We start from the raw sequence: 57,671 nt of genomic DNA on the forward strand, positions 1-57,671 counted from the left end.
TTTATAAGATTTGGCTATGATTCATTTATCAAATAAACATTTACTCCTTTGGAGACGTTAGCAATGTTAGATCAAAATACTTCAGCACAACTCAAAACACTTCTTGAACGCCTTGAAAGCCCAATTGAAATCGTGGCAACCTTAAATGGCACAGATAAATCCAACCAAATTAAAGAACTGGTTGAAGAGGTCGCAGCATTGTCTGATCAAGTCACTGCACGTTTCGACGGTAAAAACAGCCGTGCACCAAGTTTTGGGATTGCAAAAGCAGGTGAAGAGCCACGTGTATTCTTTGCAGGTCTTCCAATGGGTCATGAATTCACCTCTTTGATCTTGGCATTGCTACAAGTGTCTGGTTATGCCCCAAAAGTTTCTGATGAAGTGTTGGCTCAAATTAAAGACTTAGGCATTAAATCAAACTTTGATGTGTTTGTATCACTCAGCTGCCATAACTGTCCTGACGTGGTTCAAGCCTTGAACTTAATCGCGATCAATAACCCAGGTACAACAGCAACCATGATTGATGGTGCTTTCTTCCAAGACGAAGTCGAAGAACGCAAAATCATGGCCGTTCCAATGTTGTTCCAAGATGGCGCACACATCGGTCAAGGGCGTATGACTTTGGAAGAAATCATTGCCAAGTTAGATACGAACTCTGCTACCAAAGATGCTGAGAAGTTAAATGCCAAAGACGCCTTCGATGTACTCGTCATTGGTGGTGGTCCTGCGGGCAATACCGCAGCCATCTATGCGGCGCGTAAAGGTATTCGTACTGGGATCGTGGCTGAGCGCATGGGCGGTCAGGTCATGGATACCATGGACATTGAGAACTTCACGTCAGTTCAAAAAACCCAAGGTCCGAAGTTTGCTGCTGAAATGGAAGCACACGTCCGTGAGTACGGTGTGGACATTATGAACTTACAACGAGTGAAATCGATTGTGGGTGCAGATCAAACCACGTACGGCAATGTTGAAGTGACTTTAGAAAATGGTGCAAAACTTGAATCGAAAACCGTGATCCTGTCTACAGGTGCGCGTTGGAGAGAGATGAATGTACCGGGTGAAGCTGAATACCGTACTCGTGGTGTAGCGTACTGCCCACACTGTGATGGTCCATTGTTCAAAGGTAAACGTGTTGCGGTGATTGGTGGGGGCAACTCTGGTGTAGAAGCGGCAATTGACCTTGCAGGTATTGTGGAGCATGTGACCTTGGTTGAGTTTGATACCAAGCTACGTGCGGATCAAGTGCTTCAAGACAAGTTAAACAGCTTACCAAACACTACTGTGATCAAAAATGCCTTATCAACAGAAGTGGTCGGTGATGGCAAACAAGTGACAGCATTGAAATACAAAGACCGTACCACAGATGTTGAACACACTGTAGAGCTTGCCGGGATCTTCGTTCAAATTGGTTTGTTGCCAAACACGGATTTCTTAAAAGACTCGAAGGTTGAGTTAAGCAATCGTGGTGAGATCATCATTAACGAGCGCAACGAAACCAATGTGAAGGGTGTGTTTGCTGCGGGTGACTGTACCACTGTTCCTTACAAGCAAATTATCATTGCAACGGGTGAAGGTGCAAAAGCGTCTCTGTCTGCTTTTGATTATATGATCCGTTCTGGGCAGTAATCTTAAGATTTTTGAGTAAATCATTAGACCGATACATCTTTGTAGATGTATCGGTTTTTTAATTTAACGTATTCATTCATTTACAATTTTTAATCATACTTCCTATAAAATTTGTATATATTAACTTCATCCAAAATTTTGGATCAAAATAATACTGATATAAAGGTACAAAAAATGAATAAATTACTTGTTGCTTTAGGTCTTGCTGCTACTGTTGCTTTGGTTGGTTGTAATAAAGAGAAAGCCCCAGAAACAGGCGCAACAACGGGTGAACATTTAGAAAATGCAGCAAATCAAGCTGGCGCTGATATTCAAGATGCAACAGCGAACGCTGCAAACGCAACTGCAACTGCTGTAGATAATGCAGCTGATGCAACTGCAAATGCTGCCGATCATGCGGCTACTGCTACTGCAAATGCTGCTGATACAACTGTAGATGCAACTAAAAATGCAACCGCTGAAGCTGCTGCTGCAGTTGAACAAGGTGCTGCCAATGTAAAAGAAAAAGCTCAAAACTAATATTTCATGGTATTTTGAGTTAAAAATAGCCTCTAAATTAGAGGCTATTTTTTTCATTAAAGTTTGCATTATAGATTGCTAAATGAGCTATAAATTGAATATGTTATGTTCAATTCCCTCCAATAATATTTACCTATGTCACATTCTCATCATGCCGAACAACATTATATGCATCGTGCTGGCTGGTTAAGAGCATCAGTATTGGGTGCGAACGATGGCATTATTTCGGTCACTAGCCTTGTTTTAGGGATGGCAGCCAGTGGAGCTTCATCCAACACCCTCTTAATTACTTGTGTTGCTGGATTAATCTCAGGCGCGATTTCAATGGCTGCAGGCGAATATATTTCTGTTCAATCACAATCAGATATCGAAGAAGCTGATTTGAAATTCGAAGCTCATGAACTGAAGCACAATGCAGAACTAGAACTTAAAGAACTGACTCATATTTATATCAACAGAGGACTTACTCCTGAGCTTGCACATCAGGTTGCCGTTCAACTTTCTAAGCATAATGCTTTGGATGCTCATGCAAGAGATGAGATTGGCATTAACGATATTACTTCGGCAAAACCACTCCAAGCCGCTTTTTCTTCAGCTTTATCATTCTCATTGGGTGCATTCTTCCCGCTTATTTCCATATGGCTGAGCTCGGAACAAAATATCCAAATGGTGATTATGATTGTCTGCATTTTATCGCTGATGCTGCTTGGTGCAATATCTAGTTATTTTGCAGGAACCTCCATACTCAAAGGCAGTTTAAGGGTCACGCTCTGGGGAATCATCGCTATGCTCTGCTCTACATGGATTGGTTCACTATTTGATATCAGTCCAATGTGAATTCAATGAATCTAAATTAAAAAAAAGAGCCTCAATGAAGGCTCTTTTTTTAGCAATTTGATTTGATCGATAAAAGACTAAACCAATTAAACTGATTCAGGTTTTTTCAAAGCAGCATCAAGCTGTTCTTTGTCTAATGCCCCATCCCAACGTGCAACAACAATCGCCGCACAAGCATTACCCACTAAGTTGGTCAGTGCACGGCATTCAGACATAAAACGGTCAATACCGAGAATCAATGCCATACCAGCAACAGGAAGAGCTGGAATAACGGATAGTGTTGCAGCCAAAGTAATAAAGCCTGCCCCTGTCACACCTGCAGCACCTTTCGAGCTAATCATGGCAACCAATAAAATGGTGATTTGTTGCCAAATCGTCAAATCAATATTACACGCTTGTGCGATGAATAAAGCAGCCATCGTCATATAGATGTTTGTACCATCTAAGTTGAACGAGTAACCTGTCGGAATCACTAAACCGACCACAGATTTTTCACAACCCGCTTTTTCCATCTTATCCATCAAAGATGGCAATGCAGCTTCTGAAGAACTTGTACCCAATACTAACCATAATTCATCTTTGATATAACGAATCAAATCTAAAATTGAGAATCCGTTATAACGTGCTACTGCACCTAAAATCACCAAGATAAAGAGCAAAGAGGTAATATAGAAAGTCGCAATTAAAAGTAATAAGTTACCAATACTTGAGATACCAAATGCACCGATTGTATATGCCATTGCACCGAACGCACCAATTGGTGCAAGTTTCATGAGCATACCGACAAGATGGAATACTGGAGCAGTTAAACTGTTCATAAAGTCGGTAATCGGTTTCCCTTTCTCGCCCACTGCAGCAACAGCCAAACCAAAAAGCACTGCAACAAACAAGACTTGAAGAATATCACCACTGACAAATGGACTAATTAAAGTCTTTGGAATGATATTCAACAGGAAATCGACAATTGACGCATCATGTGCTTTTTCAACATAAGTCGCGACTTTATCACCTTCAAGCAGTGCAGGATCAATGTTCAGACCTTTACCTGGTTGAATAATGTTAGCGACGATCATACCGACAACCAACGCAAGTGATGAGAAGAACAAGAAGTAAATCATCGCCCTTGCCGTCACACGACCTACAGCCCCCATGTTGGTCATGCCAGCAATACCAGTAGCCACTGTTAAGAAAATCACAGGTGCAATGATCATTTTCACGATCTTAATAAAAGCATCACCTAGAGGTTTTAGACTCTCGCCAAACTCTGGCATAAAGTGACCCAGCAATACACCCGCTATGATGGCAAAAATAACTTGCACATAAAGAATTTGGTAAAATTTTTGCTTCTTGGGTGGTTGAGATTGCTCATCAACTTGAATATCCATAGAAGAACCTTTTATGAAATCAAATAATAAGAATTAAACTTTCGACTTATAACAACAGTGTCATCATCAAATATGTTTAAAGTATAAGTAAAACTTAGGTTGGCAATTCTAAATAAAAAAAATTGGCAATAAAAATCAAATGACTAAACCTTTAGTCTAATAAGAATGTCCTATTTTGATATGTATTTTTCCCTAAATCACTAAAAATAATATATACATATTCCGAAAAATCTAGATCTAATTTTTATTATAAGTCTTTTTAGCTATGACAGAGTTTTAAGCCAAGCGTCTCACAGCTTACAATCTATGATTATTTTTTTAATTTTTAGCAATATGAATATAACGACAACTACTCATAACAATAAAAAAAATATTGTTTAATCGTTATAAAATATAAATAGATATAGTTCACATAGCCTGTATTATCCTTCTGAAATTCTATGCGATTCAAAGACCCTAAAATTCGAATTTGCGTTAAAATTACTTTTTTAATTTCACTTCTCCTTTTATGTCCATTATGACTTCTAGTTCAAATCGATCTCAATCATCGATTTGGGTTGCTACACTTTTGATTATCGCAGGGACCATTGGTGCTTATCAGTTCGTGGGCTTAAATCAAGCTTTACTTTTCTTGATCGGTGGCGCGCTGGGTATGACCTTGTACCATGCATCCTTTGGTTTTACATCAAGTTGGCGTGTCTTTATAAAAGAACGTCGTGGACGTGGCTTACGTGCTCAAATGATCATGTTAGGTTTAGCTGTACTTTTATTCTTTCCTGCATTGGGTGCAGGAGAATTATTTGGCAATCCCGTTAAAGGTAATGTAAACCCAGTTTCTATGTCTGTGGCCATTGGTGCTTTTATCTTTGGGATCGGTATGCAACTGGGCGGTGGTTGCGCATCGGGTACGCTTTATACAGTGGGTGGTGGTAGTTCACGTATGATCGTGACGCTCATCTTCTTCTGTCTCGGATCGGTGATCGCAACATCACATTTAGATTGGTGGTTTGATCTCCCGCATTTAGCACCGATATCTGTTGTTGAGCAACTCGGTGTAGTGCCTGCCTTGATTGTGAATTTTGTTTTATTTGCGGTCATCGCATTGATCACTGTTGTGATGGAAAAGAAACGTCACGGTAGTCTTGAAATAGAAACTCAAGCTTCAGAACAAGGTTGGAAACGTTTCATTCGTGGTCCTTGGCCTTTGATTTGGGGTGGAATTATTTTGACTCTACTTAACTTTGCGACTTTAGCTTTAGCAGGTCGACCATGGGGTGTGACTTCTGCACTGGCTGTTTGGGGGGCTAAAGCCGTAAGTTTGGTCGGTGTCGATGTTGCTGCTTGGGATTATTGGCAAAACCAAGTAATGCCAAAGCCCTAGCAGAATCTTTATGGTTCGATATTACTTCGATGATGAACTTTGGAATCATGTTAGGTGCACTTCTTGCAGCGAGCTTAGCTGGAAAGTTCGCACCCAACTTAAATATTCCTAAACGCTCTATTATTGCAGCCATTATCGGTGGGCTGATGCTTGGTTACGGCGCTCGTTTAGCATATGGTTGTAATATCGGTGCTTATTTTAGCGGTATCGCATCAGGGAGCTTACACGGTTGGCTATGGTTGATTTTTGCATTTATAGGTAATGCTGTTGGCGTTAAATTACGTCCTATTTTCTTTCCAAATGAAAAAACACAACCTGAGAAATTAACATCTTGTTAATCCAGTAAGAAGTTAAGATTTCGCACTATTTCAACATAAAAAGCCTGTTTCATACAGGCTTTTTATGTTGATTGAATATGACTTAGTGACAATGTCGCGTCCCTGTTGCTGATTCAAGATGGCAACCATTTTTATCCGTACCGCCACTATGAGCAAATGTTGTTGACACCGAGAATAAAGCCGTTAATACAAGAATAATTTTAATCATACAAGCCCCCTTAAAAGATTAAAATATAAACATGAATATATTAAAAATCAATAAATTAAACAGTTTTTTCATTCATATAACGCCAATATCGCTTCGGCACATATTGAATATGAAGTTTGGCATTCTTACGGGCTTCAATATTGACGCTTCTAAAATAATCTTTCCAAAGCTGATCATATAAAACCTCTTCATCATCCAGTTCGATACTAAAACTTTGGCTCATCCCAATCTTTAAATGAGTATCTATTGCATGTGCATTCATCTGAACTTGGTGTACTTTTTTAAGATCATAATAAATCCCAAACTGACGAGCTTCATCATAAATTAACCATTGCTGATCTTGATAGCGACTTTTAAAATGCCGTTCAATCAATGGGAGCACATTAAAATCTGGTCGAACCAAACTCAGGAATAATCCATCTTTACATTTTTTAAAACGAACAAAGGCTTCCATGCGATGCTTTTCTCGCCCCACTTGCTTCGCCCACTGCGCAATACCTAAAACATCTCGATGACCATAGTCTCGATCTACAGGTTTAGAGGATTGAAAAACATAGATACTAAAGTTAAATAAATGCTGAAATGCGACTTGTTGTTCTGATAAAAATGAGTAATAAAAATTGCGTATACCATTTTCAGAAACTTTTTGTTTTAAACCTTGCCACACCCGTTGTGCATACTCTTCATTCGATTCCACATGTACAAATTCATCAAATAAACCTGATTGAATTAAACTCGAATCTTGCTCTGAAGTATGCGCATTCGAAAAAACAGTAACTTCAAACTCTTTAAATTGAAAAGCCCGATATACACAACTCAGTAATCCGGTCATCGTTCCATCAAAAACATAACGTGCCATCACCAATCCAGCCCACTTAAATTCAAGTTAAAAGCCAAAGCCGAGTTGCGGCGAAAGTTGCGACGTGTATTTAGATTGCCCAGCCTGTAATATTTGATGACGAATTTGACTTGGCATTAAATCTTTAATGAACTGAGGTGTATCTGCACAACGAATAAAATGTTGTGCTCGATTGTATGCAACGCCCATTCGTTTTAATTGATCAATATGAATCTGACCAAAACGACGCGCACTCACAATTTTCTTCGCAGAACGTACACCAATACCCGGTACACGTAAGATCATTCGATAATCTGCTTTGTTGATGTCAACTGGAAATTGCTCAGGATTTCTCAAAGCCCAACTGAGTTTAGGGTCTACCTCTAAATCCAAATTTGGATGTTGATTATTGACAATTTCATTGGCTTCAAAACCATAAAAACGCATAAGCCAATCTGATTGATAAAGTCGATTTTCACGCAACAATGGGGGCGCTGTACCCACAGCAGGCAAAGCTTTTTCCTCTGTATTAATTGGAATATAACCTGAGTAATAGACACGCTTTAGCTTAAACTCTTTATAGTGAAGATCTGCCATCAGGATCACATCCTGATCGGTCTCGTTGTCTGCACCAACCACCATTTGCGTGGTTTGCCCCGCAGGCACAAACTTAGGCACAGATTTAATCAATTTTCGTTCATCTTTAAACTGAATCAAACGATCTCGCACAATGCCCAAATCTTTTTGAACTTCTGCATGCGATTTTTCTGGCGCAAATTTAACCAACCCCACTTCTGTCGGCATTTCCAGATTAATACTCATACGGTCTACATACAAACCGGCTTCATGAATAATTTCCTGAGAAGCACCTGGAATAGTTTTTAAATGGATATAGCCATTAAAATTCTCTTCAAGACGTAGCTTTTTCACCACTTGAAGCATGCGCTCCATCGTAAAATCGGCTGATTTAAAAATCCCTGAGCTTAGGAATAGCCCTTCTATATAATTACGTCGATAAAAGTTAATCGTTAAATCGACCACTTCTTGAACCGTAAAAGCAGCACGCTGAATATCATTGGAACGACGAGAAACACAATAAGAGCAATCAAAAATACACACATTTGAAAAAAGAATTTTAAGCAACGAAACACAACGACCATCTTCAGTGTAACTGTGACAGATGCCTGATCCTGTATTGCCTAGACCTTTATCTTTATTCTTACGATTACTACCACTCGATGAGCACGAAACATCATACTTTGCAGCATCAGCTAAAATTTGAAGTTTTTCACGGATACGATCTGACATGAAGCACATCTCTGTAAGGAGTAACCAAACTATTATAAAAGGTTTAAGCTTTTCTTAGATGTCGGTCATCAATAACACGACATATGCTGTCGTATTATTTTTTGAATTTAGATTTCATGAAGGTCAATAAAAAGTTTTTAGTTGAAAGATCTGAATCACTCAAAATAAAAATAGATGATCCATTTATGAATAAAATAATGAAAATAATTTGCTTAGTCATCCAAGCTTAGGCAAATTGACTAAAACAAGGAGCGCCCTTATGTCTGTTTTAGAAATACTTGGTATCAAACATCCTATTTTTTTAGCCCCTATGGCAGGTGTCTCCACACCGACTTTAGCAGCGGAAGTCTCTAATCAAGGAGGACTTGGGTCACTTGGTCTAGGTGCTGCCAGTGTTGAGTCTGCTCGTCAGCAAATTTTAGAAACACAGACATTAACGGATCAACCCTTTCAACTCAATTTCTTTTGTCATGAATCAGTGACTCCAAACGAAACACAAAATCAGATTTGGATCGATCACCTGAAACCGTTATTCAAAAAATATGATGCTAATCCGCCTCAAAAATTAGACTGTATCTATCCAAGTTTTACTGATCATGATGATTTTTTAAATTTAGTTTTGGAAACACAACCTAAAGCTGTCAGCTTTCATTTTGGTATTCCCAAAGCACATCAAATTCAATCCTTAAAAAATGCTGGAATTATCACGATGATTTCAGCAACTAACTTAGCTGAAGCTTTAGCGATTGAAGCTGCGGGTATTGATTTTATTATTGCTCAAGGCATTGAGGCAGGTGGACATCGTGGGATATTCAATCAGAATATTGACAGTAGCATTAAAACTGCCGATTTAGTTCGCTTGCTCACATCACATTGTCAATGCCCTATTATCGCAGCTGGTGGCATTATGAATGGTTTTCAAGCTCAATATTTCTTAAGTTTGGGTGCTGCTGCAGTTCAAATGGGAACCGCTTTTGTACAATGTAAATCATCAAGTGCCAATGCAGCGTATCGTAAAGCCCTATTCGACCACCCAATTACACAAATAACATCAAGCATTAGTGGACGACCCGCGCGTGGAATTTTAAATGACTGGATGAGACTGGTTGATCTACCTGAACGGGTCAATGTAGCACCCTATCCATATGCTTATGATTTAGGGAAACAGCTGAATACAGCGGCAATAAAGGCAAAAAACACTGAATTTGGCGCATTTTGGGCAGGTTCAAATGTGTGTCAGATTCGTGAAATAGAAGCACAAGACTTGATGAATCAATTGGTCTTAGAAATGAATCAGTACGATTAATTTCAAATTAAATGCAATTACCCATTTTGATTAAAGATACACATCATTTATTCAAAATGGGAATTTAATTTCGTTCAAACAAATCAATTCTCATAAAGATTTTATAGAAAATTAAACCTCTAATAAATTTAACTTTTCAACTTGAACATCATTCATGTTACTGCCTTGATCCAGTAGCAAGTTGAAATAATTTTCTACAACTTTGGCTTGATCAACAGTACTTTCAACTTTGTACATCGATTGACGAAACTCATTACTTGAATGGAGTCCTCGCGTATACCAAGCAATATGTTTACGCGCGATTCGACAACCTGAGTATTCACCATAAAATTCATAAAGTTCTGAAAGGTGTCCTAAAAGAACATCTTTCACCTCTTGAATTGAAGGTGCGTCTAAATGCTCACCTGTTTTCAAATAATGGGCAATTTCTCTAAAAATCCAAGGTCGACCTTGAGCTGCACGACCAATCATGACTGCATCTGCACCTGTGTAGTCCAATACATATTTGGCTTTTTCAGGGCTATCAATATCACCATTGGCAATCACAGGAATATCAATGAGAGACTTCACTTCTTTAATCAGGCTATAACGTGCTGTATTTAAATACATATCTTCACGAGTACGACCATGCAGTGCCAATGCAGCAATTCCCGCTTCTTCAGCACGCTTAGCCACACGGATGATATTTTCTTGACCATTCAAATAACCCAATCGGGTCTTTAAAGTGACAGGCACATCTACGGCAGCGACCACAGCATCTAAAATTCGTGCAACTAAATCTTCATCTTTTAATAATGCAGAGCCTGCCAATTTACTGCATACTTTTTTTGCTGGACAGCCCATATTGATATCAACAATTTGAGCACCATTTGATACTTGATACCGTGCAGCTTGAGCAAGCTCTTCAGGTTCAGATCCTGCAATTTGTGCTGAAATGGGTGCCAACTCACCCTCAAAGTTGGCCCGATACAAACTCTTTTTACTCATTCGTAAAGTCTGATCAGACGTCATCATTTCACTGACCGCATGCCCCGCACCAAAGTATTTGCACAAGGTTCTAAACGGACGATCAGTAACTCCTGCCATAGGAGCAACAATTAAATTATTTGACAGTTGATACGGACCAATATACATATATATTCATACATTTTTTGACTGCCATAGTATACTCCATCCGCCTTTTCGGCTCACCCATTTATGAACGTGTTTTACGCTATGAAAAAAAGTTTTCACCCTTCACCTATTGTTCACGCGATTGCGCTTTTATCGACAAGTCTCTTGTTGACTGGATGTGGCAATGGTTCTTGGTGGGATGATGAAGAAAAGCACTTAAATATTGAACAAATCACAAAAGTGATCCCCACTCGCGTCAGTGAGCGTGATTTATGGGCGAAGGATATTTTCGATATCACCGAACAATTGGGTATTCCACAAAATAAAGAAAATGTCTGCACCATTGTCGCTGTCGTCGATCAGGAATCGAATTTCGTAGCCAACCCTACCGTACCCGGTCTGGGTCAAAAGGCGGTAAAAGAAGTTCAAGATCGCTTTGATGAGAAATTTAAAGATAAACTTGGAGAGAATATTGGTGGCACTGTTGCCAACTATTTCCAAGATGTTTTAAAAAACCAACCTACGCCAGAAAATAACTATTTGAAACAAATGGCAAAGGTAAAGACTGAAAAAGAGCTAGATGAGCTTTATCGTGAAATTTTTGCCTATATGGCAAAACATTATCACGTGAGTGCGCTGACAGGTGCTGCCAAGCTTGTCGGTCAAGATATCGGTGAAAAACTCAATCCGATTACAACTTTAGGTTCAATGCAAGTTCATATCAGCTATGCCAAAGAACATAAACGTCAAAGTGGGAGTATTGCTGAGCTTCGGACAGATATGTATACCCGCTATGGCGGATTATATTATGGTATCCATCGCTTAATGATGTACCCAGCTGATTATGATAAGCCATTATATCGTTTTGCGGACTATAACTCAGGACGTTATTCAAGTCGTAATGCAGCCTTCCAAAGCAAGATTAATTCACTCACTAAAACCGAACTGACATTAGATGGCGATTTATTACTGTATGGGAAGAATGGCAATCCAAGACCAGAAAAAAGTTCATCTGAGCGTGAACTGATCAATCTTTTCGCAGCGCATAATGTTTTAATTACACCAAAGCAAATTCGCTCAGATTTAAAACATGAAAAAGACGATGAATTTGAAGAAACAGCGACCTATAAAGCAGTTAAAGAGTTATATCTAAAGGACACTAAGAAAAAGGATTTTTATGCGATCATGCCTGAAGTTGTGATTTCAGGACCAAAGCTAAGTCGTGATTATAATACCAATTGGTTTGCAACTCGTGTAAATGGAAGATATCAAACATGTATGCAGAAAGCGCAAAGAATAAAAACTTAGCCTTGTTTGATTTTGATGGGACTTTGTGTTGCAAAGATAGCTTCACGGGTTTCATTTTTTACGCTTTAAAGAAAAGACATATTGTGAAACAAGGCATCAAAATTTTGCCTTGGATTCAAGCGTATTTCTTGAATATATATCCTGCTGATTCGATGCGCCCTCGTTTGTTTAAAGCCATGTTCGCAGATATGCCAACGCAACAATTACTTGATTTAGCACTAGAATATTCGCATCAACTTCGTAATAGCTTAGATCAACAAATCTATCGGCAACTGTTAAAACATAAACATAATAACGATGATGTCGTGATTGTCTCCGCATCTGTTGATTTATATTTAAAGGACATCGCAGAGCTACTTGGTGTAAATTTAATCTGTACCGAAGCTGAAGTTAAAGATGGCGTATTTACAGGCTTATTTTCAACACCTGACTGTAGTCGCGAACAGAAGAAAATTCGTGTCTTAGAACATTATCATCTTGATCAATATGAGGCTATTTATGCTTATGGCAACTCACACGAAGATTTAGAGATGTTTAGTCTGGCTGACTATACTTATATGGTCGGTAAAGATCAGATTCTCCCTATCATTCAACCATTAAAAAAGCTCGCCTAAGCGAGCTTTTTTAATCAAAACAAATCAATCTTCTTAATCAATAAAATTAGTAAATCGCCATATGATTGCGGTGGATCATTTCTAATGAACGCGCTTCACCCAATACCTGATGAACTTTATCAGAAGGCAGACCTTTCACAATATCCGCCGAACGAGAACTAAAGTTGACACGACCAACGGCAACACGTCCACCTTGTTGATCGACACATTCAACCACATCACCACGTTCGAAATGTCCTTCAACTGCTTTCACACCAACAGGCAATAAGCTCCGATGATTTTCTTTAATGGCTTTCACTGCACCATCGTCAAGAATTAATCGTCCAGCTGTTTGTAAATGCGCGGCTAACCACTGCTGATGCGCTGTGATACGGTCATTGTCAGTAATGAACAATGTACCAAGCATTTCACCCGCCATTAACCGTGAAAGTACGTGATCACTATCACCACTTGCAATCAGTGTTGGACAACCTGATTTTGCAGCTAAACGAGCAGCACGAACCTTAGTGAGCATACCACCTCGACCGAATTTACCACCACCACCCGCCATATCAAATAGACTTTCATCAAGCGCACGAACGGTTGAGAATAATTTGGCATTCGGGTTTGAACGTGGATCAGAGTCAAACATACCTTCTTGATCCGTGAGGATAATCAATAAGTCTGCATGAACCTGACCAGCAACCATCGCAGCAAGCGTGTCATTGTCACCAAAACGAATTTCATCTGTCGAAACAGTGTCATTTTCATTGATAACCGGTATCACTTTCCAATCAATAAGATTTTGAAGTGCATCGCAAGAGTTTAAATAACGTCGACGATCAGCCAAATCATCATGGGTCAATAATACTTGAGCCGTTTGTATGGAATGCTTTTCCAAAACACTCGACCAAGTGTGAATCAATCCCATTTGACCAATAGCTGCACACGCCTGAAGACTGGGTAGATCGGTGGGTCGATGCTCAAGTTTCATGCGAACCATCCCTTCAGCCACAGCACCTGAAGACACGAGAATAATCTCATGTCCTGCATTGTGAAGATCTGCAATTTGCTTCGCCCAATGCGAAATCGCTGCAATATCTAAACCTTTTCCATTTGCTGTGAGTAAAGAAGATCCGATTTTAACAACGATACGTTTGCAAGCCTTGAGCTGCCGCTGTCCATCTACCACTTCGATCATTTTGTCCTCAGACTCTTTTAGAGATTATCGTACGTAATACGATTCTGCTTCATCTTCGCCGTCTTCATCTTCATCAACATCATCTTCTTCTAGCATTCCTGCAAGACGTTGTTGACGACGCATTTCACGATAAGCTTCTTTTGCAGCAATCGTTTGTTCACGCGTCTCAGCTTCGAGCTGATCACGGAACGCTTTCATTTCTGCTGCATATTCAGGATCTTCAACTTCACGTTCACGTTGTTGTTCGATTTGATCCATCAAGTAATACACAACTTCTTTCGTGCCTTCAGACATTAAACCTGAAGTACGGAATACTGGACCTTCCCATTGCATTTCAGTCAAAAGATGTTGACACCATTCTTCACGCGTCGCTTCTTCTAACTGATCAACTTTGTTCAACACCAATACAATCGGAAGTTTGGATAATGTCGGAGAGAATTTATTCAGTTCAGCTAAAATTGCTTTTGCATTATACGCTGGGTCTGAACCATCAATCGGTTGAACATCAACGATATGAAGCAAGATACGCGTACGCGCCAAATGCTTGAGGAAGCGAATACCTAAACCTGCTCCATCCGAAGCACCTTCGATCAGTCCTGGAATATCCGCCATGACAAATGAACGATGGCTATCTGCATCAACCACACCTAAGTTAGGCACCATGGTTGTAAATGGATAGTCTGCCACTTTTGGTTTTGCAGCTGAAACAGCACGAATAAATGTTGATTTACCTGCATTCGGCATACCCAACAAACCAACGTCCGCAAGAACTTTGAGTTCTAAGCGAATTTCACGGAATTCACCTTTTGTACCATGGGTACATTTACGCGGTGAACGGTTGGTCGATGATTTAAAGTGAGTATTCCCTAAACCACCTTCACCACCAGCGGCAACCATGACACGCTGACCAGCTGTCACTAGATCACCAATGATATCGCCAGACTCTGTGTCTACAATGGTTGTTCCCACTGGAACCAATAACACGGTGTCATCACCGCCACGACCTGAACAGTTCGCTCCACGACCATTTTTAGCGCGTTCCGCACGAAAACGACGGGTATAACGATAATCTACAAGAGTGCTTGTGTTTTCGTCGGCTTGAACAAATACGTTACCGCCACGTCCACCATCACCACCATCTGGACCACCAAATGGTACGAATTTTTCACGGCGAAAACTGGCTACGCCATTGCCACCGTCGCCAGCCTCTACGGTAATGACTGCTTCATCAACAAAGCGCATGCTGCCAATCCTCTAAATACTTTAAAACCGCATATTCTGCCATATTTTAAAGAATTTCTCGACTATATTTACTGACTATTCCATAAAGCACATCCACTTTTTGAATATTTCTTTCAAAGATGAAGGAATCGTGTAAAAATCCATCACTCATATTTATTCTATTCTCCAAACCTATAGATTTTAGCGTTTATCTCAGTGTTTTTAGTTATTTCTTAATTCACATTGGACTACCTATAGTAAGCAACCCAATATTTAGTCAAGATGATCAAAATGGAACGGAACTCCTCGACTACACAGCCCTCTGCATTGTCCTCACAATTTGTCTTACTCATGTCAGTGGCTTGTGGGCTTTGTGCTGGATCAGCCTATTTTAATCAGCCGTTGATTTACTCGATTGCAAAAAGTTTAAATATTACGTCTAGCCAAGCGGGTTTTGCTGTTGTGATTGCTCAAATTGGGTACGGCTTAGGGCTATTGCTCTTAGTGCCCTTAGGAGATTTACTCAATAAACGTAAACTTATTGTGAGCTTAATGGTGTTTGCTGGAATATCTCAAATTCTCCTGTCATTCAGTTCAACTCTATCAAGCCTGTATATTTTTACCCTTTGTGCAACGTTTGGGGCAATTTCTGCACAAGTCCTGATTCCATTCGCATCGTCATCGTCCATTAGCCCACCTGAATCAAGCGCTGCAATCGTTGGAAAGCTGATGAGCGGCTTGGTGCTGGGAATTATTTTATCCCGCACATTTGCTGGCTTTGTCTCAACCTATTGGTCATGGCAAGGTGTGTATTTGAGTAGCGGGGTCATTACCTTATTATTCGCAATACTGATGTGGCGAAAACTGCCTAATACTCAAGCACAGCCAAACTTAAATATTTCCAGCATTTACCAATCACTCTTTACTCTTGCACGCCATAATCCACATTTAATTCGTCGAGCCTGTGCGGGCGCACTCGGTTTTGGTGTTTTATCCATGGTTTTTACCTCAATGACCTTTGTATTGGGTTCAGCACCATATTTTTTTAATGATTTTGAAATTGGCCTGTTTGGTTTACTCGGCATTATTGGCATTTATTCTTCAAGTTGGTCAGGTAAAACCGTTGGACGAGGCAAAGAGAATTTCGTTGCTAAGCTTTGTATTTCACTGATGCTGTTATCTTGCATTCCTTTATTTTTCGCTCAGCAAAATATTTGGATTTATGCCATTGGTGTTTTGATGAGTTATTTTGGATTAACGGCTTTTCATGTGCTGAATCAAAACCTAGTTTATCGCCTTGATGCTAAAGCCAGATCTCGTATCAATGCAGTTTATATGACCATCTATTTCTCAGGTGCTGCCTTAGGCTCGCTGGGTGCTGTTTATGCATGGGAACATTGGCAATGGATTGGCTGTGTAACACTTGGTTTGATTTTCGCGATTGGAATTTTACTGATTGATCGTTTAGATTTTAAATGGATGCCGAAAAAGTAGCCTTACAATGATTTCAAGTGAAAGAGAAATAACTCCATCAGCATATTTCTCTTTAACAATTAGGTTCATAACAATTACATTAGTTTTGATTTATTCGGGTTAAGTGAGGCATTTTTTAATCACAAATATCAAGACATAGAATAACAATTTACCTCCGACCTTGTAGTGCGTCTTTATTTTCTAAAATCTCAGGCAAATTTCGTTCAATCCAACCCACCAATTCCGTCATTTTATTCGATGCTTGAGAGCCCATGATCGTGAGTTGATATTCAACTTTTGGTGGTACAACAGGATAAACCGTTCGAATCACAAATCCATCACTTTCCAAGGTTTTAAGCGTCTGCGCCAACATTTTTTCACTGATACCTTCTATGCGCTGTTTCAACTCGCTAAAACGATGCACGCCTTCACTCAAACATCTCAAGACAAGTACCGACCACTTTGTGGTGAGGTGCTCCAATATTTCACGAGATGGACATGCATTTGATAGCACCTGCCCAACTAATTCGCTTTGACCATACTGACTAACCATGACACACCTTAACAAAATTATTGAATACTTACTTTTTGGTACGTACTTACATTTAGTAAGTTAACAGATTATGCTTATTCCATCAAGTCGATTAATTAATCAAGAACAGTGGAGAATAGAATGAAAATTGCAATTACTGGCGCTACAGGTCAATTAGGTCAACACGTGATTCAAACACTTTTGGCTAAAACCAATCCGCAAAATATCGTTGCTTTAGTACGCGATCCAATCAAGGCACAGAACTTAAAAGATCAAGGGATTGAAGTCCGTCATTTTGATTATGATGATGCTAAAACACTTGCACCTGCTTTAGAAGGTATTGATAAATTATTACTCATTTCTGCAAATGAAGTTGGGCGACGTACACCTCAACATCAAGCAGTGATTAAAGCGGCGCAACAAAGCCAAGTCCCTTATATTGCTTATACCAGTTTATTAAATGCAGATACTTCACCTCTTGGACTTTCTCAAGAGCATCGTGAAACCGAAGCACTCATTAAAGCAAGCGGTTCAGATTATACCTTTTTAAGAAATAACTGGTACACAGAAAACTATCTTGCAGGTTTGAGCCATGCCATCGAATCTGGTGTGCTCTATGGTGCAGCAAACGATGGAAAAATCAGTTCAGCATCGCGTAAAGACTATGCCGAAGCAGCTGCAACAGCACTCACCAGTGAAGGCCACGAAAATAAGACTTACGAATTAGCGGGTTCTACCTCATTTACATTGAGTGAGTTAGCTCAGGTGATTTCCGACACCTCTGGTAAAAAAGTTCAATATCAAAATTTAGCGTCTGAACAATATCATCAAGCATTGATTGAAGCAGGCTTACCAACAGGACTCGTTGATGTCATTGTTGATGCCGATGTACAAACACAGACTGGTGCAATGTTTAGCGATCGACATGACTTAGAGCAATTGATTGGACGTAAAAGCACCACCATTCAAGAACAGGTGAAGCATACTTTGAATACTTCAATTTAAGTGATTGAGCTAGAACTTCACCTTGCTCTCTAGCAACACATAGTTGTCGCTAAGCGTTGAAGTTTAAACTTCAACGCTTCTTTATGGATGGATATTTTTAAGCGGCAAATCCATTTTCAATTCTAAATTGGCTTTTGTGTTTTGCACTGTATTGGTCATTGTGGCATTAAAACTAGAAATACGTTCCATCGTCATTGGATCATTGACATTCAATACAGGATTAAATTGATGTTTAACCGCTAATTGCAGTTTTTCATTCAAATCAAGATAAACCAGTCCATCAAAAGAGATCTGAATAGGAACCGTATACTGCCTTTTCAAGTGAAATGGCACCTCTAACTTCACAGGAATATCCAAATTTAAAGGCAATTTCGGCATAAATCTTTGTGGAAAAACCAAATCAGAAGTCGTACTTAAAGGCATTGTCTGATCAATCACAATATTGGTTTTATAATCCACATCCACTGCGACAGGAACCTCAACCACAAATTTTAAATTGGCGAGATATTTGCCTTTTAAGTCGATATTCACTTTACGATCTAAATCAATTTGAGTATTAAGTCGCCCGATACTTTGCGTTTCCAAGAAATTTCCAACATCAATTTTTACAGGCAAAGACGCTGGTAATCTAATCTTAGAATCCTTTGCTGTAACATGCATCGAAGCTTGGATATTTAAATATAACCAAAATAAAACTGCGACTAGACCAGTAATGATCAAAAAAATGATTACCCAAACTTTAATTGACCGATAAAAAACCATTATTGGGCAACCTTTTCAGGCAAATTTTTTGAACTTATAGTCTTTGACTCATTTGTTTGATTTGTCTGATTTTGAATTTGCTTTATTTCATTTTTATTTTTTGTATCGTTGATCACAGGTGGTTTTGATGCTATTACTTCTTTTGGCTGGGATTTAAAAAGTTTAACTGAGTTTAGAGGAATTTTTAAATCTCCTTTTTCAATCACCACAGGCAAAGTATTTTTAACATCTACCGATGCATTAAGTGCAGTTTTTATGGGTACATTTAAATGACCTTTAATGGGAATATTGGTTTTCAGCGTTGCATCCAATGGCACAATTAAATTTTCTTTTAAAACCGTCTCAACGGGTGCATTAAATTTAAGATGAATCATTTGCTCCAAAGGCACATCCATTTTAATTGGTACATTTAGGTTAATCGGGATATTACCTTTTAAAGGCAAGCTAATATCTTTACCCAACACCCTCACCTTCACTTTAGTATCGACAAACATATCTTGCTGAATGGTGAGATTTTCACGTACAGGGATCATGGTTTTAATCGGCACTTGATTATCAAAGTACACCGTTGGATTCAGTGTTTGCTTTAAAGGGATATTTAGAGTTTCTTTAATCGGAATTGACGCATTTACTCGCCCAGTCACATCGACATCCAGTGCATCGTGAATTTTTACTTTGGCTTCTAAAGGCTCTTGTAAATCAATACTGACATTTTGATTTTCCAAGGGAATATAGATGTTAAAGTGCTTAAACACCCATATTGCCATGAGCACTCCACATATTGTCGCGATCACAATGAATGCCAATCCACTGAGCACATGTTTTAATTGCAATGCATAATCCTTATGTGACTATTATTTTTATTTCATACAATTCTCATATTATGAGAAATTGTATACGCTATTGTGTAATTTAATGATTTTATTCTTTCAAGTTTATGTCTATTTATATTATTTTCTTGTCATTATAAGTCAAAAAAAGAGCTTCCATCGAAGCTCTTTTTTTATAGGTCACATATTAAGCAGTTTTTTCTGCTGGAACTTTTGGATAGCTTACGCCGCCCATTTGTTCTGCAATACGCAATACTTGGCAGCTATAACCGACTTCGTTATCGTACCAAACATAGGCTGTTAAACGGTTACCCGATGCAATTGTCGCTTGCGCATCAAATACACCCGCAGTACGCGAACCGATAAAATCAGACGATACCACTTCAGTCGAGTTGGTATAACCAATTTGACCTTGAAGGCTAGAACCGATTGAAATTTGACGAATATATTCGTTTACTTCTTCACGATCTACTTCTTTATCTAAGGTTAAGTTAAGAATCGCAAGTGATACGTTTGGTGTCGGTACACGAACAGAGTTACCAGTCAATTTACCTTGAAGTGCTGGAAGTGCTTTAGCCACTGCTTTAGCAGCACCAGTCTCAGTAATCACCATATTCAAAGTAGCAGCACGACCACGACGGTCCGCTTTATGGTAGTTGTCAATCAAGTTTTGGTCATTTGTAAACGAGTGAACTGTTTCGACATGACCATTTAACACTGTGTATTTATCATGCAACACTTTAAGTGTTGGTGTGATTGCATTGGTTGTGCAACTTGCAGCAGAGATGATTTGATCTTCATCAAGAATGTCAGCTTGGTTCACACCAAAGACAACGTTCTTCATGTCACCTTTACCAGGCGCAGTCAAAATCACACGTGCAGCACCTGGACATTTAAGGTGTTGAGCAAGACCTTCTGAATCACGCCATTTACCCGTATTATCAATCACAAGTGCATTATTAATACCATATGCAGTGTAATCCACTTCTGAAGGATTAGACGCATAGATCACTTTAATGAAGTTACCATTTGCAATAATTGCTTCATTCTCTTCATCTACAGAAATCGTGCCTGCAAATGGACCGTGAATAGAATCACGACGTAAAAGAGAAGCACGTTTTTCCAAATCACCATCAGATGATTTACGCACAACAATTGCCTTCAAGTTTAAACCACGACCCAAACCAGATTGGCTAATGATTAAACGTGCAAGGATACGCCCAATACGACCAAAACCGTAAAGAACAACATCTCTGTGTGCTACAGTTTTAGCATTACCTTCTAAAGACTGAACAGCATCAGCAACGAATGCATCGATGTCGCCGCCTTTTTCTTTATATTCAACAGCAAGTTTACCTAGATCAACTTCAGCAGAACCAATGTTCTCAACTTTAGCCAACGCTTCTAGAATTGGGTAAGTATGAACAACAGAAAGTTCAACATCCATAACACGTGTACGGCGGTGAGCCTTAAGGATTTGAATCACTGAACGATTGATTAACGAGCGACCATAAACAGACGCTACGATATTTTTTTCACGGTATAACTGACCCAATAGGGAAATCATACGTTCCGCAAGTTCTTCACGGTTTTTCCAGCGACCTTGGTGCTCTGCATGTAGGGCAACGATTGTGTCTTTGCTCACAGATACTTCCTCTAGTTTATATGTCTAGGCATTAAATTCTTAAACCCAACAATTGTAATGGAATTATCTAAGAGTTGAAATCAAAACTACGTTTTAATTTGCAAGAGTTTCTTTTTTAATTTGATTCGCTTAAATATCACCTTGAATTTATTATCAATTTAAAAAGCAAATAAGATCATTTTGCAAAAAAATGATCTTAGAATTCCCTTAAATATCAAACAAATTCAACTCAAAATATGGTAACTAAAGCACCTAAAGTATTTGAAGTAAATCCGTTATTTAGCCCGCAGGGGAGAATCTCAAATCATAGCTAATCGAGTTATTCAGCTCTTCCAGATTAAAATGTTCTAGGTTTTCAGGAATTTTGACCAAAAGAGGTAGGCGTGTGACGCCATTATCACCCGAAGGAAATGCATAATGACGCTCTAACTCACTGGTCGCTGTGAAACTTTCAAATTCGATAAACACAGAATATTTACGAAAGTTTTTAGGAATACTCAAAATATCTAAATAAGCCTGTTTTTTTATTCGAATCGCGGCATGTGAAACTTGCTGAAGTTCTTTATCTAATTTATCGCCTCGCATCATACGCTTCATAAAAGAACCTTGCACTTCAGCTTGCTCTTTCTTTAAACGGCCAATGTAGAGTGTTGTCTCTCGATAATCTTGAATGTGACGAGTTAAGTCTTTTTGTAGGGTCAGAATAGGTTGCTCGGAACGATCATTCATCACCTTCCATTCATAGATATTCATCGGAACAAAGATTTCTTCTTTGCGCTTTTCGAGTAACTTCACATAAGCTAACAACTGATATTCAAACAATTGAATGGTATGGTTAAAGAACAAAGCAGGTTGTTCTTTGAAGTCTTTATAATGCGCCAAAATATCGGAAAATATACGATGAATACTGACAAATAGGTATTGGTATTCTTCTAAATGGGAAATGTGATTACGTAGTGCATCATGTAAAGGAATCAAAAGATCATTGGTCAATATAGATTCAAACTTACGAATATGTTGTTTTGCAACAACATCTGAGTTTTTACCTCCACCCGTTCCAATCGTTTGCGTCAGCATTGGAATCAATTTTCTCTCAGCTAATTCTTCAAACTCTTGAACGATTAAGATCACGTCTTTATGTACTTGATGCTGTACCGTGATCATCATTTGAACTTGCTTGGTAAATTCGTCGATGTAACCTTTTTCGGTATAACGACTCATGTCTAAGACAATACCATTGAGAAAAATTTGTTCGTTATAATCAAGAAAATCTTCAAACAAGAATCGACGAATCGAATAAGGATTATTTTCAAAATTACTGACTGGAGCAATAATAAATAGATATTCGGAAGTCTTAACAATATCAAAACGGCGTACAGACTGCTCTTTTAACAACCAAAATTTAAAAAATGGGTGATCCATCATTGCTGAAGATCGAGCAAGTAAGGGTTTAAACCAATACCCCAACAATTGTTGCTTAATGTAGACCTCAACAATAAAGCTTTTAATTTGGTTCGGCGTTAAACCACGAACACCGCCTGGAGGATCAATGTCTATTGTTCGAATTAATTTTGCAACATCTTGAAGATAGACGCGACGCATCATCATTTTTTCACGCTGCAACTTAAGATCATCCTCTACTGGAATTTGATCAATTTGGTGCAAGGCATTTTCTAAATAATCTGCAATTTGAATAGGATCAGTAATATTTTTAAGCCAATTGATGGAATGACTTAATTTTGTGGCAATCGAACGCATACGTTCGCTAGCAAAGCTATGCTTTAGGATAGCAAGAGAATTGGTTACCCGATAATCAAAGCTATTCGTGACGCGATTCCATTGAATTTCTTTAGGTTTTAAAATTTGACGATCAATTTCTTCACGAACGTCGATGTCAGCCCCTTCGAAAATATTCGCTAAGAGCTCCTCCCAGTTCGCATCTAAACTCGGTTCCATCTGCAACAACGTTGCTCGAATTTGATATGGTATCATCATAGTGTGGTTATATTATATTCTTTTGATTAAAGTAACACAAAAAATAAATAATGTTAACTAGTTATCTATTATTTAATATCTGGTTGATAATCCACCACTGTTAAGTTTTAATTAACATACAAACTAAACATATTAAATAATCATCTGATTTTAAATATTAGACCTCTTGCGTAAGTGCAGTTTTTAATGATTTTTGACGTAAAAAAGTTCTTAAAAATCATTATCTTTATTTGTATATTTTTTGACTTTTGCAAGAGGTCTATTTAAAATTCTAATTAATCAGCTCCAAATAGTTTATTTAATATACACCTTTAATATAAAATAAAAATAAATGATTAAAAAACAAAAACTTTCAATTCCCAATTCTTTCTTTAGTTTTTTCTACATTAAACTGCAAGTTTTCAGTATTATTTTTACGCTTAAACATATATACCACACCTTCTAGCACCAAAAGTCCGACTGCAAACCAAATTGGGATATAAGTCAACCATTCCCCACCCTCAACTCGCTCGCCAAGCATAATGGAAGCAAATGCTAAAAGTACGGGTTCTAAATAACTCAGTAATCCAAATATAACAAAAGGCAAATAACGACTTGCGAGCATATAACTGCCCAGCCCAAACGCACTTAAAAAACCTAAACCCATTACTGCCCATATTAAATGAGGGAATGAAACAAACATGCCTAGCGGATCGCTATAACTCAATACTAAATACAATGCCATAGGCAGCACCAGGAATAAATCCCACCAAAAGCCGCCTAGATGATCAGTTTGAAACTTACGTCTTAAGAAAAAATAAACAGGATAAGCAATGGCCACATAAGCAGTCTCCCAAGCAATTGTTCCTATACGCCATATTTCATGACTTACGCCAATCACAGCACAAATGACTGCGGCGATCTGCCAATTCGACAGCTTTTCTTTATATAGAAGACAACCAAAAAGGACCATCACCAGTGGTAGTAAAAAATATCCGAGCGATACCTCTAGTCCACGACCATTAATAGGCCCCCAAAGGAATAGCCATAATTGAGTGGTACATAAAAACGAACTAAACAGTAACCATATAATCAATATCGGTTGTTTGAGAATACGGCGAAATATGCTTGCAACCCGTTTTAAATCACCAGTCCACCATAAAAAAAGCGTCAAGAAAGGGATTGTTGCTAGCATCCGCCATGCAAAGGTTTGTTCACTGTCTAAAGGCTTTAAAAATTGAGTGTAGAAATACAAGACACCAAAAGTGACTGATGCTAACACTGATAACGCGATGCCTTTAAACATTGAGTGTTCCAACCAAAGTATGCAGGCATTATAGTGTTAAATTGCTAAGAATTGAGCTAATAGTGGATATCGAGTATTAAATATCTATTTTTAAGCATCATAGAATGGTTTAGGATTTGATTTTATTCTAAAAGTGATCAAAAAAAGCCAAGCAAATCATCGCTTGGCTTTTTAAAATTATTTTTCTGTGTGTTTGGTTTTGATTACATCACTGAGGTCATAACCTACTGATTTTGCGTAGTCTAGGTACTCACCTACAACTTGCTCATTCGGATGTGCATTTCTTGAAAGTACCCACATATATTTACGATCAGGCTCACCTACTAAAACTGTTTGATAATCATCATCAATTTTAAGCACCCAATAATCACCACGACCTAGCGGCAACCAACGGATTGCAGTTGGTAGGAAGCTCACTTTCAATTTTGAATTGGCAGGTGCGTTTTGAACAAAAGCTTCACCAACAGACTGGTTTAATTTGCCGTCTTTTGAATAGCACTTATTGTCTACATTCACATTGCCATTTTCATTTAAAGTGTAAGTTGCAGAAACATCACGATCGCACTTATTTTGAAAATAGAGTGGCTTTCTTGCAACTTCATACCACACACCTAAATAACGATCCAGCTCAACACTGTCTACTGGCTTAAGCGGTGGATTTTTAGCATGTGTCATAGTTGCAAGACTTAATCCTACAAGCAAAGCACTACCTATAACAATTTTACCCACTTTGTAACTGGTTTTCGGAAGAGTTTTAATAGCCATATTTTGACCTGCGGATGATGAAAGTTTAAGGAATATTATTTTTCATTTTTAAAGTAACACTATTTCTTAACATATAAATGTAGTGTTATGTAATGATTTTGAACAATTAATTATCCAAAATCATATTCTTTATATGGGATCATTTTATTGGATGAGCTGCGCTTTTAAACGTACAATTTCGTCTCGAAATCGAGCTGCCTGTTCAAACTGTAATTCTTTAGAAGCCTTAAGCATCTCTTTTTCAAGTTTTGCTAATTGTTTCGCCAACAGCTTAGGATCAGATAAAATATGTCGTTCATCTGCACTTAATGCACGGGCTTGATCTGATATGCTTTGTTCAATTTGATCATCATCTAGTACCTCTCCCGTATCCAATTCTTTCACCACTTGCCGAACAGCCGAGCGAGGAGTAATCCCGTGCTTAAGGTTAAATTCAATTTGCTTTGTTCGGCGTCGATCTGTTTCATCAATCGCTTTACGCATCGAGTCCGTAATTCGATCTGCATACAAAATTGCTTTACCTTTCAGATTACGCGCAGCACGACCAATGGTTTGAATCAACGATCGTTCAGAGCGTAAAAAACCCTCTTTATCAGCATCTAAAATTGCCACTAAAGAAACTTCGGGCATGTCTAAACCTTCACGAAGTAAGTTGATTCCTACGATGGCGTCGTAGATACCACTACGTAATTCATGAATAATTTTGACGCGCTCAACCGTATCAATATCAGAGTGTAAATAGGCAACTTTAATACCATATTCTTTCAAGTAAGACGTTAAATCTTCTGCCATTCGCTTGGTTAATGTAGTGACTAAGACGCGTTCATTTAACTCTCGTCGTGCATTGATTTCGGACAACACATCATCGACCTGCGTCAGCACAGGACGGATTTCAATTTCAGGATCAATCAAACCTGTTGGACGAACCACTTGTTCAGCAATTTGTTGAGACTTCTCGAGCTCATATTTTGCTGGCGTAGCACTGACATAAATCGTTGTTGGAATGATTCGCTCCCACTCTTCAAATTTCATTGGACGATTATCCAAAGCACTTGGCAAACGGAAGCCGTAATTCACCAAATTCTCTTTACGTGAACGGTCACCTTTATACATTGCACCAATTTGAGGAACAGAAACGTGCGATTCATCAATAATCAATAAGGCATCTTCAGGAATATAATCAAATAACGTTGGGGGTGCTTCACCCGAAGGTCGACCAGATAAATGACGGGAATAGTTTTCAATGCCGTTGGTATAGCCCAACTGTTGCATCATTTCTAAATCATAACGCGTGCGTTGTTCAATACGCTGTGCTTCAAGCAACTTATCATGTGCTCTAAAGAACTCTAAGCGTTCTTTGAGTTCTTCACGAATCGTTCCAATTGCACGTTGAAGATTATCTTTTGGCGTAACGTAATGACTTTTTGGGTAAATGGTAATGCGAGGTACTTTGCGTACCATTTTCCCCGTTAAAGGATCAAACCATCGGATTGAATCCACTTCATCATCAAACAATTCAATACGGATGGCATTTTGATCTGATTCAGCAGGGAAAATATCTAAGATTTCGCCGCGAATGCGATACGTACCACGTAAGAATTCAAGCTCGTTGCGAGTATATTGCATTTCTACTAAACGGCGAATCAGATCATCTCGAGTCACCCGGTCACCCTGAACAATATGCAATAACATGCTCATGTAAGCATTCGGGTCACCCAAACCATAAATCGCGGACACTGATGCAACGATGATCGCATCTTTACGTTCTAATAATGATCGTGTTGCCGACAGACGCATTTGATCAATATGATCATTAATGGCTGAATCTTTTTCGATAAAGGTATCTGACGAAGGCACATAAGCTTCTGGCTGATAATAATCATAATAACTAACGAAGTATTCAACAGCGTTATTGGGGAAGAATGCTTTAAATTCGCCGTACAATTGCGCTGCGAGTGTTTTGTTATGTGCCATTACAATGGTTGGACGTTGTAATTGGGAAATCACATTAGCCATCGTGTAGGTCTTACCTGAACCCGTTACCCCAAGGAGTAACTGATCCTTGTATCCCTGCCTCACACCATTTACCAACTTCTCAATAGCTTGAGGCTGATCCCCTGCAGGTTTGTAGTTGGTTACCAGTTCAAAAGGACGGCTGTCACTCACAATTTATCTCGCAACATTTAAAAAGATTCGTAATGAAATAAAGTGTATCAGAACTCTACACAGTTAAATGTTGAAGAGTGTTTATTTCCATGATTATGGCCAAATAAATACGATTAAAAATAGATAGCACTAAGTTTAACTTGACCATTAATCGAATCAACTGCAACATGAGATTAAGCCTATTCAGCAGTGTGAACCCTATGACTTACCAGTATCATGATGAGAGCATTATCAAATCTTTAGCTGAAAACACCATTTTTGTTTTTGGTAGCAATATGGCAGGTACCCATCAAGGTGGAGCTGCAAAGATTGCTCTTCAGCATTTCGGTGCAATAAAAGGTGCTGGACGTGGCTGGTCTGGACAAAGTTACGCTATTCCAACGATGAATGAGCATTTACAGCAAATGCCACTATCACAAATTGAACACTATATTGAAGATTTTAAAATTTATACGAAAAATCACCCCAATAATACTTACTTTATTACAGCTATAGGCTGTGGGGTTGCGGGCTATAAAGTTGAAGAAATAGCCCCCATGTTTAAAGGTATTTCAAAAAACGTGATTTTCCCTGAATCTTTCCGCCCTTTCGTAGAGAGAACCTTACCTAAACTCACGCAACGTCTTTTACATACCTTTATTTGTGAAGACATTATCGCCAATGACAATGCTGCAGAACAAATTCAACAACTTGATTTGACTGATGCGGAAAAAAGCTTAGCCACGATTGTTGTAAATACTCCGATGTATCCACATGATAGTAATGGTCGCGATCGAATCTTTGAAATCCAAGACATTTTGCATAATGTCGCTACACATTTGCCTGAGCTAAAAGAAGATGTAGAAGGTAATCTCATTTTCGGTGGCGTAATTTTGGCATTGTTAGAGCTATATCATATCAATGAGAAAGACTTTATTGACGTTTGGACAGGCCTAAGAGAAATTTCACCACCTAGAGCAGCGCACAGAGCCAAAAAATGATTTTCTTATGATATTTATAAATTTATCTAAATCACTGTATCAGTGATTGATTATTTATAAAACAATGCCTTATATTAATCATAAAGCACGTTAAGCGAAAGTTATAGGTAATTCAGGATGGAGCAGTTTGATTTAACAATCTTTAATCTGTCCCCAATTTCAATGTGGTTACAAGACTTTAGTGGCGTTAAAAAAATATTCCAACGTTGGAAAGATGATGGTGTGGAGAATTTTGAAGAATTTCTGCATGAAGATTTGGGTCGCCTCAATGAGTGTTTAGCCACTATTCATACCTTGCATGTGAATCAGAGTACACTTGATCTTTATGAAGCCAAGGATTTGAATGAGATTTTGGAAAATTTCATTAAATTTTTAACGCCTGAAGTCACCAGTTACCAAATTAAGTTTTTTTGTGCGCTTTGGAATCATCAATTGCGCTATGCCATCCCAGTTGTGAACTATACCTGTAAAGGTAAGCAAATCGACATCCAATTAAGTGCCAATATAGTCACTGGATATGAAGATACTTGGGGATTACTTTTACTGACCACTGAACATATTTCTGATTACCAAAATGCTCGCCGATTTGCCGAATCTATTTTTATGCATTCCCCTACAGCATTGTGGGTAAAAGATTACAGTGAAATCAAAAAAAGCTTTGATCTATTAAATAGTAATCAAATCTTTGATTTGCCAAAATATATAGAAACACATCCGGAATTTGTCTTATCATGCTTTAACTCTATTCAGTCGACTTATGTAAATAAAGCATTTTTATCTTTATTTAAACTGGATAGCGATTTATTTAACCAGCAGATTCCAAGTATTTACTCTAAAGAGATATTGAAACATTTTAAAACTCAGTTACTGAGTTTGGCGCGTACCTATGCCAATCCAACTGATTTCGAATACCAAACAGAGGTTCAATACTTCACTTCCACTGGCGAAGAAATTTACGTTTTAGAGAAATTGAATATTTTTCCAGACCTGTCAGACTCTTGGAAAACCATTCAAATTGCTTACACAGATTTTACAGAACGTAAAAAATTAGAAAATCACCTTAATTTTATGAGTAAGTACGATCAACTCACAGAATTACACAATCGTACTTTTTTTATGGAGGAAGTTGCAAGATTGCAAAACGCACAAGTTTCATCTTTGTCTTGCATTTATATGGATTTAAATGGATTAAAAGATGTGAATGATCTTAAAGGCCATCATTTTGGTGATGAATTACTGAAACAATTTTCTTCGATTCTCTCTGATGTCGTTCAAGATTCTAAATATACTGTTTCACGAGTTGGTGGAGATGAATTTGTTATTCTTATGCCAAATGCTGATGAGCAAGATGCTATGGAACTGTATTCAAAAATTGACAGAAAAATTATGGACGCGAATGCTCATGGTCGGGTTTTGAGTGTTTCAATGGGCATATCGAGTACAACTCAAGTCGGTGATATTGCCCACTTGATTAAAACTGCAGACCAAAATATGTATCGTCACAAAAGAAATCATTACGCGTTAATGAGTTCACGATAAATTTAATATCCAAAGACACTGTTCAAGCTGAAAATTTAATCTATATTTTTGAACTCTATCTGTAGAATTATAATTATAATTATAAAGCTGCAAACACAGTATTAATTCTCAAAATATTTAAATAAGTGACTATACAGCACAGATTTTAAAGCAAGTGTATTTGCTATCACGTTGTTTTTGATGATATATTTTAGTGAATAAATAAGAAATAGCAGGCATTATAATCATGGAGCTTTTAGACTCTTCGATTTTTGATTTATCCCCCATTCCAATGTGGCTTGAAGATTTCAGTGAAGTCAAAAAACAGCTGGATCTCTGGAAAGCCGAGGGTATCCAAGATTTAAAAACGTTTTTAGAAGAAGATCAATCTCGTATTGCTTATTGCGCTCACCTGATTAAAATTCTACGTGTCAATCAGAAGACTTTAGATCTTTTTGAAGCTAGAAATCTGAAACACCTCACGCAAAATTTGAGTGTGATTTTTCAGCAAGATATGTTTCAATCTCACTTATTTGAATTAATACAAATATGGGAAGGTAACCAAGAATTTAACAGCACCGCCACCAATTATTCAATTTCAGGTCGTCGTCTAGATATTAAATTACGCGCTGTTGTGCTTCCCGGTTCTGAAGAAACTTTAGATCGCGTTCTGATTACAACAGAAGATATTACTGATTATTTAAATGCTAGTCGCTTAGAAGAAAAAAATAGACGACTCGCAGAAGCCCGTTTTAACTATTCACCAACATCGCTGTGGGTCGAAGATTTTAGCCGCGTTAAATTGCGTATGGATCATCTCCGTCGTATCGGTATTGAAGATTTCCGTACCTTTCTTGATGTTCATCAAGATTTTGTACAGCAGTGCATTGAAGACATTATTCTTTTAGATGTCAACCAAGCCACTTTAGATTTGTTTAAAGCCAACGATAAAAATTCGATGTTCAAAAGCTTAAATAAAGTATTTAGCAAAGAAATGCATCATACTTTTAAAGAACAGCTCATTGAACTGTGGAATGGTAAAATTCATCATAGTCGTGAGGCAATAAATTACGCACTTGATGGTACTGTTCGCAACGTCTTGCTCCAGTTTACTGTGTTCCCTGGTTATGAACACGATTGGAGTTTGGTTCAACTGGCATTGACCGATATTACAGCGCGTAAAAAAGCAGAAAATTACCTTGAATATTTAGGTAAGCACGATGTATTGACCAAATTGTGTAATCGTTCATTTTTCACTGAAGAACTCCATCGCTTAGAAAGAGCACTTGTACGACCAGTATCTGCGATCTTTATTGATATGAATGGTTTAAAAGAAACCAATGATACCTATGGTCACGATGCAGGTGATGAAATTTTACGTCGAATGGGAAACATTTTAGAGCGTACCATCAATAATACGAGCTTCACTGCATCTCGCATTGGCGGTGATGAATTTGTCGTGCTTATGCAAGGTGCGAATGAGACTACCGTACAATCTACTTTAATGACTATTCAAGAATTATTGAATATTGATAACCAATATTACTCGGCGCATCCTATTAGTCTATCCATGGGTTATGCATCTACTATAGATGATGAGCCAATTGACTGCATGCTGAAACGAGCGGATCAAGCGATGTATAAACAAAAAAATGATTATTATGCATATCTTAGAGCTGAAAATAATTGCAGTGAATAGTTATTTTTTTAATTTGATTTCAAAAAAACTTCACAAGACAAGCTTTATGCTTGTCTTTTTTATAAGCGCTACATCTTTCACCTTATTGCATAGTAAGACTATGAAAGTGGTTCATCATTTTAATGATCCACTTATATTATTTAAAAATTGAAATTTATTTCATTTAGCAATATTTCCTGAAAGCTTTTCATAAAAAATTCATCGAATTGTTTAACAATTCACAATTCTAATTCGCTTAAAAAGTGTGATCATAATCACACTTTTATTACTATAACTCAATAATAAAAGTTTAAAAAATCTTCCTTGTTAAGAGATAATTAAAAATGGCCTTATTTAAATCGTTGGATTATTTACCCAACTTCAAGTTCAGCTCAGTACTTTCTATTCCAGCTCAGTTAGTGGGTAATGGTTTAGTGACTGTAGCCAATACTGTAAATACAGTACTTGATGTGGTTTCTCCCCTTGGTCTTGCAGGTAATGCTTTATTGGGTAAACCCTTTGAAGCAGTTCACGAATTGGGTGATAAAATTGTAGATGCGGTAACATCAACCGTTAGTGGTGTCGGTTCAGCTTTAGGTTCAACAGTCGAAGCTAAAGATACACATCATAAAAATGAATGGGTCGATCAAGAGCTAACTCTCGATAATATCCTGAAAGTTCCAGGTGATTTAGTTGGCAATGTCGTCATTGGTGCGACAAATATTGTGAATGATGTTCTGGACGCTGCTGCACCTGTCGCGATTCTAGGCAATAACATTATTCCTGGATTTGAACCTGTTCATAAAGCTGGCGATACTCTTATTGATGCTGTTTCAGATGGTTTAAATAAATTAGGTCAAGCTATAGGTGGAACGGTTCAACCTAATGATACACATTATGATAATGAATGGACTGATGCTCAGCCTGGCTTAGTTACCGGTCTTATTGATAATGTTCTAGATAAAGTGTCTGGTGGTGTTCAAGATTCTCCTATTTTCAACTATCTACCAGATTTCAAAGCAAGTTCAGTGCTTTCTATCCCAGCTCAGTTAGTGGGTAATGGTTTAGTGACTGTTGCTAATACTGTAAATACAGTACTTGATGTGGTTTCTCCGCTTGGTCTTGCAGGTAATGCTTTATTGGGTAAACCTTTTGAAGCAGTTCACGAATTGGGTGATAAAATTGTAGATGCGGTAACATCAACCGTTAGTGGTGTCGGTTCAGCTCTAGGTTCAACAGTCGAAGCTAAAGATACACATCATAAAAATGAATGGGTTGATCAAGAATTAACTTTAGATAGCTTATTGAATGTTCCAAGTGAATTAATTGGTAATGCGATTATTGGTACTAGTAACGTTGTAAATGATGTTTTCGATGCGGCTTCACCGCTTGGGCTTGCTGGTAATCAGCTAATTCCTGGTTTTGAAATTGCGCATAAAACTGGTGATACAATCATCGATAAAATTTCAGATATTTTAACAACTGTGGGCCAAGGGATCGGTGGAACAGTTCCTGTTAATCCAACGCATTACGATAATGAATGGCCTATTGGCTCTGTTCAGCCTATCTTTCCTACATGGCCTTTAGTTCCAAATAATCCAAATCAATCAAGCTCAACTGGAAAACCAAGCTCAGTTGATATATTGGGTCAAAAAAGTTATTTGGTGAGTGAAGCAACGTTCCGCCAAGTTCAAGAACTTTATAAAAAGTTCTCAGAAGCACCTTCGCTTAAGGTAAGTAACTTATGGCGTCCAATCTATACAGCAATCAAAGATGATTTAGCTTCAAATGATGCAGTCGATCAAGGAACTAAAAACTGGCTTAAAGTGGCTGAAGCTGTTGCAACTGCTGATCCTAAGAGTTTGTTATATCAGTATGTACGCTTAGGCACTGAGAAATCATTAGCAGAGAAAGGTATTAAATTTACTAATGAAGATTTCTATCAAGCATCGAATGTTTTGATTAAAACATTAGCTGATAATTTCTTGAATGGTGTTAAAGATGCAGAGGGCAACCAAGTTGTTCCAGTGGGTTACTTACCAAGCTCTGACGGTAAATATGGTCTAGTCCACATGGATGCGACTCAAGCACTTAACAACCTTGGTGGTACTTTAAGTGATTGGACAGGCATTACTCCTGCAAGTATTTTAGACCACTATCTCGGTGTAGACACATCTGAACTCAATGGTGGAGCAAGTCGCCCATTCTCATGGTACGTCGAGTTACTTGGGGATGTAGTGAAAGCAAATCTTAAAGGTGGGGCAAGTCTATTGGATGTCGTGGGGCAAATTACTACCGAAGGCTTGAACTTTGTAGGTCAGTACATTAATGGTGAACTGTTGCAAAATGGCTTCTCTTCCAAAGACCAATTGGTTAACACATTGACTCAAATTGCTTATGCATATGCAGGTGATCTAGCTGGAAGCGTTGCAGTTGCGACCAACATCCTGAATCCTAATACCAATATCGTCAGCACTATCAATCCATTTGGTACAACATTGAATGGCAAAGCTGGCAATGATGTGATCAAAGGCGGTGTAGGTAACGATAAGCTTTATGGTGGTAAAGGCGATGACTTGCTATTTGGTGGTTGGGGCAACGACATCTTAGATGGTGGTGAAGGCATCAATGTACTTGTGGGTGGTCGTGGTAACGATACGTATCACGTAAAATCAAACAATGACTTCGTTCTTGAACATGCCAATGAAGGTACTGATACTGTTTTCAGTTCTGCATCTAACTTTAGCTTAACCAAAAATGTTGAAAACTTAACACTTCAAGGCAATAGCAATATTAACGGTACTGGTAATGCAGACGATAATATTATTAAAGGTAACCTTGGAAATAATAGTCTATTTGGTGGTGCAGGTAACGATACACTTGAGGCGAATGGCGGTCTAATCAACATCTTGAATGGTGGTACTGGTAATGACCAACTCAAAGGTGGTTTAGGCAATGAAACTTATGAATTTGAACTCGGTTTCGGTGTTGACACGATCTATGAAAAAGGCGGTAACGACACCATTCTGTTTGGCAAAGGTATCAATGTAAATGATTTACTTGTGAACAGCTCTGGTAAAGATTTAGTCCTTCAACTGCAAAATGGTCAAGACAAAATCACCATCAAAGACTGGGCTGCAAGTGACAAACATAAAGTTGAAACTATTGAGTTCTACACAGGTGAGCGTTACGATCTAACGGACCTAGATCAAAAGCTAAACTTCATCTAATCAAATCAAATTTTTAAATAAAAAAATAGGTGCTTGATGCACCTATTTTTTTATTCTTCAACTTTATAAAAATTAACGCTTACCAAAAGAACGACGTGTACCACGGGGTGGCATCCAAGTACGATCCGCATAAGGTTGTGGCTTTGGACGTAAATCTTCAACTTCTTCATCCGCAGCTTTAGCATCATTTACTTGCTTTACTGGGAAAGGTAATTTCACGACTGGCTTTTTTGGGGAAGGGTTTTGCGTGCTCATTGCTATAACTCAATTCAATCTAAGCTTATTGTACGGAAAAAACAGTTTTTTTGCGAGTCACCTTGTATTTGGCTAATCATTCAACGATAAAACATTTATTTAATATTTTTATTTTATTTTTTAGCAATAAGATGTGAATTGATAAGACCTACTAGCAAAATTTAAGCTAAGATAGTGTGCTTTTTTATTTTTTAATCCCTATAAGAAGGAATAATGCCGTGGACGTACGTCTCTCTGATCGTGTTAATGCCATCAAACCGTCCCCTACACTTGCTGTAACCAATAAAGCTGCTGAACTCAAAGCAGCTGGCAAAAATGTCATTGGTCTTGGCGCAGGTGAACCGGATTTCGATACTCCGCAACACATCAAAGATGCAGCAATTGCAGCAATTAACAATGGTTTTACCAAATATACAGCTGTAGACGGTACGCCAAGCCTTAAAAAAGCAATCATTGCTAAGTTCAAGCGTGACAATAATCTTGACTATGCAGCTAACCAAATTTTGGTTTCTTGTGGCGGTAAACAATCATTCTTCAACCTTGCTTTAGCATTGTTGAACAAAGGCGATGAAGTCATTATCCCTGCTCCTTTCTGGGTAAGCTACCCAGATATGGTGATCATCGCTGAAGGCGTGCCTGTCATTGTAAAATGTGGTGAAGAACAACGTTTCAAAATCACACCTGCTCAATTAGAAGCAGCAATTACTGACAAAACGCGTTTAGTTGTTTTAAACAGCCCTTCAAACCCGACAGGTATGATCTACACCAAAGCTGAGCTTGAAGCTTTGGCTGATGTACTGCGTAAATATCCAGAAGTGTATATCGCTTCTGATGATATGTACGAACCAATCCGTTGGGATGATGAGTTCTATAACATTGCAACGGTAGCTCCAGACCTTTATGACCGCACAATCGTTCTGAACGGTGTGTCTAAAGCATATGCAATGACTGGCTGGCGTATTGGCTATGCAGCAGGTCCTGCTAAGCTTATTGGCGCAATGAAAAAAATCCAATCTCAATCGACTTCAAACCCAACGTCTATTTCTCAAGTTGCCGCTGAAGCTGCATTGAATGGTCCTCAAGATGTTCTTGAGCCTATGATTGAAGCATTCAAACGTCGTCATGACCTCGTTGTGAATGGTTTGAATGAAATCAACGGTATCTCTTGCTTACCTGCTGATGGTGCATTCTATGCATACGCAAACATCCGCCCGCTTATTCGTGCTAAAGGCTTAAAGTCTTGCACTGAATTCTCTGAATGGTTATTGGAAGAAACGGGTGTTGCAGTTGTTCCGGGTGATGCATTCGGTTTAGGTGGTTTCATGCGTATTTCTTATGCAACTGCTGACGAAGTTCTTGTTGATGCCCTTGCTCGTATTAAGAAAGCTGCTGATTCAATTGAAGGCGTTGATGCTGCAATTGCATCTATTGCTGCTGAAAAATAATCTGAAATTTTCCGGATAAAATAAAACCCGCACAAGTTGCGGGTTTTTTAATTCAAAATTTATAAATCATATATCCCCCAATATACTTGGGTTTTGTTTGAACAAAAAAATCCTTCTAATTGGCTTAGCGCAACAAATTGATCTAATAAGCTTTTTGATCCACAAACAAAGCTACAGTGACTATCCCAATGTGTTGTTACAAGTAAAGTATTATTATCAAAATAATAACTCCCTCGCTCAATGCTCAGATTATTCACGATTGTTTCAATGTCTCTCACTTTAGGAATTTCGAGACAAAACTCGTCGATCAACAACATCTGATTAATAGCAAGTCTATGAATACTGCTAAAAATCTTTTTAAAAACAAATGGTGAAATTAGACCTGTTGATTCTGGTGAAATAATTTTTTGATCAAAAAAGAGTTTTCTGATTTTTTCTGCAAGCACAGGAGCTTCCAGGTCTTTTTTTAATCCCCCTATGGAGGTTCTCAAGCCAATATCTATTTCACTTAAGTTATTAAATTTCGCAATTTCTAAAATATCCTTCCACAATATCGTATTGCAATGTTTAAGTAACTCCGTATCGCTAGGCCAACTCTCGTCGTCTATCTCATTGAAATCAATGATAGTACTATAGTAAAAGGGATGAAGAACTACATATACAGCCTCATAAACCCCTTTATAGAAATCTAAAATGCAACCATCATTTGGACATTCTCTAAATTTATTATCCATTTAAATTATTCATTTAATTAATAAAATTTTAATTTTTAATCTTCATTAAATAATGCAACGACATCTGCCTCTGTCAGCTTCAGTGTTTCATTTTTAAACGCATAAAAATCAGGCTTATGATCAATATAAACTTCAGTATTAAAGTTCAAATTTGAAGGAGCATGTTCAATGGCAAATACATTGATATTAACGTAGTTTTGATCCTTCATCCGCCAAAACAATACCGTTCCACAATGATTACAAAAACCACGTTCCGCCCAATCTGATGATGCATAGATGGATAGGTTATGATCTTTTAAAAATTTTAAACTGTCCATTTCAATATCAATCGTCATGTTTGCACCACTGGTCTGCTTACGACAAATAGAACAATGACACGCATGTACATCATGGTTGATTAATTCAAAACTAAAAACCGTTTCCCCGCATAAACACTTTCCCTGCATGGTATTCACCGTTATTGCTGTTTAAATTTCTGATGAGGTCGATCGCTTTGGAATGTTATACATGCAAATATAGATGCGTTCATTAGGCTTTTTATTATATTTTAGCTTCTCCTATTTCAGCTTAGAGATCATTTGAGTTGAAATCTCAGCCTCAGTCCAACTTACACCCCACTCGACCATTGCCATCAATATAGGTTTAAGGTTTTGACCTTTTAGAGTCAATACATACTCAAAACGTTGCTGACGATCTATATAGGCTTTCTTTTCGAAAATTCCATGCTCAACCAAGCGAGCAAGACGTTCAGCCAAAACATGACGCGTGACACCTAAATTTTTTTGGAAATGTTCAAAACGCGTCATTCCTAAAAATGCATTTCGGATAATCAATAGCGTCCAACGATCGCCAAAAATCGCTAGACTTTGAGCGATAGGACAATTTTGCTCCGTGGCTTCCGTCCATTTCATGACTCAATCTTCCATTACTATCAATTCTGTTGACATTGACCTTACTTTATACAATTGTGTAAGGTATTCACAAGTTCTATTTTAGAACTTGTGAATACCAAATTAAAATTGCGCAAAGTGAAATAAAGGGAAAAAAGAATGAATCCAAAAGAAATGACAGGCTTACAACTCCTTCAAGCCATGGCTGCTGGACATATTCCACCTGCAAGTATCAGTGAAACCATTCCCATGAAACCCACTCAAATTGAAAGTGGTCAAGTGACATTCGAAGTTCAAGCAGACAAACGCCATCTCAATCCTTTAGGCGGCGTTCATGGTGGATTTGCAGCAACCGTACTCGATACCGTTACAGGTTGTGCAATTCACACCGTTTTAGAAGCAGGTGTTGGCTATGGCACCATTGATCTCAATATTAAAATGTGTCGCCCCATTCCAAAAGATCAAACACTGACTGCTATTGGCGAGATAATCAATGTCTCTAAGAATTTAGCCATGTCTGAAGGAAAAATCATCGATGAAAATGGTAAATTGTATGCACATGCAACTGCAACATGTATGATCATTAGACCCTAATGCCTAGAATGAATACTTAGAATCTGGATGACTCTTTACACTTCATCCAGTATCTGAGTAAATGCTAAATAGATACATAGCGCATAGGCTCATTAGACTCACCTCGAATATGATCAACAATGCATGATATCAACTGACTATTTACGTTGTTATTTATGCAAATATCTTCTAGAACCTAATAACCCAGATCTTTAATATTCGAATCTTGTTTTTAAAAATCCTAAAGATTTAGTTTTATCAAAAATTAAGCACAAGATTGATGCATTGAATATGAGCGATCAGGTCGTGGACAATTTACCAACTCCACATAATATTTGAGCGGTGAACGTACTTCAACTTGTTGAACCAGTTGACTATTCTGATCCCAGACTTGCGATGTATTCACACCTGTCACAGCATTGCCCTTAATCGAGTAGATATACACATGTTTAGATGCATAATCTTTAATATCTTGAGCAGCAAGATATTCTTCGATGCGATGCGATGGCGTTACATCATCAGACCATTTTTCAGAAAACCAAAGCTGAAGTAAATCACCTAAAAAAAGATGTTGTTTCTTGAATGGAAATAAATCAACAAACGCGCCGTCCACTTCTGTGAAATAAGTGTCGGGTGTATTTAAGATATTGAGATAGTTTTCTTTATAAAATGCGAGATTTGAAAAAATCTGAGGGATAGTGAGCGTCTTCATCCGCTTTCTCCATGTTTAGCCATTTAGTGCTGGCAAGTTGGTTAAATCCACACTGTTTAAGTTGTCTTAAACATTCTGTTCTGTAAATTAATTTATCAACACAATTCACACGACGCAAGTTTTTTTGAGAATTTAAACCTATTCGTCTAAATAAAAAGCATCTAACAGCAAAATGAAGAAAACATGACAGTTTTGACTTGACCCAACTTTAAATCCCCTTATAATCGCATTCAGATTCTCCAATAGCTCAGTCGGTAGAGCGACGGACTGTTAATCCGCAGGTCCCTGGTTCGAGCCCAGGTTGGAGAGCCAAATACTAAAAAGCCCACTCATCATGAAGTGGGCTTTTTTTATTGGATAATAAAAATGAGAAAACTCACACTTTTAGAAAAAAGATTAATTAAAAGAATTTTATTGCTCATTCCTGCGGATCTAAAACCAGAACCGATCGAATTAGACCGAATCATGGTTCAAGAATTAACTGATGGCGGAATGGGATCTATTATGTTTCTAACGAATAACCAAAATAGACGATGCATGAAACAATATATCGTTAATGTATATTGCTTAGATACTGACAATACCCCTATCTATATTGGGATTAATGTAGATGCAGAAAATCAACTCTATGAACTAGATTCATGGAAAGTGAATGATGAACCACTACTTTCATCCTTAGGCACTATGCCAAAGCTATATGATAAAAATTGGAATGAAATATTTTCAGAACTCTGACAGATAAAATAAAACCCCTCGTAAGGGGCTTTATATTTTCAATTCATCAAGCAGCCTTAGCAGGTACACCACTATGGAATCTGAATAATTCGTCAGGCGTTAAAATCAAATCCTTCTCAACTTCACGAATATGATCAATACGAGTTTGAATCGTTTCTTCAGGATTCTTAAGTTGATGATTTTTAGCCACATCAATCGCAAGCGCTAAATAGTCTTCATAGTGGCGAGATTCAGACTTGAGAAGATAACGGTAATAACGCCCTAATTCTTCGTCAACCAGCGGTGCAAGTGCGTAGAAACGCTCACACGAGCGCGCTTCAACAAAAGCACCAATCACCAAAATATCAATTAGCGCTTCAGGCTCATACGTACGCACCTCTTTACGTAATCCACCTGCATAACGTCCAGCACTGATTGATGACCATGCTTGACCACGCTTTGCCATAAATTCTAAGACTTGCTCATAATGCAGCATTTCTTCCCGAACCAGCTGAGCAAGCTTAATCTGCAAATCTGAAAAGAAGCTATAACGAAACATTAAGTTCATCGCTGTACTTGCTGCCTTCTTTTCACAGTTGGCGTGATCTTGCATCAAAATATCAAGATTATTTACAGCTTCATCCAACCAAGCTTTTGGTGTTTCACAGCCCAAGAAGCCAATCACAGGCTTCATGAGTTCATCGTAATTCAAATTAGACATCTTCGTACTTTAGTTCGTTTCAATTAGCGAGCGGATTTAATCGCCGTTTTCATATCTTTAACTGCTTGCGTCATGCCCACAAATACACTTTCAGCCACAATCGAATGACCAATATTTAATTCGTGAATTTGTGAAATCGCAGCAATTGGAGCTACATTAGACAGATTAAGCCCATGTCCAGCATTTACAACCAATCCTTTAGATGCCGCATACTCTGCGCCTTTCACAATACGCTCTAATTCTTTCGATTGAGCTTCTGGCGTTTCAGCATCTGCGTACGCACCTGTATGGATTTCAATGGTAGGTACACCACATGCAACAGCAGCGTCAATTTGAGCAAAATCAGCATCGATAAACAAGGATACATCACAACCGACTGCAGTCAGTTCAGCAGTAGCAGCTTTCACATCTTCAAAATGTCCAACCACATCCAAACCACCTTCCGTGGTCACTTCTTCACGCTTTTCAGGCACAAAACACACATGCTGCGGTTTGATTTCTTTGGCAAATGCAATCATTTCAGCTGTGACGGCAAGCTCTAAATTCATGTGTGTTTTAAGCACTGGACGCATGCGTCTCACGTCATCATCTTGAATATGGCGACGGTCTTCACGCAAATGCAATGTAATCCCTTCAGCACCCGCCTCCTCACAAATCAGCGCAGCTTGAACTGGGTCTGGATAATTCGTTCCGCGTGCTTGTCGAAGCGTAGCAACATGATCAATATTTACACCAAGCAAAGCAGCCATAACATCTTCCTAATTTGATTGAGTTTGATATTCTCATTGAGGTTTTGATTGAGACATAGAGTGCGATTTGGTCTGAGCATTCTGAATCCAAAGCTGTCGACTTTTTAAAGGTCGATCACCGAGCAAAGATGCAATCATTTGACGGTAAAGCTTAGCCAGTAATTGTAACTGTTCAGCGTTAAATTCTGTACCCTTTTCATAGTGAATCATCGACAAAATAGATTCACCCGTCAGCGTCGCATTGGAATGATGAGCGACTGGCATAAAGCCATCATTCAGCTGAAACTGGTATCTTACTTGTGGAAGAATTTCATTTTGCTTTGAATCAATCGCAAAGTTAAGTGAATAACCCAACTCGTCCAATAAAACATGCTCGAATTGTCTTAAAATTTGTTTCAAGAATTCATTGGGATGCACTTGATCTGCCAAATGTTGTAATTGTGCCAAGGTAATTTGGTATTGCCGAAAAGTTTCTGGCATAGCCTCTTCTAATGGGCATAAGCGCAGTAAAACTTCATTCAGATAAAAACCTGCAAAAAAGGCATCTCCATGGAAGAACACTGGATGTGTCAAAATTTCCAATTTCGCAAAATTCTTGAGTTCAGACTTACCTGTGGCTTGTAGAATAATCGGTTGATATTGCGGTGGAGGCATCTGCCTTAAAATACCATCGATGCGACCATATTCTTCAGTAAATAAATGAACAATATGGCTACGCTCTCGATATTTTCGATGATGGATTAAAAAACCATGCAAAGTTTCATTACGCATAGAATGAGCACTAAACCGATTTAATCATCCTTATCTTTTTTCTTGTTATCATCAGATTCTTCGTCATCACCATCTGGGATGACTGCTCCAACAACAGCTGCTGTACCTTTAACAACACCTTTGGTGGTCTTGTATGCCACTTTAACGGGAACCGTAACGATTTTGTGAATACAACCTTGCAACATGAACATACACGTCAATACAGCCAATACTTTGATCATTCGATTTCTTCCATTAAAGGGCAATAAACAAGATGTAGTGATTAGATATCACTATACCCTAAACTTTTCAATGCACGCTCATCATCAGACCACCCACCTTTGACTTTCACCCAAAGTGTCAGCATGATCTTTTGCTCAAACATTTTTTCCATATCGGCACGGGCGTCCATACCGATTTTTTTCAATTTTGCGCCTTTTTCACCAATCACAATCGCTTTTTGACCTTGGCGATCAACAAAGATGGTTGCATCAATATACGTACATGCGGGCTTCATACGACCAGTTTTTTCATTCAAAACTGGCTCTTCAATTTTAAAAGATTCAATTTGAACTGTTAAATCGTATGGAAGTTCTTCACCCAACTGACGCATAATCTTTTCACGAATGATTTCACTCGCAAGGAAACGCTCTGAACGATCGGTCAATTGATCTAAAGAATATAGCGGTGGTTGGAATGGTAGATATTTCTCAATCGTTTGACGTAAATGTTCAAGGTTTGCACCACGAAGTGCAGAAACTGGAACAATTTCCGCAAAGTTCATCAACTTTTCACGCTCTAAAATCAAAGGCAAAGCACTGTTCTTATTTTCAAAAGTATCAACTTTATTGATTACAAGAATCACAGGCATTTCTGCATTTTTAAGTTTTTCCAAAACGAGGTCATCGTTTTGTGTCCATTTGTCTGCATCAACGACAAAGAGAACCAAGTTCACATCACGTAATGCAGAATGTGCAGCACGGTTCATCATTTTATTGATGGCACGAACTTCTTTCTTGTGCATCCCTGGCGTATCCACAAATACAGCCTGAGACTTCTCACGAGAATCAATACCGACAATTTTATGACGTGTCGTTTGTGGTTTACGTGATGTAATTGACAACTTCTGACCCAAAATATGGTTCATTAATGTCGATTTACCGACGTTTGGTCGACCAACAATGGCAACAAATCCACTTTTAAAGTCACTCGGAATTTCTGTTCCTTGTGCGCTAAAAAAGTTATTAATAAGATCGTTAGCAGTGTCGTTCGAGTCGTGATCAGCATCGATGTGATCGGAATGAGTCGTCATTAAGACTTTTGCTCCAAAATTTTTAAAATATCTGCCGCAACGCTTTGTTCTGCGAAACGACGGCTTGAACCTTCACCATATCTGGTGGGCATGCCCTCAATCACACATTCAACTTTAAAATGCTGATTGGGCGCATCACCTTGAATATCGACAACTTCGTAAATTGGGAGAGGCTTTTTACGCGCTTGAAGATATTCTTGTAAACGTGATTTCGGGTCCTTCAATTGATCCGTAGGCTCAATATGATCTAGGTATGGTGTATACCAATTTAAAACAATCGATTGTAAAAGTTGTAAATCATGACAATCGATATAAATCGCACCAATAATCGCTTCAACAGTATCCGCAAGAATAGATTCACGATGATGTCCACCAGATTTTAATTCACCCACACTGAGTATTAAACTCTGACTAAGTTTCAAATCTGTTGCAATCTTACCTAAAGCTTCCTGACGAACCAAAGTTGCACGCATACGCGTTAAACGACCTTCATTTTCGTTTGGATATTGCTCATATAGATAATTGGCAATAATCATGCCCAACAACGAATCACCTAAAAACTCTAGGCGTTCGTAATTGTGCTTATGACTTACCGATCGATGCGTCAGTGCAAGCTTGAGTAGCTCAATTTGATTAAACTGATAACCGATGCGACTGAGTAAGCGTGAATCACTTACTTTGAACTGACCTTTGATCAAAACTCTTCTCGAATGTGAGGACTAAATCAATATTCAGTAAGAACGGTTTTCTTACTTCGTATTTCTTTGTCACTTGTAAACCATTTTCTGTTGAAACATGCGCAATATCCTGAAAATTAATTTCCCGAATATTGTTCATACTAAAATCCTGACTCATTTGAGTCGAAAACTGAGAAGGTGTGATATTTGAAGGGCTTTTTTGCATTTGCGATTCAATGAGCTTATTTATCACACGATCATCCCAATAGGATGGCCATACTGCCACTGTTGCTTTTAAAACAAAAGCGACAACCATGATCCCCAGTAAAATCGAAATATAAGACGTACCTTTTTGAGCATTACGCATTATTTTTATCCAAAGGTTAAATTATTGAATTTGACCATTTCGACTGAACGACGGAAGTTTTAAACCTGGCTCTTTATGCATCCACACATAAACAGCCTTACCTGTTAAGTTTGCTTGCGGTACGAATCCCCAGAATCGACTGTCAGCACTTTGGTCACGGTTATCACCCATTGCGAAGTAATGACCTACTGGCACTTTTACTTCCCAACTTAATCCATTGGTTTTCACAAAACGATCATTTTCTGTCGCAACAAACGGTAGATCAGACTTTGATTGTGCATAGTTAAATTGCGCAATTAAAGTATTTTGACCTGCCAAATTACGTACGAGATGTTTATGTTCACCCAATGTTTCGTAGTGATAAATAGATTCAGGCGTGTCTAAATCATCCTTTTTACGACTAAATTCAGCCGTTTCAAATGGCACTACTTTACCATTGATATTGAGCTTACCGTTTTCATAAACAATATGATCCCCTGGTAAGCCAATAATTCTTTTAATATAACTGATACTTGGTTGTGGTGGATAACGGAATACCGCGACATCACCACGCTCAGGCTCTGCTACATCAATGATCTTGGTATTGGTAATCGGCAAACGAACACCATACTGGTATTTGTTCACTAAGATATAGTCACCTGTCTCAAGCGTTGGCACCATCGAATCCGATGGAATATTGTACGGCTCAAAGAAGAATGAGCGCAGTACAAGCACAACAGCCAAGACAGGCCAGAAGTCATAAGCCCATGTGATAATGAAATTTTCATTACCTTTACCCTTGCTTGCTCGTTGTTTGAGTACAAACTTATCAAGCAACCACAAACCGAAGAAAATCAGCGTTACGGGTACGAGGATCAAATTAAAATCAAAATCCATGGCTTACATATCCTCTTTTATTATCTTTCTACTTTGAGTACAGCTAAGAATGCTTCTTGTGGAATTTCAACACTACCCACTTGCTTCATGCGTTTTTTACCTTCTTTCTGTTTAGAGAGAAGTTTCTTCTTACGTGAAACGTCACCACCATAACATTTAGCCAATACGTTTTTACGCATCGCTTTCACAGTAGAACGGGCAATAATTTGAGCACCAATTGCTGCTTGAATCGCAACATCAAACATCTGACGTGGAATCAATTCTTTCATTTTTTCAACCAGTGCAATACCACGATGACGGGCGTCATTACGATGACAAATCATCGCCAAAGCATCAACCTTATCGCCATTGATCAGAACATCAACTTTTACTAACGAAGAACTTTCAAAACGAACAAAGTTATAATCAAGTGATGCAAAACCACGCGAACATGATTTCAAACGGTCAAAGAAGTCCATGACCACTTCTGCCATCGGAATCTCAAAAGTAATCGCAACTTGGTTACTGACAAACTTCATGTCTTTTTGAACGCCACGACGTTCAACACACAATGTCATTACATTTCCAAGATATTCTTGTGGTACGAGAATATTACATTCAGCAATCGGTTCACGAAGATCTTCAACCGTTGAACCTTCTGGCATTTTTGAAGGACTATCGATGTAAATGGTGTTGCCATTTTTCATCACAGCTTCATAGATTACCGTCGGTGCTGATGAAATCAGATCGAGATCATACTCGCGCTCTAAACGTTCCTGTACGATTTCCATGTGAAGCATCCCAAGGAAGCCACAACGGAAACCAAAGCCTAAAGCATCAGAGCTTTCAGGTTCGAAGAAAAGTGCAGAGTCATTAATTTGAAGCTTGTGCAAAGCTTCGCGGAACGGTTCAAAATCACTTGCATCAATTGGGAATAAACCCGCATAAACCTGTGGTTTAACTTTTTTGAACCCAGGAAGAATTTCAACTTCAGGCGTAGAAGACAAAGTGATGGTATCACCCACGGGTGCACCAAAAATGTCTTTAATACCTGCAATCACAAAACCGACTTCGCCTGCTTCTAACTCACCTGTTTCAGTGTGCTTTGGATTGAAGATACCGACTGAAGTCACGATATGTGTTTGACCGGTAGATTTCACCAACATTTTGTCGCCCTTACGGATACGACCGTGTTTTACACGGACCAAAGACACGACACCCAGATAGTTATCGAACCATGAGTCAACAATTAGTGCTTGCAAAGCACCGTCGCGATCACCGACAGGTGGCGGAATTACATCGACAAGTTTTTCAAGCACCCCTTCAACACCTAAACCTGTTTTTGCAGAACATGTCGGTGCGTCAGTTGCTTCAACGCCAATAATGTCTTCAATTTCTTGGATAACACGTTCGGGTTCAGCTTGAGGTAAGTCAATTTTATTCAGTACTGGAAGAACTTCCAAACCTTGTTCAATTGCTGTGTAGCAGTTTGCCACAGACTGTGCTTCTACACCCTGTGCGGCATCGACAACGAGCAATGCACCTTCACATGCAGCCAATGAACGAGAAACTTCATAAGAGAAGTCAACGTGTCCAGGCGTATCAATGAAGTTCAGTTGGTATTCTTCACCATTTGGATGCTTATAATAAAGCGTTACTGAAGCGGCTTTAATGGTAATCCCACGTTCGCGTTCAATATCCATAGAGTCAAGTACCTGAGCTTGCATCTCACGATCTTGTAAACCACCACAGGTTTGAATAAAGCGGTCAGCTAGAGTCGACTTTCCATGATCGATATGAGCAATGATCGAAAAGTTACGAATGTTTTTGATATCAACGGATTTTTTAGCTTGCGCCATGGGTTACCTTGAACAATATAGTGCGCTATGCAAGAAATACTGATTGCATAACAAAAAGATGTTTAATGAATTGCTGACGATTATAGCAGATGGTTTTTTCAAAGTATTCAAAAATAATCATAAGCCAAGGTTGAAATATCCAAACTTCATTCGAATGATTAATCCTATCCAATATTAATGATCATCCCAAATACAACTGACTAAAATCCAATGGATTGATGTCTTCCGCCAGTGGTTGGTAAGCCTGAGTAAATGTCGGCGACATGCGTTTTGGGCGACCTGTAGCGATTTCGACACACGCCCATTTGGTATTTGCGACAAATAAAACACTTTGATCGGTAGGTCTATAGAAAACATATTGTCGAAAAGAGTACAAAGCATTGATTTCGCTTAACCAAGTACGCAAAATAATGTCTTCATCTTGCATTGCTGCTTTTCGATATTGCACATGATGTTCAACAGCCACCATCGCATGTTTTAATTCTAAATACTGTGTAACACCCAACCCTAAAGCTTCAATATGAGCGGTTGCAACGTCTTGCATCCAACTGACATAAACAACGTTATTTACATGACCCAATACATCAATATGCTCAGGCTTTACTTTTAGTTTTAAGTCAAAAATAGTACTCACGCAACAACCTTGTTTTTATGTAAATCTCTAGAGTTCACAAATTTAACAAAGCACATGAATAATTGAAACCACCAATAACTCAAACTCCTCATAAAAAATCCACTCAAAATTGAGTGGATTTTTATTCGACTTGATTTGCTTTAAATCAATTTAGAAGCGAAAAATGACAAAATTAACGGATACGTAAACCAATAATTGCATTCTGACCTTGACGCACGATTGCAACACGAGCAACAGTATTGGCTTTTAGATCTGCGACAGATTCAACAAAATCATTCGCACTCGTGATTTGCTTACCATTGATTTGTGTGATCACATCGCCCGCTTGAATACGTGATTGTGCAGCCAGACCACCACGAACCACATCTTGTACATATACACCACCTTTGACATTTAAGCGTTGCAACTCTGTTGGACTAAGACCTCGAATTGAGATACCTAAAACAGGTCCTTTCTGAGCTTTAGTTGCTGAACTTCCATTTGACTTCGCAGGCGTATCATCAGGAGACGTCGTTAGTGTTGCTGAAATCACACGTGGCTTATCATCGCGAAGTATTTCTAAATTAATGCTTTGATTTGGCGAAGTCCGATTAAGATAATTCAGCAGATCAGAAGTACGTGAAATTGGTGTGCCATTAAATTTTAAAATCACATCACCTGATCGCATGCCCGCTTTTGCAGCAGGAGAGTTTGGCACAACTTGCGTAATCAATGAGCCTTCTGGTTTCGATAATTTGTAAGCTTCTGCTAAATTACGATCAACATCTTGTAACATCACACCGAGATAAGAGCGAGTCACTTTACCATTTTTCTTCAATTGATCTGCGACATCCATGGCTACATCAATCGGAATAGAGAAGGACAACCCCATATATCCACCCGTACCACTAAAGATCCGTGAATTAACCCCCACAACCTGACCTTGTTGGTTAAACAGTGGACCACCCGAGTTACCTGGATTCAATGCGACGTCAGTTTGAATAAAAGGAACTGAATTCTCGTCGCTTAGCATATTCCGCGATTTTGCACTTACAATTCCTGCAGAAGCGGAATAATCAAAACCAAAAGGAGAACCGATTGCTAAAACAGGTTGTCCTACTTTGAGTTGATCAATATTCCCTGTTGATAAGGATGGGAAATTTGAACCTGTCACTTTCAACAATGCAACGTCTGTTCGCGCATCACTTCCTACAACTTTTGCATCAATTTCACGGCGATCATTGAGCACAATAGTCACTTGAGATGCATCTTCAACCACATGATGATTGGTCAACAAATAACCATCTTTAGAGATGAAAAATGCACTACCAAAAGCGGTTTTTTCTTGAGGTGCTTGCTGTTGCGGAATAATAATTTGATTACCAAAAAAACGCTTTAAAATTTCAGGAACTTGTTGCTGTAATAACTCTTCCTGAGACATTTTTTTGACAACATTAACACTCACTACCCCCGGACTCACTTGTTCAACCAAATGAGAAAAATCCACAGGTACTGATGCATTGACTTGAGCAGCCATTGTAAAAGCAATAGCGAACATTCCTTTTTGCATAAAACGATTATTCATAAAACCCTTACTCACAGATTTTTGATTTTTTGATAGCTATGTTTTTAGCATAGTAATGTATATATTTAAGTAAATAAATGTTTCTAATTTTTTTAAAAACAATGCTTTACTTAATTTTTCCTTAAATTTAGTCCTTTTAATCATTTTCCAAGCATTTTAATCTTTAGAACTATTGTTTTTTTGTGCAAAAAAGAGTGTTATTGACAGACTTTTTTTGACCAAATTAGCGAATGGAAATGTCTGATTCAAATCAAAGTCTGCAATTTGATGTAATTATTGTCGGTAGTGGTGGTGCAGGTCTGAGTTTAGCGCTGTCTTTGCCAGAACATTATCGTATTGCCATCTTAGCAAAATCAAACCTTACCGATGCCAGCACGTATTATGCTCAAGGTGGTGTTGCAGCAGTACTCGATCAGTCAGATTCGATTCAACAGCATATTGACGACACTTTAATTGCCGGTGCACATTTATGCGAAAAACAAGCCGTACAACATACCGTTGAAGGTGGAAAACTTTCAGTCGATTTCTTGTTAAAACAAGGTGTTCAATTCACACTAGATGAACATGAACAACTACATTTAACACGTGAAGGTGGTCACTCACAACGCCGTATTATTCACAGTGCAGATGCAACGGGTAAAGCTATATCAACTACATTAGTCCAACGCGTACAAGAACAACAAAATATCCAAATCTTTGAGAATTATGTCGCGATTGATTTAATCACCCAGCATAAATTGGGTCACATGGATCAAGACAATCGTGCACTTGGTTTATATGCATTGGATGAACAATCTGAACAGGTCATCACCTTTCTTGCTCCCTTTACCGCACTTGCCTGTGGTGGAGCAATGAAAGCCTATCTTTACACTTCAAACCCAGATATTGCCACAGGTGATGGCATCGCAATGGCATACCGTGCGGGTTGTCGGGTCGCGAACATGGAATTCAATCAATTCCATCCAACCTGCTTATACCATCCTCAAGCTCGCTCTTTTTTAATTACTGAAGCAATGCGTGGTGAAGGTGCTTATCTCCGTTTACCGGATGGTGAGCGTTTCATGCTTCGTTTTGATGAACGTGCTGAACTCGCTCCGCGTGATATTGTGGCTCGGGCAATTGATTATGAAATTAAGCGTTTAGGTATCCGTCACGTTTGGCTCGATATTACCCACAAACCTGAAGCTTTTGTCAAAGAACACTTCCCTACACTTTACCAACGCCTACTCGAATTAGGTATTGATATTACAAAAGAAATGATTCCTGTTGTTCCTGCAGCCCACTATACCTGCGGTGGTGTAATGGTTGATGATCATAGTCAAACAGATATATCAGGATTATATGCAATTGGTGAAACCTCATATACAGGGCTTCACGGTGCAAACCGCATGGCAAGTAATTCATTATTGGAATGTTTTGTCTATGGAATGAGTGCTGCTGAACATATTCAGTCACAGTTCAGTACGGATTTTGAAGCACCTATTGTTCCTGCATGGGATGCAAGTCAAGTTGAAAACCCAGATGAAGATGTCGTAATCCTACAAAACTGGGACGAACTCCGTCAAACCATGTGGAATTATGTCGGTATTGTCAGAACGACGAAACGTTTAGAACGAGCGCTCAACCGCATCGAAATGTTAAAATCTGAAATCAATGAATATTATCAAGACTACCACGTCAGCAAGAATTTAATCGAACTAAGAAACTTAGTGCTCGTCTCTGAAATGATTGTACGCTGTGCAATGCAACGTAAGGAATCTCGCGGACTACATTACACACTTGATTATCCAGAACTCTCCAATGAACTTAGAAAAACAGTACTCATACCACCTAATTTTCAAGTTGAAACACCATTGGTTGAAGCTTAAGTATTTAAATCAAAAAAGAGCGAATATTCGCTCTTTTTTGATTATCTTTTGACTACCTTTGCGGTGGTATAGAATAGGTTCCGGTGACATGGGCAATCGGCTCATCCGAATCTAATGAATACAGATAAACCTCCCCGACTATGAGCACTTTACCCACTTTCATCAATTTACATACACCGCGTAAATCTTGACCACCTGAAGGTTTACGTAAAAAATTGATATTCATATTGGTCGTGACCGTCAATCCAACAATCCCGATTTCACCCAAAATTGCAATATATAAACCATAGTCAGCGGCGGTCATCATGGTTGGGCCTGAAACTGTGCCGCCCGGTCTTAGGTCATTTTCATCGACATGGTAAATTACCGTTGCGCCCTTTTCGACGACGGATTCAATTTCACATTTCACCAAACTTTGTGGAAATTCTTGTTCTAGAAAAGCCGATATTTCTTGTTTATTACTCTTCATTAAAGTATTCGTCCTGAATCAACTTTATATTCAAATGTTGAATATAAAGTGATTCAAGATAAAGATCATTAACTAAAGGGTTCAAATCAATATATAAAAATTGATCAACACAAAGATGACTTATAGATAGTTTAGCGCTTGCTCAAAAACCTGTTCCGGGCTTTGAGTTGCATCCAAACGTTTCATGCGATTTGGTTCTTTGAATGAAATTTCTTCAAAACCTGAACGCACTTTTTCAAAGAAAGATACTTTTTCTTGCTCAAAACGATCCAAGGCACCACGCTCACGCGCTCGGGTCATGCCTAGTTCAATCGGTGCATCCAACCAAAAACTAATGTCTGGCATTTTCGAAACAAAGTTTTCATTTAGAAGTTGAAGTTTCTGACGACTTAAACCACGACCTGCGCATTGATAAGCAAAACTTGAATCTGCAAAGCGATCACACAGAACGATCTTACCTTGCTCCAAAGCCGGCAGAATTACTTGTGCCAAATGTTGAGCACGTGCCGCATACATGAGTAATAGCTCAGTGTCATTTGACATTTGCTCATCATGATTCACCGAAAGCAATAGAGAACGAATTTGCTCTGCCAAAGGTGTTCCACCTGGCTCACGTGTAAGGATTACTTCTTTGCCTTGTGTTTGAAAATGATCAAACAATTTACGAATCAGCGTGGTTTTGCCTACACCTTCAGTGCCTTCGAAACTAATAAACATATTTTCCCTTAATTTTTCGAACGAATAACTGAAAGATATTCTTGAACTGCTCGATTGTGATCTTCTAAATTTGAACTGAACTTGTGACCGCCATTACCTGTAGCGACAAAGTAAATTTGATCTGAATTGTCAGGATGCATTGCAGCTTCAATCGCTTTTGAACTTGGAAGTGCAATTGGTGTCGGCGGTAAACCATAAATAGTATAGGTATTATATGCCGTCGGCGTACGTAAATCTTTACGTGTGATATTGCCTTTATACGCATCACCCATACCATAAATTACGGTAGGATCTGTTTGTAAGCGCATTCCCATTTTTAAACGACGAACAAATACACCAGACACTTGTTCCAATTCGCTATCAACACTGGTTTCTCGTTCAATTATCGAAGCCATAATCAACGCTTCATACTTATCTTTATAAGGTAAATCCGTAGCACGTTTTTCCCATGCGGCATCTAAAGCCTTCATCTGACGTTGATACAAATTGGTTAAAATTTTACGGTCAGTTTCGCCTTTGGCAAAGAAATAGGTATCAGGTGCAAATAAGCCTTCAGGATGATTAAAAGGAATATTCAATTCTTTCAACATTTCAGCATAAGGTAAGTGAGCCACTTCTTTCGTTACAAGATCATCCTTCTTTAAGCTTTCAATGAGTTGCTTAAAATTAGTTCCTTCAATCACCAATATACGATTCATCTGTGCATTATCTGCATCTGCAAATAAGTCCAAGACCTGACGAACACTCATGCCTTGTTTCACTTCATACACACCTGCTTTCATCGTGTCATGAATCATGAACCTTTGATAGATTTTAAGAATCATCGGGAAGCTCACTTGATCTTCTTTGGCTATACGATCAATAAAACCAGAATATGTATCACCATCACCAATGGCGATCATCTGCTTTTGACCTTCGACTGGATAGTTTTTAAATAAACTTGACCACAACACAGTGATTCCAATCAGAACAAGCCCAATAAAGACCACCACGAACCCTTTAAATCGTTGAGAAGAGGTTTGATTTTTATTATTTGTTTCAGATTTTGTTTTAGGTTTTGTTTTAGGATTAGACATAGTCATGCATCTGATTCAACTGAAGAAAATTAAAAAGTTCAACACAAGGCTGAACCTCTAGAAAAGTATCATTAAATTGGTGAACTGCTTTCATCGGACTCAAAGCATTACAGAAGAATAAACTTTCGATTTGATCAATCTCTTCTAAATCGACGTAACGCTGAACACAAGGAATATTAAGTTGTTGCATTCGGCTCAAAATCAATGCACGCATCACACCATGGACGCCATTATAGCGAAGTTCTGGTGTAATCCATGTATTGTTTATCTTAAAGAAGCAATTACTGCTCACTCCTTCAACAACTCCGCCTTGAACATCTGTCACCAAGGCTTCAATCCACTCATGTTGATCCGCTTCTTGTTTCAGCAAGACTTGTTCCAATCGATTTAAACTTTTAATGCCCACCAAATTTGGCATTTGCAAACCCATCGCTAAATTAAGCGTACCACTCTGAATTGTCTCGATTTGAAATGATGTTAGATTTTGCGGATAGTACAACACATAAAGATCAGCTGGATGATCAGGCAGACGATAACCGCGCTGTCCTAAGCCTCGGCTCACGATGAATTTTAAAGTCCCATTTAAAGTGCAGTGATTCTGTCGTAAATATGACAAACTTGATTCAATGAGTGTTAAGTCAATCTTGAAACTTAACCGTTCAGCGGAATTTTTGAGTCGTGCATAATGCAAATCCTCCAACTCCAAATGGTCGTTCAATATTCGAGCAGTGCTAAAAAAACCATCACCATAATGAAAAGCACGGTCTAGAACATCAATCGAATCCACAACCTTAGCATTTCTTAAACAAATCATAGTGCAATGCCCTATTGGGTGAGTCGAATTGAATGATACATTTAACGATTCACTTATCTCATTTATTCATATAAAATTCATTTTTTATTATTTTTTATGGATAAAGAGAAAAGATATTCTGCTCGCATGCTATCAAACTTAAAAAATATTTCAGGATTATATACATGCGACTATCAAAATTAAAACTCGGATTGCTTGTTGCACTGGTTTCAACATCTTCTGCTGTTTCAGCTGCACGTGATCTACTCAACGTCTCTTACGATCCAACGCGAGAGCTTTATGTTGAAGTCAATAAAGAGTTCGGTGCGTATTGGAAAAGTCGCACAGGTCAAGACGTCAACTTTCGTCAATCGCATGGTGGTTCTGGTAAACAAGCGCGTTCCGTGATTGATGGTTTAAATGCAGATGTTGTGACATTGGCATTGGCAGCGGATATCGATGCGATTGCAGAAAAAACAACGCTATTACCTAAAGATTGGCAAAAGAAATTTCCGAATAACTCGACCCCCTATACATCAACGATTGTTTTCCTTGTGCGTAAAGGCAATCCCAAGGGCATCAAAGATTGGGGTGACCTTGTGAAGCCTGGTGTTGAAATTGTGACCCCTAATCCAAAAACTTCAGGTGGTGCACGCTGGAACTATCTTGCGGCATGGGCTTGGGCAAAACATCAACCAGGCGGTAATGATGCTAAAGCACAGCAATTTGTTCAAAACGTTTATAAGCACACCAAAGTACTAGATTCTGGTGCGCGTGGCTCGACAACGACTTTCGCTGAACGAGGTATTGGTGATGTTCTTTTGGCTTGGGAAAATGAGGCGCATTTAGCAATTCGTGAACAACCGGGTAAATTTGAAATCATCACACCTAGTCTTTCAATTTTGGCTGAGCCACCTGTCGCAATCGTTGAAAAAAATGTAGAAAAATCGGGGAATCAACATTTAGCTAGAGGTTATTTAAACTTCCTTTATTCACCTAAAGGTCAAAATATTGCGGCGAAAAACTTCTATCGCCCACGTAACCAAGCAGTTCTAAGCAAATATTCAGTATTCAAACCTTTGAAACTTGTGACCATTGACCAAGAGTTTGGTGGTTGGGCGAAAGTGCAAAAAGCCCATTTTGAGAATGGTGGTGTATTTGATCAAATCATCAAGGCGAATGCAAAGTAATCCGTATATAGACACATTTTAAACATGGGAGTGAACAACATGCATACAGTTATTGTTCCAGGCGTAGGTGGTAGTGATTACGACCATTGGCAATCATGGTTGCAACGCCAACTCATGTGCTGCTCTCGTGTTCAGCAACAAGATTGGAATGATCCTGTCCTTAATCAATGGGTCAGCAACTTTATAGAAACTGTCTCAGTTGTAAGTGGACATATCCAAATTGTGGCGCATAGTTTTGGTTGCTTAACCGCTGTGGCTGCAATCGATCAACACCCTGAATTGGCAAGAAAAATCAAAAAACTGATTTTGGTTGCCCCTGCCAATCCTGCCCGATTTGGCGATCAGGGTTTTGCACGAAATAGTCAAAATGATTACGCTTCATATTTTTATCAAATTAAATTGAAAATTCCCACGGATATGATCATCAGTGAAAATGATCCATGGTTAAGTTTTGAAGATGCAAAAAATTTAGCTCATTTTTGGCAAGTATGTCCGACGAATATCGGAGCTGCAGGTCATATTAATGTTGCATCAGGCTTTGGTCCTTTTCCTGAAATTTACAACCATATGTATACCGAACAAATGGATTCAGAAAAGTTAAACAGTCTTATAAGCAATACTGATGACAACAAGTTGTATTACAAATTTGCAATCTAAGCTTAGCATTTTATCCTTAGCAAGATTTTACATTATTTAGCTCACTGACTTCGGTGAGCATCTCTCATTGAGGAGTCGTCATGTCGCAGCGATCCCGAGTGCTGCCAGGATTTGGTCTATCTCTAGGCTTTACCCTCGCATATTTGTCATTAATTGTTCTGATTCCTTTATCTGCTGTATTTATCAAATCAATGGGTATCGGTTGGGATGGTTTATGGGAAATTTTAAGTTCAGAACGTATTCTTAAATCTTTACAACTCAGTTTCTCTGCAGCCATTATTGCTGCATTGGTCAATGTTGTTTTTGGTCTATTATTGGCATGGTGTTTAGTACGCTACAGCTTTCCGGGTAAACGAATTGTTGATGCATTGGTCGATCTACCTTTTGCACTTCCTACGGCGGTTGCTGGTATTGCATTAACGTCTCTCTATGCGCCAACAGGTTGGATTGGTCAATATCTTGAACCCTTGGGTATCAAGGTTGCTTACTCTCCAATTGGTATTACTTTAGCATTGATTTTTATTGGTCTGCCTTTTGTTGTTCGTACTGTACAACCTGTACTTGCTGATTTAGAAACCGAACTCGAAGAAGCAGCTTCTGCTTTAGGTGCGACGCGTCTTCAAATTGCAACCAAGGTCATTCTGCCTATTCTGTTTCCTGCACTCATCACGGGTTTTGCTTTGGCATTCGCACGTGGTGTCGGTGAATACGGTTCGGTCATTTTCATCGCAGGTAATCAACCTTTCGAAACAGAAATTGCGCCTTTGATGATTATTTCTCGTTTAGAGGAATATGACTATGCAGGTGCAACCACAATTGCTGTTGTGATGTTGGTGCTTTCATTCTTTATTCTGTTTTTGATTAACTTGCTACAAGCATGGGCAAGCCGTCGTACAGGGAGAACTGCACAATGAGCTTAAATACCAATAGCAATGCTTTAGCTGAAAAATTACAGTCTCGTGATGCAACGCGAGAACCAACATGGGTTCGTTATACACTGATCACGATTGCGTTAATCTTCTTCTTGAGTTGCTTAATTCT

At 38.5% G+C, this 57,671-nt stretch carries 54 protein-coding genes, 1 tRNA gene and 2 pseudogenes (1 of these 57 running past the window's edge); 22 read left to right on the forward strand and 35 right to left on the reverse strand.

Annotation, left to right across the window (positions count from 1 at the left end):
• Positions 1 to 63: 63 nt before the first annotated feature.
• The 3 genes from ahpF (at position 64) to AC5YCE_RS08160 (ending at position 2,985) form a co-directional block, all read left to right on the forward strand.
• Entirely contained in the window at positions 64 to 1,629 is a 1,566-nt protein-coding gene (gene ahpF, locus AC5YCE_RS08150) for an alkyl hydroperoxide reductase subunit F (RefSeq protein WP_496171664.1), read from the forward strand.
• A 174-nt stretch (positions 1,630 to 1,803) separates the two neighbouring features.
• The gene (locus AC5YCE_RS08155) at positions 1,804 to 2,148 is read left to right on the forward strand and encodes a hypothetical protein (RefSeq protein WP_496127007.1); all 345 of its coding nucleotides are present in this window, start codon (positions 1,804 to 1,806) and stop codon (positions 2,146 to 2,148) included.
• A gap of 135 nt (positions 2,149 to 2,283) precedes the next feature.
• Positions 2,284 to 2,985, forward strand: a complete 702-nt coding sequence (locus AC5YCE_RS08160; RefSeq protein WP_496171665.1) for a VIT1/CCC1 transporter family protein — start codon at positions 2,284 to 2,286, stop codon at positions 2,983 to 2,985.
• Between the two features lie 86 nt (positions 2,986 to 3,071).
• Here the strand turns inward: AC5YCE_RS08160 and AC5YCE_RS08165 are convergent, their stop codons facing one another.
• Positions 3,072 to 4,370 carry a dicarboxylate/amino acid:cation symporter gene (locus AC5YCE_RS08165; RefSeq protein ID WP_496127005.1) on the reverse strand — a complete coding sequence of 433 codons (1,299 nt, stop codon included), beginning with the start codon at positions 4,368 to 4,370 and terminating at the stop codon, positions 3,072 to 3,074.
• Between the two features lie 508 nt (positions 4,371 to 4,878).
• On the opposite strand from AC5YCE_RS08165, the pseudogene AC5YCE_RS08170 reads away from it, so the two are divergent.
• Positions 4,879 to 6,089 (forward strand): annotated as a pseudogene (locus tag AC5YCE_RS08170) (YeeE/YedE family protein).
• Positions 6,090 to 6,171: 82 nt separating this feature from the next.
• On the opposite strand, the gene AC5YCE_RS08175 reads toward AC5YCE_RS08170, so the two are convergent.
• Genes AC5YCE_RS08175 through AC5YCE_RS08185 form a run of 3 tightly spaced genes read right to left on the reverse strand, consistent with a single transcriptional unit; the run spans position 6,172 to position 8,443 of the window.
• Positions 6,172 to 6,297 carry a YHYH domain-containing protein gene (locus AC5YCE_RS08175; protein WP_496171666.1) on the reverse strand — a complete coding sequence of 42 codons (126 nt, stop codon included), beginning with the start codon at positions 6,295 to 6,297 and terminating at the stop codon, positions 6,172 to 6,174.
• A gap of 55 nt (positions 6,298 to 6,352) precedes the next feature.
• Positions 6,353 to 7,156, reverse strand: a complete 804-nt coding sequence (locus AC5YCE_RS08180) for a TIGR03915 family putative DNA repair protein (protein ID WP_496171667.1) — start codon at positions 7,154 to 7,156, stop codon at positions 6,353 to 6,355.
• A gap of 27 nt (positions 7,157 to 7,183) precedes the next feature.
• The gene (locus AC5YCE_RS08185) at positions 7,184 to 8,443 is read right to left on the reverse strand and encodes a putative DNA modification/repair radical SAM protein (protein ID WP_496171668.1); all 1,260 of its coding nucleotides are present in this window, start codon (positions 8,441 to 8,443) and stop codon (positions 7,184 to 7,186) included.
• Positions 8,444 to 8,702: 259 nt separating this feature from the next.
• Between AC5YCE_RS08185 and AC5YCE_RS08190 the strand changes: the two genes are divergently transcribed.
• A complete protein-coding gene (locus tag AC5YCE_RS08190) occupies positions 8,703 to 9,749 on the forward strand; it encodes an NAD(P)H-dependent flavin oxidoreductase (RefSeq protein ID WP_496171669.1) in 1,047 nt (348 codons plus the stop codon).
• A 111-nt stretch (positions 9,750 to 9,860) separates the two neighbouring features.
• Here the strand turns inward: AC5YCE_RS08190 and dusB are convergent, their stop codons facing one another.
• Positions 9,861 to 10,883 (reverse strand): tRNA dihydrouridine synthase DusB, encoded by a 1,023-nt coding sequence (dusB, locus tag AC5YCE_RS08195; protein WP_496171670.1) that lies wholly within the window; start codon positions 10,881 to 10,883, stop codon positions 9,861 to 9,863.
• Positions 10,884 to 10,964: 81 nt separating this feature from the next.
• Between dusB and AC5YCE_RS08200 the strand changes: the two genes are divergently transcribed.
• Both AC5YCE_RS08200 and AC5YCE_RS08205 read left to right on the forward strand, forming a co-directional pair.
• Entirely contained in the window at positions 10,965 to 12,170 is a 1,206-nt protein-coding gene (locus AC5YCE_RS08200) for a DUF1615 domain-containing protein (RefSeq protein WP_496126998.1), read from the forward strand.
• A complete protein-coding gene (locus AC5YCE_RS08205; RefSeq protein WP_496126997.1) occupies positions 12,137 to 12,784 on the forward strand; it encodes an HAD family hydrolase in 648 nt (215 codons plus the stop codon). Before AC5YCE_RS08200 ends, AC5YCE_RS08205 begins: the two co-directional genes overlap by 34 nt.
• A gap of 46 nt (positions 12,785 to 12,830) precedes the next feature.
• On the opposite strand, the gene proB is transcribed toward AC5YCE_RS08205, so the two are convergent.
• Positions 12,831 to 13,964 (reverse strand): glutamate 5-kinase, encoded by a 1,134-nt coding sequence (proB, locus tag AC5YCE_RS08210; protein ID WP_496126996.1) that lies wholly within the window; start codon positions 13,962 to 13,964, stop codon positions 12,831 to 12,833.
• Between the two features lie 24 nt (positions 13,965 to 13,988).
• Entirely contained in the window at positions 13,989 to 15,206 is a 1,218-nt protein-coding gene (gene cgtA / locus AC5YCE_RS08215) for an Obg family GTPase CgtA (protein WP_496126995.1), read from the reverse strand.
• 270 nt (positions 15,207 to 15,476) lie between these two features.
• Between cgtA and AC5YCE_RS08220 the strand changes: the two genes are divergently transcribed.
• A complete protein-coding gene (locus AC5YCE_RS08220; RefSeq protein WP_496171671.1) occupies positions 15,477 to 16,679 on the forward strand; it encodes an MFS transporter in 1,203 nt (400 codons plus the stop codon).
• A gap of 148 nt (positions 16,680 to 16,827) precedes the next feature.
• Here AC5YCE_RS08220 and AC5YCE_RS08225 read toward each other — a convergent pair whose 3' ends face one another.
• Positions 16,828 to 17,211, reverse strand: coding sequence for a winged helix-turn-helix transcriptional regulator (locus tag AC5YCE_RS08225; protein WP_496171672.1), 384 nt, complete (start codon positions 17,209 to 17,211; stop codon positions 16,828 to 16,830).
• 120 nt (positions 17,212 to 17,331) lie between these two features.
• Here AC5YCE_RS08225 and AC5YCE_RS08230 point away from each other — a divergent pair, with 120 nt between their 5' ends.
• Positions 17,332 to 18,195: an SDR family oxidoreductase gene (locus AC5YCE_RS08230; RefSeq protein WP_496171673.1), complete on the forward strand. Its 864-nt coding sequence runs from the start codon at positions 17,332 to 17,334 to the stop codon at positions 18,193 to 18,195.
• 81 nt (positions 18,196 to 18,276) lie between these two features.
• On the opposite strand, the gene AC5YCE_RS08235 is transcribed toward AC5YCE_RS08230, so the two are convergent.
• The 7 genes and pseudogenes from AC5YCE_RS08235 to uvrB form a co-directional block, all read right to left on the reverse strand.
• The gene (locus tag AC5YCE_RS08235; protein WP_496126991.1) at positions 18,277 to 18,957 is read right to left on the reverse strand and encodes a hypothetical protein; all 681 of its coding nucleotides are present in this window, start codon (positions 18,955 to 18,957) and stop codon (positions 18,277 to 18,279) included.
• A gap of 98 nt (positions 18,958 to 19,055) precedes the next feature.
• A pseudogene (locus tag AC5YCE_RS08240) lies at positions 19,056 to 19,790 on the reverse strand (MFS transporter); the annotation flags it as partial.
• A 184-nt stretch (positions 19,791 to 19,974) separates the two neighbouring features.
• On the reverse strand, positions 19,975 to 21,432 hold the full coding sequence (locus AC5YCE_RS08245) for a glyceraldehyde-3-phosphate dehydrogenase (RefSeq protein ID WP_496126990.1): 1,458 nt from the start codon (positions 21,430 to 21,432) through the stop codon (positions 19,975 to 19,977).
• A 279-nt stretch (positions 21,433 to 21,711) separates the two neighbouring features.
• Entirely contained in the window at positions 21,712 to 23,427 is a 1,716-nt protein-coding gene (locus AC5YCE_RS08250) for a hypothetical protein (protein WP_496171674.1), read from the reverse strand.
• Between the two features lie 352 nt (positions 23,428 to 23,779).
• The gene (gene rarD, locus AC5YCE_RS08255) at positions 23,780 to 24,712 is read right to left on the reverse strand and encodes an EamA family transporter RarD (RefSeq protein WP_496171675.1); all 933 of its coding nucleotides are present in this window, start codon (positions 24,710 to 24,712) and stop codon (positions 23,780 to 23,782) included.
• Positions 24,713 to 24,889: 177 nt separating this feature from the next.
• Positions 24,890 to 25,477, reverse strand: coding sequence for a lipocalin family protein (locus AC5YCE_RS08260; RefSeq protein ID WP_496127236.1), 588 nt, complete (start codon positions 25,475 to 25,477; stop codon positions 24,890 to 24,892).
• A gap of 144 nt (positions 25,478 to 25,621) precedes the next feature.
• On the reverse strand, positions 25,622 to 27,643 hold the full coding sequence (gene uvrB / locus AC5YCE_RS08265; protein WP_496127237.1) for an excinuclease ABC subunit UvrB: 2,022 nt from the start codon (positions 27,641 to 27,643) through the stop codon (positions 25,622 to 25,624).
• A 200-nt stretch (positions 27,644 to 27,843) separates the two neighbouring features.
• On the opposite strand from uvrB, the gene AC5YCE_RS08270 reads away from it, so the two are divergent.
• From AC5YCE_RS08270 to AC5YCE_RS08285, 4 genes are all read left to right on the forward strand, one after another.
• A complete protein-coding gene (locus AC5YCE_RS08270; protein WP_496171676.1) occupies positions 27,844 to 28,623 on the forward strand; it encodes an A1S_2505 family phage non-structural protein in 780 nt (259 codons plus the stop codon).
• Positions 28,624 to 28,740: 117 nt separating this feature from the next.
• Positions 28,741 to 30,162, forward strand: a complete 1,422-nt coding sequence (locus AC5YCE_RS08275) for a diguanylate cyclase domain-containing protein (RefSeq protein ID WP_496171677.1) — start codon at positions 28,741 to 28,743, stop codon at positions 30,160 to 30,162.
• A 226-nt stretch (positions 30,163 to 30,388) separates the two neighbouring features.
• Positions 30,389 to 31,840 (forward strand): sensor domain-containing diguanylate cyclase, encoded by a 1,452-nt coding sequence (locus tag AC5YCE_RS08280; RefSeq protein ID WP_496171678.1) that lies wholly within the window; start codon positions 30,389 to 30,391, stop codon positions 31,838 to 31,840.
• Between the two features lie 323 nt (positions 31,841 to 32,163).
• A complete protein-coding gene (locus tag AC5YCE_RS08285) occupies positions 32,164 to 35,049 on the forward strand; it encodes a calcium-binding protein (RefSeq protein WP_496171679.1) in 2,886 nt (961 codons plus the stop codon).
• 72 nt (positions 35,050 to 35,121) lie between these two features.
• On the opposite strand, the gene AC5YCE_RS08290 is transcribed toward AC5YCE_RS08285, so the two are convergent.
• Complete coding sequence (locus AC5YCE_RS08290) at positions 35,122 to 35,304, reverse strand: hypothetical protein (protein WP_496127225.1); 183 nt, start codon at positions 35,302 to 35,304, stop codon at positions 35,122 to 35,124.
• A gap of 218 nt (positions 35,305 to 35,522) precedes the next feature.
• Between AC5YCE_RS08290 and AC5YCE_RS08295 the strand changes: the two genes are divergently transcribed.
• Entirely contained in the window at positions 35,523 to 36,749 is a 1,227-nt protein-coding gene (locus AC5YCE_RS08295) for a pyridoxal phosphate-dependent aminotransferase (protein ID WP_496171680.1), read from the forward strand.
• Positions 36,750 to 36,808: 59 nt separating this feature from the next.
• On the opposite strand, the gene AC5YCE_RS08300 is transcribed toward AC5YCE_RS08295, so the two are convergent.
• The 3 genes from AC5YCE_RS08300 to AC5YCE_RS08310 all read right to left on the reverse strand — a co-directional run bounded on the left by AC5YCE_RS08300 (position 36,809) and on the right by AC5YCE_RS08310 (position 38,394).
• Complete coding sequence (locus AC5YCE_RS08300) at positions 36,809 to 37,483, reverse strand: DUF2711 family protein (protein WP_496171681.1); 675 nt, start codon at positions 37,481 to 37,483, stop codon at positions 36,809 to 36,811.
• 35 nt (positions 37,484 to 37,518) lie between these two features.
• Positions 37,519 to 37,929: a GFA family protein gene (locus AC5YCE_RS08305; protein WP_496171682.1), complete on the reverse strand. Its 411-nt coding sequence runs from the start codon at positions 37,927 to 37,929 to the stop codon at positions 37,519 to 37,521.
• 111 nt (positions 37,930 to 38,040) lie between these two features.
• Positions 38,041 to 38,394: a winged helix-turn-helix transcriptional regulator gene (locus tag AC5YCE_RS08310; protein ID WP_496171683.1), complete on the reverse strand. Its 354-nt coding sequence runs from the start codon at positions 38,392 to 38,394 to the stop codon at positions 38,041 to 38,043.
• 138 nt (positions 38,395 to 38,532) lie between these two features.
• Here AC5YCE_RS08310 and AC5YCE_RS08315 point away from each other — a divergent pair, with 138 nt between their 5' ends.
• Positions 38,533 to 38,967, forward strand: a complete 435-nt coding sequence (locus tag AC5YCE_RS08315) for a PaaI family thioesterase (RefSeq protein WP_496171684.1) — start codon at positions 38,533 to 38,535, stop codon at positions 38,965 to 38,967.
• Positions 38,968 to 39,211: 244 nt separating this feature from the next.
• Here AC5YCE_RS08315 and AC5YCE_RS08320 read toward each other — a convergent pair whose 3' ends face one another.
• On the reverse strand, positions 39,212 to 39,658 hold the full coding sequence (locus tag AC5YCE_RS08320) for a hypothetical protein (protein ID WP_496171685.1): 447 nt from the start codon (positions 39,656 to 39,658) through the stop codon (positions 39,212 to 39,214).
• Positions 39,659 to 39,894: 236 nt separating this feature from the next.
• Here AC5YCE_RS08320 and AC5YCE_RS08325 point away from each other — a divergent pair.
• A tRNA-Asn gene (locus tag AC5YCE_RS08325) sits at positions 39,895 to 39,970 on the forward strand.
• Between the two features lie 54 nt (positions 39,971 to 40,024).
• A complete protein-coding gene (locus AC5YCE_RS08330) occupies positions 40,025 to 40,393 on the forward strand; it encodes a DUF6984 family protein (protein ID WP_496171686.1) in 369 nt (122 codons plus the stop codon).
• 46 nt (positions 40,394 to 40,439) lie between these two features.
• Here the strand turns inward: AC5YCE_RS08330 and AC5YCE_RS08335 are convergent, their stop codons facing one another.
• The 11 genes from AC5YCE_RS08335 to AC5YCE_RS08385 form a co-directional block, all read right to left on the reverse strand.
• Positions 40,440 to 41,093 (reverse strand): MiaE family protein, encoded by a 654-nt coding sequence (locus tag AC5YCE_RS08335; RefSeq protein WP_496171687.1) that lies wholly within the window; start codon positions 41,091 to 41,093, stop codon positions 40,440 to 40,442.
• A 23-nt stretch (positions 41,094 to 41,116) separates the two neighbouring features.
• On the reverse strand, positions 41,117 to 41,842 hold the full coding sequence (pdxJ, locus tag AC5YCE_RS08340; RefSeq protein WP_496171688.1) for a pyridoxine 5'-phosphate synthase: 726 nt from the start codon (positions 41,840 to 41,842) through the stop codon (positions 41,117 to 41,119).
• Positions 41,843 to 41,875: 33 nt separating this feature from the next.
• Positions 41,876 to 42,613, reverse strand: coding sequence for a DNA repair protein RecO (gene recO / locus AC5YCE_RS08345; RefSeq protein ID WP_496126068.1), 738 nt, complete (start codon positions 42,611 to 42,613; stop codon positions 41,876 to 41,878).
• A 20-nt stretch (positions 42,614 to 42,633) separates the two neighbouring features.
• Positions 42,634 to 42,834: an NF038104 family lipoprotein gene (locus AC5YCE_RS08350; protein WP_496126067.1), complete on the reverse strand. Its 201-nt coding sequence runs from the start codon at positions 42,832 to 42,834 to the stop codon at positions 42,634 to 42,636.
• 41 nt (positions 42,835 to 42,875) lie between these two features.
• Positions 42,876 to 43,904 carry a GTPase Era gene (era, locus tag AC5YCE_RS08355; protein ID WP_496171689.1) on the reverse strand — a complete coding sequence of 343 codons (1,029 nt, stop codon included), beginning with the start codon at positions 43,902 to 43,904 and terminating at the stop codon, positions 42,876 to 42,878.
• Positions 43,904 to 44,602, reverse strand: a complete 699-nt coding sequence (gene rnc / locus AC5YCE_RS08360; RefSeq protein WP_496126065.1) for a ribonuclease III — start codon at positions 44,600 to 44,602, stop codon at positions 43,904 to 43,906. Before rnc ends, era begins: the two co-directional genes overlap by 1 nt.
• The gene (locus AC5YCE_RS08365; RefSeq protein WP_496126064.1) at positions 44,574 to 44,948 is read right to left on the reverse strand and encodes a DUF4845 domain-containing protein; all 375 of its coding nucleotides are present in this window, start codon (positions 44,946 to 44,948) and stop codon (positions 44,574 to 44,576) included. The genes rnc and AC5YCE_RS08365 overlap by 29 nt, the downstream gene beginning before the upstream one ends.
• A 21-nt stretch (positions 44,949 to 44,969) precedes the next feature.
• The gene (gene lepB, locus AC5YCE_RS08370; RefSeq protein WP_496171690.1) at positions 44,970 to 45,824 is read right to left on the reverse strand and encodes a signal peptidase I; all 855 of its coding nucleotides are present in this window, start codon (positions 45,822 to 45,824) and stop codon (positions 44,970 to 44,972) included.
• A 20-nt stretch (positions 45,825 to 45,844) separates the two neighbouring features.
• Positions 45,845 to 47,662: a translation elongation factor 4 gene (gene lepA / locus AC5YCE_RS08375; RefSeq protein WP_496126062.1), complete on the reverse strand. Its 1,818-nt coding sequence runs from the start codon at positions 47,660 to 47,662 to the stop codon at positions 45,845 to 45,847.
• 181 nt (positions 47,663 to 47,843) lie between these two features.
• On the reverse strand, positions 47,844 to 48,296 hold the full coding sequence (locus tag AC5YCE_RS08380; protein WP_496126061.1) for an acyl-CoA thioesterase: 453 nt from the start codon (positions 48,294 to 48,296) through the stop codon (positions 47,844 to 47,846).
• 172 nt (positions 48,297 to 48,468) lie between these two features.
• Positions 48,469 to 49,860 carry a Do family serine endopeptidase gene (locus AC5YCE_RS08385; RefSeq protein WP_496171691.1) on the reverse strand — a complete coding sequence of 464 codons (1,392 nt, stop codon included), beginning with the start codon at positions 49,858 to 49,860 and terminating at the stop codon, positions 48,469 to 48,471.
• A gap of 230 nt (positions 49,861 to 50,090) precedes the next feature.
• On the opposite strand from AC5YCE_RS08385, the gene nadB reads away from it, so the two are divergent.
• On the forward strand, positions 50,091 to 51,728 hold the full coding sequence (gene nadB / locus AC5YCE_RS08390) for an L-aspartate oxidase (protein WP_496171692.1): 1,638 nt from the start codon (positions 50,091 to 50,093) through the stop codon (positions 51,726 to 51,728).
• 52 nt (positions 51,729 to 51,780) lie between these two features.
• Here the strand turns inward: nadB and AC5YCE_RS08395 are convergent, their stop codons facing one another.
• From AC5YCE_RS08395 to pabC, 4 genes are all read right to left on the reverse strand, one after another.
• Positions 51,781 to 52,197, reverse strand: coding sequence for a PaaI family thioesterase (locus tag AC5YCE_RS08395; RefSeq protein ID WP_496171693.1), 417 nt, complete (start codon positions 52,195 to 52,197; stop codon positions 51,781 to 51,783).
• Between the two features lie 120 nt (positions 52,198 to 52,317).
• On the reverse strand, positions 52,318 to 52,914 hold the full coding sequence (gene tmk, locus AC5YCE_RS08400) for a dTMP kinase (RefSeq protein WP_496171694.1): 597 nt from the start codon (positions 52,912 to 52,914) through the stop codon (positions 52,318 to 52,320).
• Positions 52,915 to 52,922: 8 nt separating this feature from the next.
• Positions 52,923 to 53,996: an endolytic transglycosylase MltG gene (mltG, locus tag AC5YCE_RS08405; RefSeq protein ID WP_496171695.1), complete on the reverse strand. Its 1,074-nt coding sequence runs from the start codon at positions 53,994 to 53,996 to the stop codon at positions 52,923 to 52,925.
• On the reverse strand, positions 53,983 to 54,804 hold the full coding sequence (gene pabC / locus AC5YCE_RS08410) for an aminodeoxychorismate lyase (protein ID WP_496171696.1): 822 nt from the start codon (positions 54,802 to 54,804) through the stop codon (positions 53,983 to 53,985). The genes mltG and pabC overlap by 14 nt, the downstream gene beginning before the upstream one ends.
• 164 nt (positions 54,805 to 54,968) lie before the next feature.
• On the opposite strand from pabC, the gene AC5YCE_RS08415 reads away from it, so the two are divergent.
• The 4 genes from AC5YCE_RS08415 to cysW all read left to right on the forward strand — a co-directional run.
• Complete coding sequence (locus tag AC5YCE_RS08415; RefSeq protein ID WP_496171697.1) at positions 54,969 to 55,973, forward strand: sulfate ABC transporter substrate-binding protein; 1,005 nt, start codon at positions 54,969 to 54,971, stop codon at positions 55,971 to 55,973.
• A gap of 39 nt (positions 55,974 to 56,012) precedes the next feature.
• Positions 56,013 to 56,630: an alpha/beta hydrolase gene (locus AC5YCE_RS08420; protein WP_496171698.1), complete on the forward strand. Its 618-nt coding sequence runs from the start codon at positions 56,013 to 56,015 to the stop codon at positions 56,628 to 56,630.
• 80 nt (positions 56,631 to 56,710) lie between these two features.
• Entirely contained in the window at positions 56,711 to 57,544 is an 834-nt protein-coding gene (gene cysT, locus AC5YCE_RS08425) for a sulfate ABC transporter permease subunit CysT (RefSeq protein WP_496126052.1), read from the forward strand.
• On the forward strand, positions 57,541 to 57,671 hold the 5' end (the start) of the coding sequence (gene cysW, locus AC5YCE_RS08430; protein WP_496171699.1) for a sulfate ABC transporter permease subunit CysW. It continues 763 nt past the right edge of the window; 131 of the gene's 894 nt are visible here — the first part of the coding sequence; its start codon is at positions 57,541 to 57,543; its stop codon lies beyond the right edge, outside the window. The genes cysT and cysW overlap by 4 nt, the downstream gene beginning before the upstream one ends.

This window comes from Acinetobacter sp. CY79, assembly GCF_059515845.1.

Coding starts and splice junctions, on each gene's coding strand:
- ahpF (WP_496171664.1), top strand. CDS start 64: ATGTTAGATCAAAATACTTCAGCACAACTCAAAACACTTCTTGAACGC.
- AC5YCE_RS08155 (WP_496127007.1), top strand. CDS start 1,804: ATGAATAAATTACTTGTTGCTTTAGGTCTTGCTGCTACTGTTGCTTTG.
- AC5YCE_RS08160 (WP_496171665.1), top strand. CDS start 2,284: ATGTCACATTCTCATCATGCCGAACAACATTATATGCATCGTGCTGGC.
- AC5YCE_RS08165 (WP_496127005.1), bottom strand. CDS start 4,370: ATGGATATTCAAGTTGATGAGCAATCTCAACCACCCAAGAAGCAAAAA.
- AC5YCE_RS08175 (WP_496171666.1), bottom strand. CDS start 6,297: ATGATTAAAATTATTCTTGTATTAACGGCTTTATTCTCGGTGTCAACA.
- AC5YCE_RS08180 (WP_496171667.1), bottom strand. CDS start 7,156: ATGGCACGTTATGTTTTTGATGGAACGATGACCGGATTACTGAGTTGT.
- AC5YCE_RS08185 (WP_496171668.1), bottom strand. CDS start 8,443: ATGTCAGATCGTATCCGTGAAAAACTTCAAATTTTAGCTGATGCTGCA.
- AC5YCE_RS08190 (WP_496171669.1), top strand. CDS start 8,703: ATGTCTGTTTTAGAAATACTTGGTATCAAACATCCTATTTTTTTAGCC.
- dusB (WP_496171670.1), bottom strand. CDS start 10,883: ATGTATATTGGTCCGTATCAACTGTCAAATAATTTAATTGTTGCTCCT.
- AC5YCE_RS08200 (WP_496126998.1), top strand. CDS start 10,965: ATGAAAAAAAGTTTTCACCCTTCACCTATTGTTCACGCGATTGCGCTT.
- AC5YCE_RS08205 (WP_496126997.1), top strand. CDS start 12,137: ATGTATGCAGAAAGCGCAAAGAATAAAAACTTAGCCTTGTTTGATTTT.
- proB (WP_496126996.1), bottom strand. CDS start 13,964: ATGATCGAAGTGGTAGATGGACAGCGGCAGCTCAAGGCTTGCAAACGT.
- cgtA (WP_496126995.1), bottom strand. CDS start 15,206: ATGCGCTTTGTTGATGAAGCAGTCATTACCGTAGAGGCTGGCGACGGT.
- AC5YCE_RS08220 (WP_496171671.1), top strand. CDS start 15,477: ATGGAACGGAACTCCTCGACTACACAGCCCTCTGCATTGTCCTCACAA.
- AC5YCE_RS08225 (WP_496171672.1), bottom strand. CDS start 17,211: ATGGTTAGTCAGTATGGTCAAAGCGAATTAGTTGGGCAGGTGCTATCA.
- AC5YCE_RS08230 (WP_496171673.1), top strand. CDS start 17,332: ATGAAAATTGCAATTACTGGCGCTACAGGTCAATTAGGTCAACACGTG.
- AC5YCE_RS08235 (WP_496126991.1), bottom strand. CDS start 18,957: ATGGTTTTTTATCGGTCAATTAAAGTTTGGGTAATCATTTTTTTGATC.
- AC5YCE_RS08250 (WP_496171674.1), bottom strand. CDS start 23,427: ATGATGATACCATATCAAATTCGAGCAACGTTGTTGCAGATGGAACCG.
- rarD (WP_496171675.1), bottom strand. CDS start 24,712: ATGTTTAAAGGCATCGCGTTATCAGTGTTAGCATCAGTCACTTTTGGT.
- AC5YCE_RS08260 (WP_496127236.1), bottom strand. CDS start 25,477: ATGGCTATTAAAACTCTTCCGAAAACCAGTTACAAAGTGGGTAAAATT.
- AC5YCE_RS08270 (WP_496171676.1), top strand. CDS start 27,844: ATGACTTACCAGTATCATGATGAGAGCATTATCAAATCTTTAGCTGAA.
- AC5YCE_RS08275 (WP_496171677.1), top strand. CDS start 28,741: ATGGAGCAGTTTGATTTAACAATCTTTAATCTGTCCCCAATTTCAATG.
- AC5YCE_RS08280 (WP_496171678.1), top strand. CDS start 30,389: ATGGAGCTTTTAGACTCTTCGATTTTTGATTTATCCCCCATTCCAATG.
- AC5YCE_RS08285 (WP_496171679.1), top strand. CDS start 32,164: ATGGCCTTATTTAAATCGTTGGATTATTTACCCAACTTCAAGTTCAGC.
- AC5YCE_RS08290 (WP_496127225.1), bottom strand. CDS start 35,304: ATGAGCACGCAAAACCCTTCCCCAAAAAAGCCAGTCGTGAAATTACCT.
- AC5YCE_RS08300 (WP_496171681.1), bottom strand. CDS start 37,483: ATGGATAATAAATTTAGAGAATGTCCAAATGATGGTTGCATTTTAGAT.
- AC5YCE_RS08305 (WP_496171682.1), bottom strand. CDS start 37,929: ATGCAGGGAAAGTGTTTATGCGGGGAAACGGTTTTTAGTTTTGAATTA.
- AC5YCE_RS08310 (WP_496171683.1), bottom strand. CDS start 38,394: ATGAAATGGACGGAAGCCACGGAGCAAAATTGTCCTATCGCTCAAAGT.
- AC5YCE_RS08315 (WP_496171684.1), top strand. CDS start 38,533: ATGAATCCAAAAGAAATGACAGGCTTACAACTCCTTCAAGCCATGGCT.
- AC5YCE_RS08320 (WP_496171685.1), bottom strand. CDS start 39,658: ATGAAGACGCTCACTATCCCTCAGATTTTTTCAAATCTCGCATTTTAT.
- AC5YCE_RS08330 (WP_496171686.1), top strand. CDS start 40,025: ATGAGAAAACTCACACTTTTAGAAAAAAGATTAATTAAAAGAATTTTA.
- AC5YCE_RS08335 (WP_496171687.1), bottom strand. CDS start 41,093: ATGTCTAATTTGAATTACGATGAACTCATGAAGCCTGTGATTGGCTTC.
- pdxJ (WP_496171688.1), bottom strand. CDS start 41,842: ATGGCTGCTTTGCTTGGTGTAAATATTGATCATGTTGCTACGCTTCGA.
- recO (WP_496126068.1), bottom strand. CDS start 42,613: ATGCGTAATGAAACTTTGCATGGTTTTTTAATCCATCATCGAAAATAT.
- AC5YCE_RS08350 (WP_496126067.1), bottom strand. CDS start 42,834: ATGATCAAAGTATTGGCTGTATTGACGTGTATGTTCATGTTGCAAGGT.
- era (WP_496171689.1), bottom strand. CDS start 43,904: ATGACGACTCATTCCGATCACATCGATGCTGATCACGACTCGAACGAC.
- AC5YCE_RS08365 (WP_496126064.1), bottom strand. CDS start 44,948: ATGCGTAATGCTCAAAAAGGTACGTCTTATATTTCGATTTTACTGGGG.
- lepB (WP_496171690.1), bottom strand. CDS start 45,824: ATGGATTTTGATTTTAATTTGATCCTCGTACCCGTAACGCTGATTTTC.
- lepA (WP_496126062.1), bottom strand. CDS start 47,662: ATGGCGCAAGCTAAAAAATCCGTTGATATCAAAAACATTCGTAACTTT.
- AC5YCE_RS08385 (WP_496171691.1), bottom strand. CDS start 49,860: ATGAATAATCGTTTTATGCAAAAAGGAATGTTCGCTATTGCTTTTACA.
- nadB (WP_496171692.1), top strand. CDS start 50,091: ATGGAAATGTCTGATTCAAATCAAAGTCTGCAATTTGATGTAATTATT.
- AC5YCE_RS08395 (WP_496171693.1), bottom strand. CDS start 52,197: ATGAAGAGTAATAAACAAGAAATATCGGCTTTTCTAGAACAAGAATTT.
- tmk (WP_496171694.1), bottom strand. CDS start 52,914: ATGTTTATTAGTTTCGAAGGCACTGAAGGTGTAGGCAAAACCACGCTG.
- mltG (WP_496171695.1), bottom strand. CDS start 53,996: ATGACTATGTCTAATCCTAAAACAAAACCTAAAACAAAATCTGAAACA.
- pabC (WP_496171696.1), bottom strand. CDS start 54,804: ATGATTTGTTTAAGAAATGCTAAGGTTGTGGATTCGATTGATGTTCTA.
- AC5YCE_RS08415 (WP_496171697.1), top strand. CDS start 54,969: ATGCGACTATCAAAATTAAAACTCGGATTGCTTGTTGCACTGGTTTCA.
- AC5YCE_RS08420 (WP_496171698.1), top strand. CDS start 56,013: ATGCATACAGTTATTGTTCCAGGCGTAGGTGGTAGTGATTACGACCAT.
- cysT (WP_496126052.1), top strand. CDS start 56,711: ATGTCGCAGCGATCCCGAGTGCTGCCAGGATTTGGTCTATCTCTAGGC.